The organism is Thauera sp. 28 (assembly GCF_000310145.2).
Taxonomy (GTDB): Bacteria; Pseudomonadota; Gammaproteobacteria; order Burkholderiales; family Rhodocyclaceae; genus Thauera; species Thauera mechernichensis.
The window spans coordinates 1-57,671 of the sequence record NZ_AMXA01000017.1 but is presented as its reverse complement, the minus strand read 5'-3'; the positions used below and the strand labels follow the sequence as shown (position 1 = coordinate 57,671).

General features: G+C 68.0%; 51 protein-coding genes and 1 riboswitch (1 of these 52 running past the window's edge). Of the genes, 15 read left to right on the top strand and 36 right to left on the bottom strand.

The genetic code is table 11. The annotated features are described in order from the left end of the window. The 3 genes from C662_RS12640 to C662_RS12630 form a co-directional block, all read left to right on the top strand. On the top strand, positions 1-636 hold the 3' portion of the coding sequence (locus C662_RS12640; protein WP_002929637.1) for a DUF4198 domain-containing protein. 195 nt of this gene lie to the left of the window's left edge; 636 of the gene's 831 nt are visible here — the last part of the coding sequence; the start codon falls outside the window, past its left edge; it ends in the stop codon at positions 634-636. 184 nt (positions 637-820) lie between these two features. Continuing rightward, the gene (locus tag C662_RS12635) at positions 821-2,065 is read left to right on the top strand and encodes a sulfite reductase subunit alpha (RefSeq protein WP_232433268.1); all 1,245 of its coding nucleotides are present in this window, start codon (positions 821-823) and stop codon (positions 2,063-2,065) included. Positions 2,066-2,127: 62 nt separating this feature from the next. Continuing rightward, the gene (locus C662_RS12630; RefSeq protein WP_002929634.1) at positions 2,128-2,520 is read left to right on the top strand and encodes a DUF6746 family protein; all 393 of its coding nucleotides are present in this window, start codon (positions 2,128-2,130) and stop codon (positions 2,518-2,520) included. 82 nt (positions 2,521-2,602) lie between these two features. On the opposite strand, the gene C662_RS12625 is transcribed toward C662_RS12630, so the two are convergent. The 9 genes from C662_RS12625 to C662_RS12585 form a co-directional block, all read right to left on the bottom strand. Then, entirely contained in the window at positions 2,603-2,980 is a 378-nt protein-coding gene (locus tag C662_RS12625) for a DUF6746 family protein (protein ID WP_232433267.1), read from the bottom strand. A gap of 170 nt (positions 2,981-3,150) precedes the next feature. Next, positions 3,151-3,423 (bottom strand): hypothetical protein, encoded by a 273-nt coding sequence (locus C662_RS12620; RefSeq protein WP_232433266.1) that lies wholly within the window; start codon positions 3,421-3,423, stop codon positions 3,151-3,153. Positions 3,424-3,449: 26 nt separating this feature from the next. Continuing rightward, on the bottom strand, positions 3,450-4,061 hold the full coding sequence (gene rpsD, locus C662_RS12615) for a 30S ribosomal protein S4 (protein WP_002929631.1): 612 nt from the start codon (positions 4,059-4,061) through the stop codon (positions 3,450-3,452). A 42-nt stretch (positions 4,062-4,103) separates the two neighbouring features. Further along, positions 4,104-4,388, bottom strand: a complete 285-nt coding sequence (locus C662_RS12610; RefSeq protein WP_002929630.1) for a hypothetical protein — start codon at positions 4,386-4,388, stop codon at positions 4,104-4,106. A gap of 77 nt (positions 4,389-4,465) precedes the next feature. Continuing rightward, the gene (locus C662_RS12605) at positions 4,466-4,777 is read right to left on the bottom strand and encodes a DUF2149 domain-containing protein (RefSeq protein ID WP_002929629.1); all 312 of its coding nucleotides are present in this window, start codon (positions 4,775-4,777) and stop codon (positions 4,466-4,468) included. Next, on the bottom strand, positions 4,774-5,334 hold the full coding sequence (locus C662_RS12600; RefSeq protein ID WP_002929626.1) for a MotA/TolQ/ExbB proton channel family protein: 561 nt from the start codon (positions 5,332-5,334) through the stop codon (positions 4,774-4,776). Before C662_RS12600 ends, C662_RS12605 begins: the two co-directional genes overlap by 4 nt. Before the next feature lie 64 nt (positions 5,335-5,398). Continuing rightward, positions 5,399-7,498, bottom strand: coding sequence for a TonB-dependent receptor plug domain-containing protein (locus C662_RS12595; protein ID WP_037984591.1), 2,100 nt, complete (start codon positions 7,496-7,498; stop codon positions 5,399-5,401). Beyond that, positions 7,495-11,520 (bottom strand): cobaltochelatase subunit CobN, encoded by a 4,026-nt coding sequence (gene cobN, locus C662_RS12590; protein WP_002929620.1) that lies wholly within the window; start codon positions 11,518-11,520, stop codon positions 7,495-7,497. Before cobN ends, C662_RS12595 begins: the two co-directional genes overlap by 4 nt. Before the next feature lie 66 nt (positions 11,521-11,586). Next, positions 11,587-13,533 carry a TonB-dependent receptor plug domain-containing protein gene (locus tag C662_RS12585; RefSeq protein WP_002929618.1) on the bottom strand — a complete coding sequence of 649 codons (1,947 nt, stop codon included), beginning with the start codon at positions 13,531-13,533 and terminating at the stop codon, positions 11,587-11,589. Between the two features lie 231 nt (positions 13,534-13,764). On the opposite strand from C662_RS12585, the gene C662_RS12580 reads away from it, so the two are divergent. Beyond that, entirely contained in the window at positions 13,765-14,205 is a 441-nt protein-coding gene (locus C662_RS12580; RefSeq protein WP_002929612.1) for an HMA2 domain-containing protein, read from the top strand. Between the two features lie 35 nt (positions 14,206-14,240). Here C662_RS12580 and C662_RS12575 read toward each other — a convergent pair whose 3' ends face one another. The 20 genes from C662_RS12575 to C662_RS12480 form a co-directional block, all read right to left on the bottom strand. Beyond that, on the bottom strand, positions 14,241-14,822 hold the full coding sequence (locus tag C662_RS12575) for a hypothetical protein (protein WP_232433265.1): 582 nt from the start codon (positions 14,820-14,822) through the stop codon (positions 14,241-14,243). Then, complete coding sequence (locus tag C662_RS12570) at positions 14,819-15,100, bottom strand: FeoC-like transcriptional regulator (RefSeq protein ID WP_002929602.1); 282 nt, start codon at positions 15,098-15,100, stop codon at positions 14,819-14,821. Before C662_RS12570 ends, C662_RS12575 begins: the two co-directional genes overlap by 4 nt. A gap of 9 nt (positions 15,101-15,109) precedes the next feature. After that, positions 15,110-17,437 carry a Fe(2+) transporter permease subunit FeoB gene (gene feoB, locus C662_RS12565; RefSeq protein ID WP_002929600.1) on the bottom strand — a complete coding sequence of 776 codons (2,328 nt, stop codon included), beginning with the start codon at positions 17,435-17,437 and terminating at the stop codon, positions 15,110-15,112. 13 nt (positions 17,438-17,450) lie between these two features. Next, positions 17,451-17,678: a FeoA family protein gene (locus C662_RS12560; RefSeq protein WP_002929598.1), complete on the bottom strand. Its 228-nt coding sequence runs from the start codon at positions 17,676-17,678 to the stop codon at positions 17,451-17,453. Between the two features lie 66 nt (positions 17,679-17,744). Further along, positions 17,745-17,996: a FeoA family protein gene (locus C662_RS12555; RefSeq protein WP_002929597.1), complete on the bottom strand. Its 252-nt coding sequence runs from the start codon at positions 17,994-17,996 to the stop codon at positions 17,745-17,747. Next, the gene (locus C662_RS12550) at positions 17,993-20,131 is read right to left on the bottom strand and encodes a heavy metal translocating P-type ATPase (RefSeq protein WP_198291900.1); all 2,139 of its coding nucleotides are present in this window, start codon (positions 20,129-20,131) and stop codon (positions 17,993-17,995) included. The genes C662_RS12555 and C662_RS12550 overlap by 4 nt, the downstream gene beginning before the upstream one ends. Further along, complete coding sequence (locus C662_RS12545; protein ID WP_002929591.1) at positions 20,128-20,625, bottom strand: hypothetical protein; 498 nt, start codon at positions 20,623-20,625, stop codon at positions 20,128-20,130. The genes C662_RS12550 and C662_RS12545 overlap by 4 nt, the downstream gene beginning before the upstream one ends. Further along, positions 20,609-20,944: a hypothetical protein gene (locus tag C662_RS12540; RefSeq protein ID WP_002929585.1), complete on the bottom strand. Its 336-nt coding sequence runs from the start codon at positions 20,942-20,944 to the stop codon at positions 20,609-20,611. The genes C662_RS12545 and C662_RS12540 overlap by 17 nt, the downstream gene beginning before the upstream one ends. Next, positions 20,941-21,318 carry a hypothetical protein gene (locus C662_RS12535; RefSeq protein WP_002929584.1) on the bottom strand — a complete coding sequence of 126 codons (378 nt, stop codon included), beginning with the start codon at positions 21,316-21,318 and terminating at the stop codon, positions 20,941-20,943. Before C662_RS12535 ends, C662_RS12540 begins: the two co-directional genes overlap by 4 nt. 1 nt (position 21,319) lies before the next feature. After that, a complete protein-coding gene (locus C662_RS12530) occupies positions 21,320-22,015 on the bottom strand; it encodes a ferritin-like domain-containing protein (protein WP_002929583.1) in 696 nt (231 codons plus the stop codon). Continuing rightward, on the bottom strand, positions 22,002-22,340 hold the full coding sequence (locus C662_RS12525; RefSeq protein ID WP_002929582.1) for an HMA2 domain-containing protein: 339 nt from the start codon (positions 22,338-22,340) through the stop codon (positions 22,002-22,004). Before C662_RS12525 ends, C662_RS12530 begins: the two co-directional genes overlap by 14 nt. Before the next feature lie 277 nt (positions 22,341-22,617). Beyond that, positions 22,618-23,214 carry a hypothetical protein gene (locus C662_RS12520; RefSeq protein WP_002929576.1) on the bottom strand — a complete coding sequence of 199 codons (597 nt, stop codon included), beginning with the start codon at positions 23,212-23,214 and terminating at the stop codon, positions 22,618-22,620. Between the two features lie 282 nt (positions 23,215-23,496). Further along, positions 23,497-24,876 carry an IS1380 family transposase gene (locus C662_RS12515; protein WP_002924814.1) on the bottom strand — a complete coding sequence of 460 codons (1,380 nt, stop codon included), beginning with the start codon at positions 24,874-24,876 and terminating at the stop codon, positions 23,497-23,499. A gap of 279 nt (positions 24,877-25,155) precedes the next feature. Next, complete coding sequence (locus C662_RS12510) at positions 25,156-26,448, bottom strand: NnrS family protein (RefSeq protein ID WP_002929574.1); 1,293 nt, start codon at positions 26,446-26,448, stop codon at positions 25,156-25,158. A 12-nt stretch (positions 26,449-26,460) separates the two neighbouring features. Then, positions 26,461-27,342 carry an ABC transporter ATP-binding protein gene (locus C662_RS12505; protein WP_002929573.1) on the bottom strand — a complete coding sequence of 294 codons (882 nt, stop codon included), beginning with the start codon at positions 27,340-27,342 and terminating at the stop codon, positions 26,461-26,463. Further along, positions 27,339-28,130: an ABC transporter permease gene (locus C662_RS12500; RefSeq protein WP_002929571.1), complete on the bottom strand. Its 792-nt coding sequence runs from the start codon at positions 28,128-28,130 to the stop codon at positions 27,339-27,341. The genes C662_RS12505 and C662_RS12500 overlap by 4 nt, the downstream gene beginning before the upstream one ends. Continuing rightward, positions 28,127-29,290 (bottom strand): ABC transporter substrate-binding protein, encoded by a 1,164-nt coding sequence (locus tag C662_RS12495; RefSeq protein WP_002929569.1) that lies wholly within the window; start codon positions 29,288-29,290, stop codon positions 28,127-28,129. The genes C662_RS12500 and C662_RS12495 overlap by 4 nt, the downstream gene beginning before the upstream one ends. Before the next feature lies 1 nt (position 29,291). Then, a complete protein-coding gene (locus C662_RS12490) occupies positions 29,292-31,379 on the bottom strand; it encodes a TonB-dependent receptor plug domain-containing protein (protein ID WP_002929567.1) in 2,088 nt (695 codons plus the stop codon). A 151-nt stretch (positions 31,380-31,530) separates the two neighbouring features. Next, entirely contained in the window at positions 31,531-32,223 is a 693-nt protein-coding gene (locus C662_RS12485; RefSeq protein WP_002929565.1) for a response regulator transcription factor, read from the bottom strand. A gap of 89 nt (positions 32,224-32,312) precedes the next feature. Beyond that, positions 32,313-33,854 (bottom strand): PAS domain-containing sensor histidine kinase, encoded by a 1,542-nt coding sequence (locus tag C662_RS12480; protein WP_002929564.1) that lies wholly within the window; start codon positions 33,852-33,854, stop codon positions 32,313-32,315. Between the two features lie 224 nt (positions 33,855-34,078). Between C662_RS12480 and C662_RS12475 the strand changes: the two genes are divergently transcribed. Both C662_RS12475 and C662_RS12470 read left to right on the top strand, forming a co-directional pair. Further along, positions 34,079-35,719, top strand: a complete 1,641-nt coding sequence (locus C662_RS12475) for an acyl-CoA synthetase (protein WP_002929561.1) — start codon at positions 34,079-34,081, stop codon at positions 35,717-35,719. A 93-nt stretch (positions 35,720-35,812) separates the two neighbouring features. Continuing rightward, positions 35,813-37,228 carry a solute carrier family 23 protein gene (locus C662_RS12470; RefSeq protein WP_002929559.1) on the top strand — a complete coding sequence of 472 codons (1,416 nt, stop codon included), beginning with the start codon at positions 35,813-35,815 and terminating at the stop codon, positions 37,226-37,228. 83 nt (positions 37,229-37,311) lie between these two features. Here the strand turns inward: C662_RS12470 and C662_RS12465 are convergent, their stop codons facing one another. From C662_RS12465 to C662_RS12435, 7 genes are all read right to left on the bottom strand, one after another. Further along, positions 37,312-37,653, bottom strand: a complete 342-nt coding sequence (locus C662_RS12465) for an AzlD domain-containing protein (protein WP_002929557.1) — start codon at positions 37,651-37,653, stop codon at positions 37,312-37,314. Then, the gene (locus C662_RS12460; RefSeq protein WP_002929555.1) at positions 37,650-38,354 is read right to left on the bottom strand and encodes an AzlC family ABC transporter permease; all 705 of its coding nucleotides are present in this window, start codon (positions 38,352-38,354) and stop codon (positions 37,650-37,652) included. The genes C662_RS12465 and C662_RS12460 overlap by 4 nt, the downstream gene beginning before the upstream one ends. 422 nt (positions 38,355-38,776) lie before the next feature. After that, on the bottom strand, positions 38,777-39,352 hold the full coding sequence (locus tag C662_RS12455; protein WP_002929553.1) for a TMEM165/GDT1 family protein: 576 nt from the start codon (positions 39,350-39,352) through the stop codon (positions 38,777-38,779). Between the two features lie 2 nt (positions 39,353-39,354). Further along, positions 39,355-39,544: riboswitch (yybP-ykoY riboswitch) on the bottom strand. Positions 39,545-39,652: 108 nt separating this feature from the next. Next, positions 39,653-42,748, bottom strand: a complete 3,096-nt coding sequence (locus C662_RS12450; protein WP_002929551.1) for an efflux RND transporter permease subunit — start codon at positions 42,746-42,748, stop codon at positions 39,653-39,655. 8 nt (positions 42,749-42,756) lie between these two features. Next, positions 42,757-43,746 carry an efflux RND transporter periplasmic adaptor subunit gene (locus C662_RS12445; protein ID WP_232433264.1) on the bottom strand — a complete coding sequence of 330 codons (990 nt, stop codon included), beginning with the start codon at positions 43,744-43,746 and terminating at the stop codon, positions 42,757-42,759. Positions 43,747-43,809: 63 nt separating this feature from the next. Beyond that, complete coding sequence (locus C662_RS12440; protein ID WP_002929545.1) at positions 43,810-44,724, bottom strand: adenylate/guanylate cyclase domain-containing protein; 915 nt, start codon at positions 44,722-44,724, stop codon at positions 43,810-43,812. Positions 44,725-44,962: 238 nt separating this feature from the next. After that, positions 44,963-45,862, bottom strand: a complete 900-nt coding sequence (locus tag C662_RS12435) for a ribose-phosphate diphosphokinase (protein WP_232433262.1) — start codon at positions 45,860-45,862, stop codon at positions 44,963-44,965. Between the two features lie 258 nt (positions 45,863-46,120). Between C662_RS12435 and C662_RS12430 the strand changes: the two genes are divergently transcribed. The 9 genes from C662_RS12430 to C662_RS12390 all read left to right on the top strand — a co-directional run. Continuing rightward, positions 46,121-46,567: a hypothetical protein gene (locus C662_RS12430; RefSeq protein WP_002929542.1), complete on the top strand. Its 447-nt coding sequence runs from the start codon at positions 46,121-46,123 to the stop codon at positions 46,565-46,567. A gap of 102 nt (positions 46,568-46,669) precedes the next feature. Continuing rightward, a complete protein-coding gene (locus C662_RS12425) occupies positions 46,670-47,752 on the top strand; it encodes a phage tail sheath C-terminal domain-containing protein (RefSeq protein ID WP_002929541.1) in 1,083 nt (360 codons plus the stop codon). Between the two features lie 22 nt (positions 47,753-47,774). After that, positions 47,775-48,284: a hypothetical protein gene (locus tag C662_RS12420; RefSeq protein ID WP_002929540.1), complete on the top strand. Its 510-nt coding sequence runs from the start codon at positions 47,775-47,777 to the stop codon at positions 48,282-48,284. A 4-nt stretch (positions 48,285-48,288) separates the two neighbouring features. After that, a complete protein-coding gene (locus C662_RS12415; RefSeq protein ID WP_002929535.1) occupies positions 48,289-48,813 on the top strand; it encodes a hypothetical protein in 525 nt (174 codons plus the stop codon). Further along, complete coding sequence (locus tag C662_RS12410; protein ID WP_232433261.1) at positions 48,806-49,960, top strand: hypothetical protein; 1,155 nt, start codon at positions 48,806-48,808, stop codon at positions 49,958-49,960. Before C662_RS12415 ends, C662_RS12410 begins: the two co-directional genes overlap by 8 nt. Continuing rightward, on the top strand, positions 49,957-50,547 hold the full coding sequence (locus tag C662_RS12405) for a hypothetical protein (RefSeq protein WP_002929529.1): 591 nt from the start codon (positions 49,957-49,959) through the stop codon (positions 50,545-50,547). Before C662_RS12410 ends, C662_RS12405 begins: the two co-directional genes overlap by 4 nt. A 6-nt stretch (positions 50,548-50,553) precedes the next feature. Further along, positions 50,554-54,072, top strand: coding sequence for a hypothetical protein (locus C662_RS12400; protein ID WP_002929528.1), 3,519 nt, complete (start codon positions 50,554-50,556; stop codon positions 54,070-54,072). Between the two features lie 12 nt (positions 54,073-54,084). After that, positions 54,085-56,811, top strand: a complete 2,727-nt coding sequence (locus tag C662_RS12395) for a M23 family metallopeptidase (protein ID WP_002929527.1) — start codon at positions 54,085-54,087, stop codon at positions 56,809-56,811. Then, positions 56,808-57,671 (top strand): hypothetical protein (locus C662_RS12390; protein WP_002929526.1); only part of this gene is annotated, 864 nt, incomplete at its 3' end. The genes C662_RS12395 and C662_RS12390, both read left to right, overlap by 4 nt.

Here is a 57,671-nt window from a genome sequence, read left to right as displayed (position 1 = left end):
CGTCCGATGATGGTCCGCGACAACCTCGTCATCAGCGCACCGGACGGCAGCACCGTGCAGCCGGAGAACCTCCTTCAGGGCCAGTTGCGTACCGTTTTCGACGCCAACCTGCAGGCCGCTGGCACCTATCGTATCGCACTGGTCAATGCGAGCCTCATGGCGAGCTGGAAAGAAAATGGTGAGACCAAGCGCTGGCGCGGCAGTCACGAGGATCTGGCGGCCAGCGTTCCGGCCAATGCCGAAGAGCTTGTCATCCGCGAGGGCAACAGCCGCATCGAGACCTTCATCACGGTGGGACGTCCAAGCGAGCTCAAGCCAAGCGGACGCGGTCTCGAGTTGCTGCCCGTGACCCACCCGAATGATCTCTATGCCGGCGACCCGGCAACGCTCGCTTTCGTCATCGATGGTAAGCCTGCAGCGAACATCGAGGTCGAGATCATGGCCGGCGGCACGCGCTATCGCGACCAGCTGGAAAAACAGAAGCTGGTGACCGATGCACAAGGCAGGATCACTCACACTTGGCCTGCACCGGGAATGTATTACCTGAAGACGACGGTCGACGGCCAAAGCGATACCATGCAGAACACCGAGCGACGCCTTTCCTACGTTGCGACACTGGAAGTGCTCGCGCAATGAAGCTTGGCAAGAGCCCGGTTCGGCAACTCACGAGCGGACTGCACAAGGGATGATCGCGCTCGAGCTGCCCCGCCTAGGCGCCGCAGCTGGGGTCCTTGCCGCATATGCGGTGCTCTGCCTGCAAAGCTGGCGTCAGTATCGCCGGCTTGCGGGCAGAACAGTAACGGCCTCAGCTGCCGATGGCGTGCTTATCGCCTACGCCAGCCAAAGCGGCTTTGCTGCCGAACTTGCCGACGAGGCCGTTCAGGCACTGGGTAGCGCGGGGGCGCAGGCGACCTTGCTCGCGCTGGACCAGATCGACAAACGTCTGCTCGAGTCCTTTTCATCGGCCCTGTTCATCGTCAGCACCTGCGGCGAGGGTGATGCGCCCGACAACGCTGCCCGCTTCGCCGACACCCTGATGCGCGAGACCGCCAGGGACGAAACGGCAGAACTCCCGCTTGACCTGCGTTATGGCCTGCTGGCACTGGGCGATCGCAGCTACAACCACTATTGCGGCTTCGGCCGCAGGCTCGACGCTTGGCTGGAAAGCCGTGGCGCTCGGCGTATCTTTCCGCGTATCGAGGTGGATCGCGCCAACACAGAGGCGCTGCGGGCCTGGCGCCATCAGCTGGCGGCCTTTGTCGGCATTGCCGAACTGGATGCGCTCCAGTTGCCGGCAACCCGCCCCTGGCGGATCCGTCGCAGCACGCTGCTCAATCCGGGAAGTGTGGGGGCCGCCGTCCATCACGTCGAACTCGAGGCACTCGCCGACGATGCAAGCGCCGAGGCACCGAACTGGGAGGCCGGCGACTTGCTGCAGCTCTACCCAGCTGATGGCGATGCTTACCCGCGAGACTATTCGATCGCCTCCCTGCCGGAGGATGGGGCTGTACATCTGCTCGTGCGCCGCGTGATTGGCGCCGACTCGAAGCCGGGCGTCATGTCCTCGCGCCTCACAGCACCGGACGCGGTCGGCACGATGGTACGCGGACGCATCCGCAGCCATCAGAACTTCCGCATCGGTGACAACAGCTCACGCCCACTGCTACTGATTGGCAACGGCACTGGACTTGCGGGACTGCTAGCCCACCTGCGCCAGCGCGCACGCAACGGCGACGGCCGCAATTGGCTGGTCTTCGGCGAACGCAACGCCGCCTGCGACGACTTTCACGGTTCCGAACTCGACGATCTACAGGGCCGCGACCTGCTCGCGCGTTGCGATCGCGTGTTTTCGCGCGACCTGCCGGCACGCGAATACGTGCAGGACCGGCTATTGCGTGCTGCGGACACGGTACGCGAATGGGTGAGTGGCGGCGCCGCGATCTACGTCTGCGGCAACGCGGTGGGCATGGGCCCGGCCGTGGATGAGGCCCTGCGGACAATCCTCGGCGCCGAAACCATCGCGCAACTGGCCCTCGAGGGCCGCTACCGCCGCGACATTTACTGATGCCGCATCAAGGCATCGCCCCGCCTTCCTTCTTCATCAACCCCGTTCTGGAAACACCAAGCATGATCAAGCAAACACTGGCCTCAATCACCCTCGGCGCCCTGACCGTTGTCTCATCCGCTGCCCTCGCCAATGACGCTGCGCCGGCGAACAGGGTCTCGCACTATCAGGCGCAACAGGCCGAATCCATCGTACAGACCATGGCCAACCTGCGCGAAGCCAATGCAAAGCTCAGAGCACTGCTGGCCGGCGAGGTCGGCGAATACGACATTCACGATATCCACAGCCTTAGCTACACACTTGAGGATTCGCTGGCGCGTATCGCCGAAGAGGTCAAGCAATTACACAACACCGTCGCTGACATGCACTTCGCGAGCGAGGGGCTCAAGCGCGATGCGGTCATCGACTTCGGCACGGCATATCTGGAAGGGATCGACAAGATCGTCTCACCCTGATCAGCACGTTTGACGAACAACGAGTCTCGCGCAAACCTGCAAGCACCCCCCTCTTCAGTTGAGGACGGTGCTTGGCGCAAAGCTACTTCACGACCTTGCGCGAAGTCTCCAGGTAGGCCTTGCCATGCTTGATGACGCCCTCGCGGTCGAGCTTCTCGGACGCCTGATGCACTTCCTCGAGCGTCTCGGCAAGCTTGCCCATCTCCTCGTTCATCTTGGCAAGCGCAGTCTCCAGCGTATAGGTCAGCTGGTGCACGTCGGCCATGTCGCCGTCGCTGACAGCGCCGTCGAGGATGGCCTGCAGCTTGGTGTTGTATTCCGAGAAGTTCGCGACTGCCTGGTCAAGGGTCTCTGACGGCTTGGCTTCGAAGTGTGCGTACTTCTCCCCCGGGCCGGATGCCCACGCCGGGGTCGCCAGCGTACCGAGGGTGAGAACAGCAGCGAGGATCATTTTTTTCATGGTGTTGCCCTTCTGAGTAAATGCACTCTTCGCGTGGCCATGGCTACGCGAAGACGTTCGAACGGATTTCACTTGCCCTTGCGAGGGCAGCCTTTGCAGGGCTTGTCTTTCCTGCAGCACTTCTTGCTCATGAAATACTCCGTGGTGCTAGCTTGTCGCCGTGCGGGCCATTATTGCAGGTGTCCCGGACACTCGGCTGCGCTCCACGACTCGCCCAGCACCTCATAGGCGCGCCAGTCGGACACCAGCCTTGCGGCGCACTCGCGCACGCTTTCGGGCATGCGCGTGTCGCCACCAATGAGCGCCAGGTGTGCGGCGATGGCACGCGCCACTGCGGGCGAGCGCCGCGCCGGGAAACGCGACAGCAACTGCAGGACCGCGGCGAGTGCGAGGTCGGGCGAGTGACCGTAATCCGGCCCCTCTGCACACCCTGTGTGCGCCAAGGGTTCCGCGGCACGGCGCTCGGGAGTCACAGGCGCACCGCGTAGTATTCGACGACTTGCTGCACCTCGACCGGGAACGGCACCTCGTCGGCCGAAGGCGTCCGCATGACCTGCGCGCTCAGCGAGGCCTCGTCGAACGCCAGCCATTCGGGACGGCTGAGCGCCGGCTCGGCGAGCGCCTCGACGACCACCGGAATCTTGCGTGCACGCTCGGTGAGCGTGATGCGGTCACCCGGACGAATGCGGATCGACGGGATGTTCACCGACCGGCCATTGAGCAGGACATGCTTGTGCCGCACCAGCTGCCGAGCGGCGACGGCGGTCGGCGCAAAGCCGGCGCGGAACACGAAATTATCCAGGCGGCGCTCGAGCAGCTCGAGCAGCTTCTCGCCCGTGGGCGCCTTGTCGCGCTTGGCTTCACGGAACAGGCGCTGGATCTGGCGCTCGCCCAGGCCATAGTTGAAACGCAGCTTCTGCTTCTCGATCAGTTGCGAGCCGAACTCCGACTTGCGCTTTGGGCGCTGGCCGTGCTGGCCTGGCGGGTAGTTGCGTTCCCCCAGCGGCTTGCGCGACAGGCCGGGAAGCTCGCAGCCCAGTGCGCGCATCACCTTCAGGCGGGGGCCGGTATAACGTGACAAGTCGTTCTCCTTCTGTTGTTCCGTGAGTCTGTGCAGCACGCCTCAGGCGTGCGAAAAGTGCGATTGAGGCAGCTTCGAAATCGAGACCGCGTCGCGTGCGACTGCGCTGGAACGCAGCGCTCGGGGCGGCTGGCTGTTCGCGATGGCCTGTTCGAGTTGTTCGCATGAGCGGTTCAGCTCCTGGTCGATCGGACGCGCGTCGAGCTCGCGCAGCAACATGCCCGCCTCGTGCGCCGCACGAGGACAGCCACTGTCCAGGTAGCGGGCCACGTGTGAGATGAGGCCGGAGATCAGCCTGAGCTGTTCGGTCGAGACCTGAAGAGACATGACGAACTCCTTTCTGCGAACAGTTCTCATTATTATTACTATCCACAGAAAGTCAAGCCTTTCTTGCCCTTGATGGACTACTCCGGAACATAGACGAAGGAGCCATCCTTCATGCGGTAGGCGACCCCAGCCTTGGCGCCCTCTCCCGAGCCGATCTCGCCACTGGCCTGGTAGTGCTCGATGACCTCGCCCTTCTTGACGATCATCTCCATGTTCGGCTGCCCGGGGTTCCTGATGATGGTGACGTCATCGGTTGTGAAAGGGTTCATCGGGTTGCTTGCGATCGCCAGCAGCAGCGCGGCGATGATCACCAGGAACACGTCGATCAGATTGACCACCGACAGGATGGGGTCGTCGGCCTCGAGGTCGTCCATCAGGCGCAGGCTCATTGCACACCCTCCGCGGCCAGCGGGGCGAGCGGATCATCGTATGGCGCACCGCCCTGTTCGTGCGCAGCAGCGCGGCAGCCTCGCTTCTCGATATCGGCCAGCTCGGTCGCCAGCCAGCGGCGGCGCACGCTGACGACCCAGTAGGTAATCGCAGAGGCGATCAGCGCGAGGATCACCGCTGAGAAGGCGATCATCAGGTTGCGGCTGACCTCCTGGAGTTGCCCATCGGAGAGTGCCATCAAGGCTGGCCCCATGGGGATCATGGTTGCGACCAGGCCGAGCATCGGCCCGACACGGGTAGCGATGCGCAGGGTCTCGAGCCGGTGCACAGCGATCGCTTCCAGATCGGTCACCCCCAGGCTGGGATCCAGGCGCAGCGCGGCATGGAGTTCCTGCGCACGCGGGTCGCCGCGACGGCGCTGGCGCGCCTGCATGAGGAAGCGGCCGAGGGCGTGGAAGGCGTAGAAGAACAGCACGGTCACGAGCAGCAGCACAGGCAGCATGAAGAGCTGACTGAGTCCGTACATGGCGGTTTCGATCAGTTGGGAAAGGGACATGTGTCCTCCTTGGAAGATGAATGGGTTGGTGGTAGTGGTCGTGAATGTGCCGGGGCAGTGGCTGCTACCACTTCCCCTCCAGGGTCAGCAGCCAGGTCCTGTCGCCGCCATCACGGCCGGCCAGCTGCCAGCGACGGTCGTCATCGCGCGCCACACGTGCATGGCGATCGCGCGCACCGAGCAGGTTCTCCCCGGCCAGGCGCAGATCAACCCCAGGAGCGAGCTGCCGGGTGACATGGACGTCGATACGCGTGCCACTGCGGTTAGTCCCCTGCAGTTCGCTGGCCCGCGCCGTGCGTGCCGGCCCCGTGTGGCGGAGTTGGACGCCAAAGCGCAGGGCCGCACCCGAAGGCGCGTGTTCATAGCCAAGGCTGGAGACATGGCGGAGCGTGTCACTGGCGATACGCCGGACGCCCAGGCGGGCGTCGTCCACCTCGGCCCGCGGCAGGGTAAGGGTTGCGCGCAGGCTGCCGCCGGCCGGCAAGATGCCAGCGAGGGCGGCGCTGTCCAGGCGCACGCTGAGCTCGACGCCCCAATGGCGCGCATCGCCAACGTTGGCGGGGCGCTCGACCCAGCGTCCAGCCTCGTCGGCCAGCGTGCGCTCGATGAAGTCCGCAGTGCGACGGAAGTAGGCGTTGGCCCCAAGCACGCTGCGCTCGCCGCCGAGATAGCGCTCGACACCGATCTCGAAGCGCTGGATGCGCTCCGCAGCCAGGCCCGGCCGCCCGCCCAGGTCGGGTTCGAGTGGCGTATTGACGCCCGCACTGCGGGTGACGACCGGACTGAGCTCATCCAGCTTGGGCGCGCGCAAGCCACTTCCGACGCTGGTGCGCAGCACCCAGGCCGGCGCGAACGCCCAACGTAATGCGAGCGAGGGCGACACCGCCTCGGTATGCCGCTGCCCGCCGCCCGAACGCTGGCGCAGGCCGTCCACGCGCAGGCCGCTGGTGAGCGTAAAAGTGTCGCCGTCGGCGCCGCCGAAGGTCCATTCGTCCTGGAACCAGGCCGCCGCGCTTGTTTCACGCAAGTCATGACGGCGCAGCGCTAACGCCGTATCCGATCCCGCCTCCTGTGCATCCTTCCGGCTGAGCACCGCGCCCTCAAGCGCCCAGGTCAGCAGGTGGGCCCCCACTGCCCTGTCGAGCCGGGCCGACCCGGTGAGTTCGCGCTCGCTGCGCTCGAGCGCCTCGACTGCGGCCGTGCCCACGGCAGGCAGGCGACGGGTGTCCGTCCGACGGTCGCCGTCCATCACCGCAAGCCGCAGCCCGAGCCGGCCATCGACGGACGCCAGCGGCATGCTGGCGTCGGCGCGCAGGCGCGCGATGCGCATGTCGCTGCGCTCGCGGTCGACGCGGGTATCGACGCCGCCGGCGCTGAGCTGCTGGCGCCGCCAGCCGTTGTTGAGATAGAGGCTTGGCCACACAGTCAGACGTCGTTCGCCGTCCTTCAAGGACAATCGTGGCGACAGGATCAGTTCATCGACACGGTAGCGGCCCAGCGTCCGCTCATCGGCCACGACGCCGGCCGGATCGCCGCGCATGCGCTGCTGCTCGACCGGCATGCGGTGGCGGTTGAACGTCAGCGGCAGGGTCCACGCACGCTCGGCCACCCCGCCTTCGACGCTGCCGGTCAACTGCAGGTTGGGTTCGTCGCCGCGCAGGCCCACGGTGGCCTTCAGCGAGCGGCTCGGCTTGGCCTGCGGCGCACGCACGACAAGGTTCACCACCACCTCGGCGGTGACGCCGAACTCGGCCGAGCCGCCGCGCATCAGTTCGACCCGCTCGAGTTCGCCAGCAGGCAGCCGGCCGACCACGGTAAGCGCATGCCGCCCGCTCGCCGTGGGGCGCTCGCCATTGACGAGGATGAGCACCGAATCGCGCGCCATCCCGCGCGCCGAGGCCGAGGCGCCTTCCATGCCATCCGCACCGCGCTCCAGTCCGGGCAGCTTGCGCAACACCTCGGACACCGACAGCCCGCCCAGGCTGGCGATGTCCTCGCGGTCGAAGACCACTTTCTGGCCCGCCGCATAGCGCTGCTCGGCGACCGCATCGAGCGCGGCCTCGACCTCGATCGCCTTCAGCTCGGTGTCCGCCAGGGCGCCCACCGGCAAGCCGGCGGCAAGCGCCGCAAGCAGCGACCCAAGGTGCGCACGCGCTCGCATCATGCTCGCGTACCAGGCATGACACCCGGCTGCCGGCGCGACTGGCTCAGCGTACCCGCGAAGAAGGCGCCCAGGGTGAGCAGCGCAAGCAGAAGCTCCAGCCAGGGCGCCGGCATGTCGGCGGCCGCATCAGGTGCGACCTGCTCGAGCACCTGTCCGGTCACTTGCTGCGGCTCTGCCTCGGCCGCGTTCGGGGTCGGGGTCGGGGTCGTCGCCGCATCCTGCGCAGGTGCCGTGCTCGATTCCAGCCCGAAGCCGGCCGCGAGCGAGCGGGCATAGGCGTCCACCTTGCTGCTGACCGGCTGGTAGTCGAGTCGCTCGACCGCGTCGGCATAGATCTCGACGAGCCGCTTCAGCGTGGCCTCGTCGGTGCTCCAGTACTCCTTGCGCGCGGCCTCGAGCATGCGCTCTGCGACCTGGGCACGGGCGGTGGGGTTGTGGCGCTCGAACCACTCTTCCATGCCCAGCTCGAGCGAGTCCTCGACATAGACCTCGAAGAACTGCTGCCACTGATCGTCGCGGACGATCTCAGGCGCCACGGCGGTCCAGCCCCAGAAGTTGTTGACCGTATCGACGACCGCCAGCGTGCCGGCATAACCCTCCTGCTGCATCGCCTCCACCCACTGCGGATGGAAGTAGCGCGCACGCAGCTCCGCCGCCAGGAAGCGCCCTGCGCCTTCGACCCGGGTCTTGCCCTGGTCGCGCAGGTTGCTGATATAGAGCCCGGGCGTGCGCCCGTCGAGGCGGCGGACGGCGAGGCCGATGCCGCCCAGGTACTGGAAGGGATCGTCGGTGGTGAGCATGCCGTAGAGGTTGGACGAGCGCGCGAGCACGGCCGCCTCGGTTCCCCTCAGGTGCTCGGCATAGAGGTTGAAGCCGCCCTTGCCTGCCGCGCCGCCAGCCGCCTCCCGATTGCCGGGCGCACGCACGCGCTCGCCCCAGCGCGAGGGGTCCGGACCATAGGCGTACTGCATGCGCTCCAGATAGAGATCGGCAAGCTTGCCCTCGTCGTCCCAGGTGTCGGATGCGAGCGTAGCGTCATCCAGGCCGGTGCCGTAGGCGCCGCTCTCGCTCGAGAAGATGCGCGTCAGCGCGTGCAGGCGCGCGTCCTCGGCGGTGAAGCCCTGCTCGATGAGCGAGCGCTCGATCTCCAGCGCGTTCGCGCGTACGGCGTTGTCGGGCTCGTCGAGCTCCGCCACGCGCTCGACCGCACGCGCGATGAGCGTCATGACGGTCGGGAAGTGATCGCGATAGAGGCCGGTGGCGGACACGACCACATCCACCCGCGCACGGCCGAGTTCCTCGCGCGGGATGACCTCCACGTCGCTGATGCGGCCGAAGCGGTCCCACACCGGGCGCACGCCGAGGGCGTGGAAGACCTGGGCCTCGAGCACGCCGAGGTGGCGCATCGCCTCGACCGACCAAAGCGAGAACGCCGCCTTGCGCAACGGCGTGCCGTGCTCCGCCCGGTGCGCTTCGAGCAGCTGAGCGAAAGCGTCAGCGCCGGCGAGCCAGGCCTGCTCGGTCGGGATGCGCGAGGGATCGAAGCCGTAGAGATTGCGCCCGGTGGGCAGGCTCTCGGGGTTCCTGATCGGGTCGCCGCCGTACTGGGTGTCGATGAAGCGGCCGTCGAGCGCCTTGAGCAGACCGGCGTGCTCGCCGGCTGCCGCAAGTGCGTCAAAGTAGGCGCGCCCCTCGCTCAGCAGCGCGTCTTCATCCGCCGCAGGCTCGGTCGCGAACGCGCCGGCGAGCAGGCGGTAGGGGGCAGACTCGGGCAGCGCCTTGTAGTCCTCCACGAACAGCTCGTCCGGCTCGGCCAGGCCGAGGCTCGCGTACAGGCGGTCGCCGAGCATCTGCATCACCGTGCCGACGCGATGCTCGAAGCGCGGCGCCTCGCCGAAGGTGTGCAGGCCGAGCGGCTGGGCGGTCTGCGCCAGCGTATGCAGCCAGTCGTGCAGCTCGCGCTCGAAGGGGCGAAAGTCTGCGCGTGCGCGCTCGGCCGTCCAGCCGATGTCCTCGATCAGGGTCAGGCGTGCCGCCTCATCGACGATGGCGCCCATGGTGCGATCCTTGACTGCGCCGACGTCGAGCAGCTCGTACTCGTGCAGCAGGTCGTGCAGCGGCATCAGCTGCGCATGCAGACCGGCCGGTGCGAACGATGGCGTCTGGTGGCTGATGATCGTCGCCCTGCCACGCCGCTTCGCCTGGGTGGCCTCGCCGATGTTGTCGACGATGTAGGGATAGATCACCGGCAGGTCGCCCAGCACCAGGTAGGGGTCGTCATGGATGGACAGGCCGCGCTCCTTGCCCGGCGTCCACTCCTGGCTGCCGTGGGTGCCGAAGTGGATCAGCGCGTCGGCATCGAAGGCGGTGCGCGCATAGAGGTAGGCGGCAAGGTAGAAGTGGGTCAGCGGCACCTTGGTGTCGTGGTAGATCGCCTTCTCGGGCGGCTCGTCGATGCGGCCGCGCGGCGGCTGCGGCATGATCACCAGGTTGCCAAGCTGCAGGCGCGGGATCGCGAAGCTGCGCGTGTCACCCGCACCGACCAGCATCGGGTCGTTCTCGGGCGGCCCCCAGTGCTTGTTGATGCGCTCGCGGACGTGCGCAGGCAGGCTATCGAACCAGGCAAGATAGTCGGCAAGGGGCAAGGCCGCCGCGAGATTGTCGGCCAGCAGGGCGTCGAGCCTGCCCTCGCGGTAGAAAGGTGCGAGCAGACGGGCTGCGCTGTCGATGAGCGCTTGCTCCTCGGCGGGCGGCACGGTGTAGCCCGCGCCCTGCAGGGCCTCGGACAGGCGGGCGAGACTGCGCGGCACGTTCAGGAACGAGGCCGACAGGTTACGCTCGCCGAGCGGGTAGTTGTAGAACATCAGCGCCACACGCTTGTCCGCATTCGCCTTCGCGCGCAGGCGGGCAATGCGGTACGCCTTATCCACCAGGGCGTTCGCCTGCTCGGGGATCAGCACGGCACGCTCGTCCTCGATCGCGGCGACCATCAGCGGGTCGCTCAGGCCAGCCTGCTCCGGAATCGCGAGCAGGAAGGGCACGGCACCGCCCGGCACGCCTTCGGCACTCGCACGCCAGTGGGCGGCGTCGCCCTCGCGCCAGGTCATCGCCTGCAGCACCGGGACGTCCAGCCTGGCGTAGTCCTCGCGCCGGCTGCCCTGGTACATGACCTGGAAGTTGAGCAGCACATCCACCGCCGCTCGCCCTTCGTCCATCACGATGTCGAGCGCGCCGCTCGGCGCCGTCAGCGGGTGGTAGAACACCACCGGCAGCGCCCCCCGCGCTTCCAGCATGCGCACCAGCTCGTCGATGTGCCCCATGCCCATGTTGCCGATATAGGCCTGGTGGACGACGATGCCGACCGCCGGGCTGCGCCGAGCGCGCTCTTCGCCCAGCCACTGGCGGTAGGCGGCAAGATCGCCGACAACGAGATCAGGGTGATCCGGGTGGTAGATGCCGGTGTCCGGGAACACCACCGGGGCCGGCACCGCGACGGCGGTTTCGCCGAAGAGGTGATGGCGGACATGGGCGAAGAAGCCGGCAAAATTGCGCTGGCTACCGTTGCGGTAATAGGCGTACAAGGCCTCGCCGGTCGCAGGCTCCAACCCGCCGCCCACCTGTACGCCACGTGCCGACGACAGCATCCAGGGCACAGCGAGGCGATCGAGCACGGGCACGACCTGTTCGCGCATGCGTCGGCCGTCTTCCTCGCGTGGCGCGTCCAGCACGGCCAGCCTCACGCCGCGCAGGGCCGCCTCGACCGCATCCGCGGCGTCACGGTCGATATTGACCACGGCAAGATCCACCCCGGCCGTGTCGGCCAGGGCGTGCAGCGCGACGAACTTGCCACCGAGCACGAAGTCGCTGCTGATCACGGCAACCCGCCCTGCACGGGGCTGCGGCTGGAGGGCGATCGCCAACGCGGCGGCAAGCACGAGCAGCACACAGACGAGGATTAGATGACGCCAGGGTGCACGGGCTGGCGCATGCGAGACGGATTCGACCGGAGTGGAGCTGTTCATGGGCGGTATCTTGGATTCGACAAGCGCCCCGCAGGAACGCGGGGCGCAACAACGGGCAGGCGGCGATCAGAACGCGCCGTGCAGCGTGACGCGCAGCGCGCGCGGGGTTTCCGAGTAGCTGAACAAACTGGACTTGTCGGCCAGGCGGAAATTGGTGATGTTGTCGATGCCAGCAGTCACGCGCAGGTGCTTGTTGAACGCGTAGCCACCCTGCAGATGCAGCAGGTTGTAGGCTGGCGCCTTGCGCGCCGCCGAGGTGACATACTGACGGCCGGTGTGCTCCAGGCGGAGGGCTGCGCTCAAGGGCCCCTGCTTCCAGCCCAGGCGGGCATTGAGCAAGTGGTCGGGCCGCGCATTGAGCGGCTTGCCCGAGGTCTTGTCCTCGGTGTCGAGCCATTGTCCGCTCAGGCGGGCATCGAAACCGCCGCCAAGATCCACGCGCAGTGCGGTCTCGACCCCCTGGATGCGGGCATCGTTGATGTTGTCGTAGATGTAGAAGGCTCGGGGACCGACGCGCCGGATCTCGCGCGTGGTAATGAGATCGGTGACACTGTTGCGGAACGCGGTGAGCTCCCAATCGATCGCACCCTTGGCGTACATGAGACCGAGCTCCCACGACTTGCTCGTCTCGGGCCGGATGTCGCCGTTGCCGTAGAAGGTATGCGGCCCTTCGGCACCCTCGTACGACGACGAGGCCTGCTTGAGCGTTGGCGCGCGGAAGCCTTCGCCGTAGCCGCCTCGCAGCGTCCAGGCATCGGTCGCATGCCAGACAAGGTAGGCGCGCGGACTGCTCTCGGCACCGAAGATCGAGTGTCGGTCGCGACGGAAGCCGAGCGTAAGCGTGAGATCTGCAGCCAGTGCAATCTCATCCTGGATATACAGCGCGCGAAAATCGGCGTCGTCCTTGCCACCGGCGAGGCCGGCGTTCTTCATCGTCTCGGTCCGGGTGTCGAAGCCCACCGTCAGGTACTGCATGCTGCCGAGCGCGAAGCCGACGCGCCCGTCCACACCACGGTCGTCCATGCTCTGCGGGCGGGTGGGCGCCACGCCATTGGTGCGCCGGTTCGACACCGAGAAATCGGACTCCCAGGCGCGCAACTGGGTCTCCACACCCGACCAGTCGGCGCGCCAGGTCGCGATCGACTGCGAGCGATCGATGTCGTAGGTATCGCGGTAGTAGGTGCCGCTGCGGACTTGGTCGCGCTCACGTTCCTCGTTGCTGACGCGGTGCTCGAGGTCGAACGTGTGCGCGGCCAGCGGCTGCCAGGACAGCAACAGATGCCCCGACTGCAGGTCGGTACCCTCGATCTCCGAGGTGCGCCGGTCTTCCTTGCGCTCGAGCGGCGAGCGCTGCAGCCGCGTGGCCGAGATCGCCATGCGCAAGGTGTCGGTCAGGCCACCGGAAAAATGAACACCGCCGCTGAGCGAATCACCCCCACCCGCTACGCTGCGCCCGCCGAGGCGAACGCCGCCACGCCATTCGGCGTCGGGCCGGCGGGTAATCGTGTTGATGACGCCACCGAGTGCATCCGAGCCATAGAGCACGGACATCGGCCCTCGCACAACCTCGATGCGTTCGATGCTGTCGACAGGTGTCCAGTCATACTGGAAATCGGAATGTCCGACCCAGTCGTCGGTATTGATGACGCGCAGGCCATTGACGAGATAGAGGGTGTGCTTGCCGTCCATGCCGCGCAGGGACATCGTCTTGCGGCCAGCAACGCTTTGCCCGACGAGGCCGATTCCCGTCGTCTCACGCACGGCCGCAAGCACATTGTCGGCACCTGCGGCCTCGATTTCTTCGCGCTTGACCACCGCTGCCGCTGCGGGCACGTCGCGAACAGCCTGCTCGCGCTGAGTGGCGGTCACAAAGACCTCGTCGAGCCTCGAATCGGAAGCCGCCCCAGCCCAGGCCTGCGCGGCGGGCAGGACGGCGAGCGCCAGCATGATCCGTGACACACCGCCAAACGATGCGGACCGAAGCGTCGACTGAACGCCAGTGAAGGTAACCATCAAGCTCTCCAGGAAGGAAGATTTGGCTGGCTACCTATCCGTACAGGCGTTGGTTGCTGGCTGATATGCGAAAAAGGGACCGAATACTCCGCTTGGCTGCAGACAAGCACAGCACAAGCGGGCAAAATTGAGCTAGATCAAATCTAAGTAAGAATGATTTCTATTTGTAATTATTATACGCCGGCTTTGCCTCGAAATGAAAGCCGGCCCCGCAATCAGGAACACATCGGTATGAACCCACGGAAAACGCGCATTGCATCAAGCTCACCCGGTCGGCTGCGAATCCGGGACCTGGCCCTTCGCGACCGCGACCGGATCGCACAGTTCGAAGCGCAGCTACATCAGATCGACGGCATCCGGGAGATCGAGGCGAACGCAAGCGCTGGTAGCGTGGTGATCCGATACGATGGCGACCGGATCGAGGCCGTCGAGCTCGAGCGCCGCGTCGATGCACTGGTCGACGCCGTGCTCGCCGCACCGCGCAGCCCGGGCCGCCGCAGCCTGCGCAGGCATGCGAACCGCATCGCCAAGGTCGGCATGCTGGGCAGCCTGGGGGCATCGCTTGCGCTCGCGGCCACCGGCAACAAGCGCTGGCACGCGCTCAGTGGCGGCGTGTTCGTAGCCTGTCTCGGCGTGCACATCGGGCTGCACCGCAAGGCCTTGCTGCGCTGACCGCCTTCCCGCGGCGATCAGGCAGCAGCCGTGTCTCAGGCGCAGCACCCGGCCAAGTGGATGATCCGGCGCGCCAGCAGGACAGCTGAAGCGCGGCGGGCAGCATCATCCGGCAGGTAGACCTCGACGCCCAGGTAGGCAAAACGGGGGTTGTTCCAGACCGCCTCCGGGATGACGGTGCGCGCATGCAAGGGCTGGCCCGCGTCGAGCGCAACGATACGCACCTGCTCGCGCAGCGAGGGCAGTGCTTCGCCCGCCGCAAGCGTAGCGGGCGACTCGAGCGCGTGCATGAGACAGGCTCGCAGGCGCGGACTCGCGCACAACAGGTCTGCGCTTGGCCCCGTATCGTCATATCCGGCATGGAGGTCAAGCAGCAGCCGGTGAGCGGGGCCGAGTTGCGACAGGAGCTGAAGGTAGAGTGCGCGGTGCACGACGCGGTTGCGGAAGCACTCGTCGGGCAGGGGCCGACGGCCGGACAAGCCGTCGGGAACCTCAAGCACGTCGATCTCGCCTGGATCGAAGCCATCGAGCACCTCGCGACCGAAGGCAAGCTCCTCGCGGTGGATACCGATCACGACGAGCACGCCCGCCACCACACTGCCTCCGTCTGCGCTCACACCGTGGCGTCGCCGCCGGCCCCCTTGCCTGCGGCCCGCTCATCGCCCGCCCGTTCATCGCCCGCCCACTCGTAGACGGCGACCGTTGCCGGATCGCACTTGCAGCAGGTGGTACCGCAAGCCGATGCGGCGGCCAGGCGTCGCACCCTGCCCTTGCGTTCGAGCGTGGCGAGCATGGGTTCGAGCGCAGCCGGCGTGCTGCCCAAGCCGTTGGCCATGTCGGCAACGCTGGCGCGGCGGCGCTCCCGCAGGTAGTTGCGCAGGCGTGACAAGATCATCGCTCCCCCTCAGACCTGCTGCGGCAGGGGCATGCTGGCGCCTGCCTCGCGTGCGCCGTGACGCCGCAGCGCCCACAGCACCAGCCCCATGGACACGGTAACACCGGCGATCCAGGCCAGCGATGCACCCGGATGCTGCGCCCAGGTGGCGGCCTGGTAGTACACCGTGGCCACGCCGTAGCCCATCGCCGTCGTCCATGCGGTGACGAACACCGCCCAGCGCGCACCCGACTCCTGATAGATCGCCGCGATCGCAGCCGTGCATGGCGCATAGAGCAGGATGAACAACAGGTAGGCGAAGGCCCCCGCCGCGCCGTCGAAGCGTGCGGCCATCGCGCCGAAGGTGCCGGTCGACACTGCCTGCTCCTCGGCCACCGCAGCCTGGTCGCTGAGGTCGCCAACGTCCAGGCCGATCGGGTCGGCCCAGGCGCCAAACGCATCGGCCAGGTTCGCCGGGATGGTGGCGAAGGCGGCGGCGACGCTTTCGACGAGGTCGAAGGGGGTCTCTTCGCTGCCCTCTTCACCCGCGTCCTTGGCGGCGAGCGCGGAGTAGGCGGCGTCGAGCGTGCCGACGACCGCCTCCTTGGCAAGTACGCCAGTGAAGATCCCGACAGCAGCCGGCCAGTTCTCCTCGGTCAGCCCCATCGGCGCAAAAGCCGGCGTGATGCTCCGCCCCACCGCGGCAAGCACGGAGGCATCGCTGTCCTCGTTGCCGTAGCTGCCATCGGTGCCAACCGAGTTGAGCACATTCAGCACCAGCACCATCGGCACGATCACCCGGCCGGCGCGCACGATGAAGGCCATCAGGCGCTCCCAGGCGTGGCGCAGCACGCCGCGCACGGTGGGCAGGTGGTAGGGCGGCAGTTCCATGATGAAGGGCGTCGGCTCGCCCTTGAGCAGGGTGTTGCGCAACACCAGCCCGGTCAGCACCGCCACTGCGATGCCGATCAGGTAGAGCCCGAACACCACGTTCTGTGCGCCGCTCGGAAAGAAGGCGGCCGCGAACAGCACATACACCGGCAGACGCGCGCCGCAGGACATGAAGGGCGCCATGGCAATCGTCATCAGGCGGTCGCGGCGGTGCTCGAGCGTACGCGTGGCCATGATCGCCGGCACGTTGCAGCCAAAGCCGACGATGAGCGGCACGAAGGACTTGCCGGGCAGCCCCACCCAACGCATGAAGCGGTCCATCACGAAGGCTGCGCGCGCCATGTAGCCCGAGTCCTCGAGCACCGACAGGAACAGGAACAGGAAGCCGATGATCGGGATGAAGGTGGCGACCACCTGAATGCCACCACCGATGCCCTGCGCGAGCAGGACGGTGAGCCACTCGGGCGAACCGAGGCCGGACAGCAGTTCGGCAAAGCCATCGACCAGCAAGGCACCGGTAAACTGGTCGAAGAAGTCGATGAAGGCGCCGCCGATGCTGATGGTGAAGAGGAACATCAGGTACATCATCAGCAGGAAGATCGGCACCCCGAGGACGCGGTTGAGCACCACGCGGTCGATGCGGTCGGTGAGATCGCGCCCAACACGGCCGCTGACGGTGACCGCCGCCGCGGCGATGCGGTTGGCGAGCCCATAGCGCGCATCGGCCACCATGATGTCGAGATCGTCGTCAAGCCCAGCCCCCAGCCGCTCCGCTTCGGCAGCGACCGCCGGCCCCGCTGCGCGGCGTGCCAGGTCGTCGCCCTCGAGCACGCGGACCGCAAGCCAGCGCGCAGACGTTCCGGCAGCCCGGGCCGGCTCGCCGAGCAAGGGAACGAGCGTCTCGATCGCGCGCTCCAGCGCCGGCTGATAATCAACCGTGGCGCTCGCCGGCTGGCGCACCTGGACAGCGCTGCGGATCGCTGACTTCAGCGCATCCACGCCGCGGCCTTCGGAGGCCACCACCGGGATCACCGGGCAACCGAGCCGACGCGACAGCTCATCGGCATCGATGCGCAGGCCCTTGGCTTCGGCCACGTCCACCATGTTGAGCACGACCAGCAGGGGCACGCGCATCTCGACGAGCTGGCTCGTCAGGTAGAGGTTGCGCTCGAGGTTCGCGGCATCGACGATATTGACGACCAGCCCGGCCTCGTTGCCATGGACGAAGTCGCGCGCCACGCTCTCATCGAGCGACACCTCGCGATCGACCACGTCGAGCGAATAGGTTCCGGGAAGATCCACGACTTCGAAGTGCCGCCCATCATGCCGGTACTCGCCGCACTTCTTCTCGACAGTGACGCCGGGCCAGTTGCCGACACGCTGGCGCGAGCCGGTAAGGGCGTTGAACAGGGTCGTCTTGCCGCAGTTGGGATTGCCTACAAGGGCAATGGTGTGTTCGTGGTTCATTGCAGCACCTGAATCAGAGTTTCTCGACTGTCAGGGCGTCGGCCTCGCCCTTGCGCAGCGTGAGCGCGAAGCCGCGCACGCGGATCTCGACCGGGTCGCCCATGGGAGCGACGCGTACGACCTGCAACTCGGCCCCAGGCGTGAGCCCCATCGACAACAGTTTGCGGCGATAGGCCCCGCCCGCCTCGGCAAAACCACTGACCTTTGCGCGGTCTCCGACCTCGAGTTGCTTCAGCATCATCACAACGACTCCAGCTGTTGACCGCGCGTGCAGCACGCACCCGCAGCATGTGAAGGGACGCGCGGCTCAGGCTCCGGCACGCGCCACCAGGATCTTGTGGGCCATGCCGGCGCCCAGGGCAAAGCGCGTCTCGCCGCGCCCCACCACCAGGCCACCCCCCTGGCGCTGGCGGACGACGAGCTCACTGCCGACATTCAGGCCGATCTCGGCCACGCGCAAGGCCATGGCCGAACCGCCCAGGATGGCAACCACGCAAACGGCCTCACCCTCGGCTGCCATCGCCAGGGGGAAGGCACTGGAACGGTCTGGGTGGCTCATGCGGCTACGCCCCCTTGTGCGGCGCTTTCGTTCCGTACGCTCGGTCCGCGCGGCAGGCCGGCGCCAGCGAGCGCACGCAGCAGGATGGCGATCGTCGTGCCGTTGTGCAGGGCCGAAGCGGCCACCGGCGTCAGCCAGCCGAACGCAGCCGCCGACAGGATCGTGGTGTTGAGGCCAACCGTGAGCTTGAAGTTGCTGTCGATGAGGCGCCGCGTCGCCAGCGCGAGCGCACGGGCATCCGCCACACGGGCGATGTCGTCCTCGAGCAGCGCCACGTCCGACGCCAGCCGCGCCACATCGGCGCCGTTGTGCATAGAGATGCCGACGTGCGCACCGCTGAGTGCCGGCGCATCGTTGACGCCATCGCCAACGAAGGCGATGCGCGCACCATCGGCCGCCAGCGCCTGCAGGATGCTGGCCTTGTCCTGTGGCATCAGCCCGGCATGGAACGCGTCCAGGCCGAGTGCTTCCGCCATTGCACGTGCGCGTTCGGGGTGATCGCCGGTGAGCATCAGCACACGCCTGACGCCAAGCCGACGCAAGCGGCGGATGGTTGCCGCGCTGTTGCTGCGCAGGCCGTCACGCAGTGCAATCACGCCGAGCAGTTCGCCGCCGAAGCCGATGTAGAGCAGGGTCTTGCCTTCGACGTGGAGACGGTCGATGACCTCGCGGTGGGCCGCGACCGGAATGCCCTCGTCGTCCTCGACGAAGTGGCGCGAGCCGACCACGATGCGCCGTCCGTCAATGACGCTGGCCACCCCGTGGGCAACGATGAACTCGACTTCCTTGTGGTCGAAGTGGCGTGGCTTCTCCAGCCGCCGCGAGGCCTCGACCACCGCCAGCGCGAGCGGGTGGAAATAGTGCTCCTCGACCGACGCGGCCAGGTTGATCAGGTCCTCGGGCGAATAGCCGGGCTTGAAGGCCACCGAGTCGGTCACCTCGAGCCTGCCGGTGCTCAGGGTGCCGGTCTTGTCGAACACGAAGGTGTCGGCCTCGGCCAGTCGCTCGAGCGCCTTGGCGCCCTTGACCAGCATCCCAGACTTGCCGGCGGCATACATCGCCGCCTTGAAGGCCACCGGTGTGGACAGCTTGAGCGCGCAGGAATAGTCAGCCTGCAGCACGGCCGCCACACGCTGCCAGTCACGCGACACCAGCCAGGTGGCACCCGCCAGCCCCAGCACCATGGGCACCAGGCGGTCGGCCATGCGCGCGGCCTCGAGCTGGGTCTTGCTCTTGACCGCGAGCGACTGCTCGACGAAGTCGGCGATGCGCGCGACGGCAGCCTGGGCGCCAACCTTCTCGGCATAGATGCGCAAGCGCCCTTCCTCGACCAGCGTGCCCGACAGCACCGCATCGCCACGGCGACGCGCCACCGGCACGCTCTCGCCGGTCATCGTGGCCTCGTTGACCAAGGCCTCGCCGCCGAGCACCGTGCCATCGACCGGAATCACGGCGCCGGTCGCGACGATCACGGTATCGCCGACGCGCACCTCGTCCGCGTCGACCTGGACTTCCTCTCCGTTGCGCTCCACCCAAACCTCGTCGACCGCGGGCTTGAGCAGGTGCTTGAGCAGTTCGTCCGAGCGGCGCTCGATCGAGGCCTCGAGGTACTCGCCGAGCGCGAGCAGGAAGGACGTGGTGTTCGCGGCGAGGAAATCGCGCCGGCCAATGGAGATCGCCACCGCCATCGCCTCGAGCACGTGCGACGTCACCCCCTTTTCGAGGAAATCGTCCATCGCCTCGCCCAGCAGCGGGATCGCTGTGCCGAGGGCCACCGGAGCCTGCAGCCCGGGCTGCAGCGAGCGCGTCGCAAGCAAGGTCGCCGCGCTCAGCGCCAGCGGTGCCGCGCTCGGCTCGCCATTGGCGGCGCCCGCCCTGCGCGCACGGACGGCATCCATGCGCAGGATCTCGATCGCGACGCGTTCGGCCGTAGTGGTCCTGTGGTCGTACTCCACGACCAGTGCGCGCGCAGCGGCATTGACGCGCACCTTGCGCACCCCGTCGACGACCAGGACCGCGCGCTCAAGGGCCTGCACGTCGGCCGATGCACCCGGGCGCAAGGCATAGCGCCAGCGCACCCGCCCCCGGGTCGCATGCACGGGCTCGAGCGCAGACACCCAGGCACTGGCCATCATGCGTCCCCGTGGCGCTCCGCCTCGACCTCGGCGCGGATGTCGGACATCTGCTCCTTCATCTCCTCGAAGCCGCCGGCGACACCGGCGTAGAGCTTGATTGCCGACTTCACGATCTTGCCGCGCAGTTCCTCGTCGCTCAGCACCCAGGCCGCGGCCGCGCCGATGAGCGCCCCGAGCAGGAACTGCTCGGTGTTGCGCGTGCGCAGGAAGGCCGGCATGCCCTGCAGCAGGCCCTTGTCCAGGCCAGCCGCGTGCAGGCCCGCCTGCAGACCGTCATACAGGCCCTGGCCGCCCTGGCCATCGCCCACGCCCTGCCCAAACCCGCCACTCGCTCCGTACATGCCCGTCATCGCCGGATCAGCCGCCATGCCGTTGTGGCCGTACTGCGGGTATTGGCCGTAATGCCCCTGGTACATCGGGCCGGCAGCCCCCGGGTGGCCGCCCGCCATCTCGCCATAGGCGCGGCGGTGGGCCTTCTTATGCTTCTTGGACATCCTTCTTCTCCTGTTCGGTCTGCACCCGTTCGCGCAGCATTCGTTCGATGATCAGTACGCCGGCAGCACCCGCAGCCGCGGCGAGCAGCGCCGCCGCGTAGTCCTGCCGGCGTACGGCGTGCGCGGCGGCGCTGCCGGCGGTCAGCGCCGTACCGCCCTGCAGCCCATGGCGGAGCACGCGCTTGAGTTCGGTTCTGGAAAGGGGCGAGGCCTGATCCTGGAAAGCCGATACGCAGGCCCCTGCAACGAAGCCCTGCACGAAGGTGGCCCCCCCTAACCTGGGCGTCGGCGCCGGCATGAGGCGTGGCAGCGGCCTCATGACCCGGCCTCTCCATCATCGGCCGGCTCCCCGCCAGGCGCGGCTTTGGCCTTGGAGCTGGTCTTCGGAGCACGCCCTGCCGCGGGCCTGGCGGCACGCGCTGCACGCGTGCGCGGTGGCGCTTCGGGGGCGGCGGCAGGCGCAACGACATCGGCAACTGCTTCCGCAGTTGCGGACGCCTCTGCATCCTCGGCCGTCAAACGCTGGCGCACGCGTGCGGAAGCGCTCTCGATCGCCTCAAGGCTGGACACCGTCGCGCCGCGCAGCTTGTCCTGGGCTTTCTCCAGGCCAGCCTTGGTCTTGTCGGTCTTGATCAGGCGGAGCGCGACTGCGCCGGTCAGCACCCCAGCTACAAAGGGAAACAGCGGGAACATGTCAGTTCTCCTTGCGTTGACGGCCGATCCTGTCCTTCAACAGGTAGACTCCGGCGCCCCCCGCGACCATGCCGGCCAGCATGGCGGGGTGTGCACGACGCAGAAGCGGACTGAAGACACCGATGGGGCCGGCATACGGGCCCAACTGCGAGAAGGCGCGCTCGAGAAAGTCGGACAGCGGTCCGTGGCTCACATAAGCCTGTTGTGGCGGGATGCCGTGAGCGGCGTGGTAATTCTCCTGGGCCGAGGCAGCTGCCACTGCCTGGCGGAACGCGGGCAGGTGGTTATGCAGGGCCGCTGCCTGCAGGTTCTGGAACACCCGGCGCACCTCGGGCTCTGCCACCTGGGTGAGCAGGTAGGCATACAGCTGCACATTGGCGATCTCGCCGACGACGGCGCGCTGGCAATTCGCCAACCAGGTCGGCTCGACCGTCGTCTCCTGCGCGAACGGATCGAGCGGACGCGGAATGCCGAAGCGCTCGCAGAGCCCCAGCAGGGCGGCGACATGTTGCCCTTCCGAGCGCAGGATGTTTGCAAACGGCGGCCGCTCACCGAAGGCTTCGATCACACGGGCGTAGAAGCTGCGGGCCGCATACTCGTCATAGAGCGCGATCCTGACAGCCTGGTGCACCACCGGGTACGGCGCGCGCGGATCGATCCGCTGCGTACGCAGCATCAGTTCGTCATGGTTTTGCATTGCCGATCTCCACGTAGGTATCGCGCAGAATGCGTTCGAGGATTGCTGCGGCATCCGACACCCTGCCGTCCAGCAGGTCGCTCCACGCCCGTTCGGGGATGAGCGCGGGGTCGTACTGCACGGTGCACGAGCGCGCGAGCAGATTGACCTGGACCGAGCGCACGCCCGGGATGTGGTCGAGCAGGGACTGGAACACCTGCGCACGTTCGCGCGGAAAGTCGATCGACACCGCCGCCGCCTCGACCTTGAGGCGGATTCGTCCGCGGATATGATGGGCGATGCGCACCTCCCGCAGGAAAGCGCGCAGTTCTTCGAAATCAGGCATCTTGCAGATCCACCCATCCACGCCGGGGGGCTGCGCAAGGGTACGGATCGAGCACCGCACGCAACGCCAGCCACCCCGAGCGAAAAACGCTCCAGGGGGTTCCTGGCTGGCAACTTCGGCTGGCTACGCGAACCCGACTCAATGCAGAAACCGGGCGGGAGCGAATCCACCGCTCAACCACCCCTTCACATCGATGAAAAAACTCTACGCCATCCCGCCGCTGCGGATATGACAAAAGTCAAACAGGGCTGCAATTGCAGCCCCGGTGCCGGCAGAATCAGAACTCCCAGGCGACGCCCGCATTGGCGATCGTGCGGCCGTTGCCTCGCCCAACTGCGGCAGACACTTTCACACCTTCGGCAATCGTGTAACGCAGCCCGACCTGGCGATCAGGGCCGGAATGCTCCTCGCCGAAGGTCTCGACGACGAAATCGACCTGCTCGCTCAGCGGAACGTCCAGGCCCAGACCCCAGAAGTTCAGGTCTTCGTCGCCCTTCGTCCAACCTCGGCCAAGGTTGAGGTGAACCCTCGGCCCCTGCTCGAACGCCCAGGTCGCAAGGCCTGCCAGCGAATGGGCTCGTGCCGTGCCCTCGCCGCTCACGCGCTCGCGGCCATACTCGTACTTCAGGCCCGCCGACAGGCCAGTCTCGGCCTGCAGGGGTATCCACTTCAGCGCAGCGCCGACGGCGCGGATCCTGGCGTCGGGATCGGCGTCGCGATCCTTGGCCCGGCCGAGCCCGACCTCCACCTCGACGTTGTCGATCGGCCCGAAGCCAGCGGCGCCCTCGAAGCCGCGCACCCCGCCATCGCGACTCCAGCCGAACTCCAGCTTGGCGCCGCCGCGCTCGAGCGTACCTGCATCGTCCACCGCCATCGGACGCTCTGCAAGCGCCGGCGCTGCTGCGCTCGCGAGCAGCAGGGCTAACCCGCATTTCTCACACCCTCACGGTTCGGCCCCCGGTGGTGCGGCTTTTTGCTTCACGCGTCGCCGTGACCGCGAGGGTTCAGGCCCGCGAGCGGCCAATCGAGGGCAGGCGGGTGAGGTTCTGCGAGCGGTCAGGTGCGTTGAGGGGGCAAGCGGCGCTGTTCGGGCATGAGACCGCCTCGCGCGAACGGGAGCGCGATCGGATCAGCAGGGCCACGGTAGCGTGGCGGATCAGCCGGGGGCGAGTCTGGCCTGGGCCAGGCGCCATGCGGTCTGGAATGGATGACTGCTGGCCATGCTGATGTGGATGCGGCGCACGCTGATCTTGACCCGTGCGCCGATCTTGAGCAGTTTCAGGCGCAGGCTCTCGCAGGTGGCGTCGGCCAGTTCGGTGCCAGCCAGCCCGATGCGGCGCAGCGCTTCGAGCATGACGTAGGCGAAGGAGGCGAACCACAGCCGCAGCTGGTTGGCCCGCATCGTCGCCGTCGAGGTGCGATCGGCGAACAGATGAAGCTGGCACTCCTTGATCCGGTTCTCCATTTCGCCGCGGGCGCAGTACAGCGCCTCATACAGTTCGCGTGCCGGCCAGCGCTGGGCGTCCAGGCTGGTGACGATGAAGCGCGGATTGGCCTTGCCCGGTAACTGTTCGGCCTTGCCGACGACCCGTCGGACACGCGACCAGCTGTCGAGGGTGCGGTAGGTGAAGTCGCGAAACCGCCGCGCGGGCTTGCCGGTCTGGGTGCATTCGGCCTGCGCCTCGCTCATCTCGGTGTCGATCTGCGCCTTGAGCCGATCATTTTTGGCCAGCCCGAACACGAAGTCGATGTGCTCTGCTTCGCACCAGCTCATCAAGGCATCGCGCGCAAAGCCCGAGTCGGCGCGCAGCACGATGCGCACCTCGGGCCAGTGGCGGCGGATCTGGGTGATGATGCGTTCGAGTTCATCGATGCTGCCCGCCGAGGCATCCGTGTTGGCCCGGCGCAGCTTGGCGGCGAGCAGATGTCGGCCGCAGAAGATGTACAGCGGCAAGTAGCAGTAACCGCCGTAGTAGCCATGGAAGAAGCGCCCTTCCTGCTGGCCGTGCAGCGGGTCGTCGGTGGCGTCCAGATCGAGGATGATCTCTTCAGGCGCCTGCGCATGTGCCTCGATGAAGCACTCGACAAACAGTGACTCGAAGGCCGCCGGATCGTGAGCGATCTTGTGATAGCGCGAACCGTCCTTGGTGTCGGGGGCATGTTCGAGCCGGTTCAAGGTCGACTTGCCCGCCAGCGGCTCGCAGCCCTTGCGCCGAGCGCTGAGCTTGCCCGCCAGCGTGGCCAGCACCGGGTCACGGCGCAACTGGTCGTGGTCGTTCAGGTCCTCGTAGCCGAGCGCGATCCCCACGATCCGTTGCATCACCAGCGTGTGCACGGTGTGTTCGATCAGCTCCGGATCACGCCCATCCTCGAAGCAGGCCGCCACCCGCTCGGTCAGTCGCAACGTGCGATCGACCTCGCGCAGCAACAGCGCGCCCGCATCCGAGCTGATCTGCCCTCCGTCGAAATCAACCGCCACCTGGCGGCCCTCAATACGCTCCGCACCTTGGCTTCGTCCGGTACACTGTGTCGGCATCGCGGATTCCTCCGGAGTATGGTTAAGTCGTTCTCGCAAAACAACTTTCTCATATTTCCGGCCGCGATGCGCCTCCTATCTGTGAGAAATGCGGGCTAAAACCGTGACGAGACGGCCACTATTGTTGTTTTGCATGATTCCACTCCCAGGGGAGGCACTGAGGATACGGAAGCGACGCCTCCCTGACGGCGCTTCCAGCTGATGACAAAAACCCGTTCAGCATACCCTGCCGGTCGGCGCCGTGCACCAGGCTCATCGTCATCGTCGATATGACGCGTATCAGGGCGGACTCGCCTCTTCGAGCACTTCCTCGCAGCCCGTTCCCGAATCGGGCCGCGGCGCCAGGAATACTGCACCCAGATAGCGCGCGGCGAGGCCATAGGCCACCACCCAGGCGGCAACGCTCACCGCCTGCAGACCCGCGATCGGCAGGCCGGGCAGGCCCGAGGCCGCGCGCGCCAGCGCCGCCACCACCAGCCCGACTGCGGCCAGCAGTACCCAGGACCTCATGTCCAGTTCGTGGCCCGCATGTGTGCGCCCGGCGATGCACAGCACGCCGAAGATCGATACCCCCATCGCGCCGATTGTCAGCAAGTGCAGGCCTGCACTGGGCGCCACCGGCACACCGAGCAGGGCCAGGCCGCTCAAGGCATAGCCTGCCGCCATCAGCCAATACACCACGTAGAGCATGAGTGCCCAGCGCGACAGCAGCGCGCGGCCGACATGCCAGTCGTTGAGCAGGTTGAGCACGGCGGCAGCCGCAGCCAGCGCCACCCACCCGGCAATGACCGATCCGGGCAGCACGAACTCGACCGCGGTGTACAGCGCCACACCGAAGATGGCGAGATTGCGTCGCGGCGGACGCGCGCGGTAATCAGGCAGGTCGTCGTCCTCGCCATGGCGGCGGGCCGCAGCACCATCGCGTCGCAGACGCTCGGCATCGAGCGCATCGTTGACGATGCGCATGGAGATGCGGCTCAAGGCGACCACGATCAGCACCATCATCACGCCGACACCTACCTTTACCCAGCGCATCGGATACAGCCCGCCCAGGGCGTCGGCATGGAAGCCGGCCAGCGCCAGCCACATCGCGCCCAGCCCCCACAGGAAGGCGAGGTGGCGACGCTCGGGGTCGCGCCACAGGCGCGGTGCGACGAGCGCGATCAGCGCGCCGAGAAAGCCCAGGTTGAGCACCGCCGCCAGGGCCTCCCCAACAACGCCCAATGTCCCGGACAGCCAGAAGGCGAGACGGGCAGCCGCCCACAGCAGGACCATACCGAGCGCGACACGGCGCCCCAGGGCGGGCGTACCGGTGAACTCGGGCACCGCCGTCAGCAGAAAGCCCGCCACCGCAGCCAGTCCGAAACCGAACATCAGCTCATACGCATGCCAGACGATCGGGCCGCCGGACACGGCCGGCACGCCCAGCCCCCAGGCAAGAAAGCCCAGCCAGATCGACAGCAGAATCACGGCGTACCCGGCCGTGGCGAGGAAGAAGGGGCGAAAGCCGCACATGAACAGCGGCCGCGCCGCCAGCTGGTCGAACAAGGTGTCGCGAGTCGTAAAGCGCATGACGTGTACGCCTCAGCCGCCGCAGCGCGCGCCGCCACGGGCGCCCAGCACCGGCTCGGCGGGCACGACCAGGCGCAAGCCTGCACCCGGGCGCACTGCCGGCACCTCAGCCAACGCAGGCACGCCGGGCGGCAGGCCGAAGCTGTCGCGCACCGCCTCCGCCTGCAGCAGTTCCGCGGTATGGTGATAGACCCAGGCGTCGTCCCTGCTCGCCGCGGGCTGACCGAGCTCGAACCGGCACACGATGCGCCCGGGCGTGGGCGCCATCACCAGGATGGCGTCGGACAGGCGGACAGCCTCCATGAGGTCGTGGGTGATCATCAGCACGCCCATGCCTTGCTCGGCCTGCTGCGCCAGCAGCAGGCGGTAGAGCTCTTCCTTGAGACCGACATCGAGCGCCGAGAAGGGCTCATCGAGCAGCAGCAGTTCGGGCGCCAGCACCAGCGCGCGCGCAAGCGCAACACGGCTCTGCATGCCGCCCGACAACTGGTGGGGAAACTTGTCGAGGTCGCGATGCGCGAGACCCAGGCGCAGGGCAAGCTCGCGAGCGCGAAAGTGGCGCTCGTCGCGCCCCACGCCGGCGGCCTTGAGACCGAGGGCGATGTTGTCGAGCGCCGTCTTCCATGGCAGCAGGCGTGGCTGCTGGAACATGAAGGCGGTGCTCGAAAAGCTGTTCGACACCTCACCCGCCTGCACCGTCAACAGACCGGCAGCAAGGTGCAGCAGCGTGGTCTTGCCACAACCCGAGGGGCCGACCAGGGCGACCACCTCTCCCGCACGCAGGCGGAAATCGATGCCGGCCAGTACCTCGTCGCGCCCGAAGGCGTGATCGAGCGCGCGGATGCGCAGTTCATGCTGCGTGCCGGCCGCTGCCGGCAGTGTGCCGATGCTCATGTGCCCTGCTCCCGCCAACGCTCAACCTCGCGCTTGATCGGTTCGAGCACCAGGTACTCCACCGCCAGCAGCAAGCCGACCACCGCCGCGATCCAGGCCATGGTCGACGCCGTGTCCAGGTGCGAGCGCGACACCGCGAGCGCCGCACCGACGCCATCCTGGGTGGCGAGCAGCTCGGCCATCACCACCACCTTCCAGGCCGTGCCGAGCGCGGCGATCCAGGCCGGGAACAGGTAAGAGACGACATGCGGCAGATAGACGTCGACGAACATCATTCGCCGCGGCAGGCGGAAGGCCTCGGCCATGCCGCGCAGGTGGTTGTCGAGCGTGCGCGTGCCCTGCAGCGCCCCGATAAAGATCACCGGGAAGGCAGCGACGAAAACGGTGAACACCGGTGTGCCGTCGCTCGCGCCGAACCACAGCATGGCGAGCACCAGCCAGGCGATCGGCGGCGTGCCCATGAGCACGGTGACGAGCGGGCGCGACATCATGGATGCGGTCATCGACAGCCCGGCGACCAGCCCCAGCACACTGCCGGCAAGCACCGCCAGAACATAGCCTGACAGCGCGCGGCGAGCAGTGGCGGCGAGCTCGGGCCAGGCAGCGCCGCTGTCGATGAGCGCCCACAGCGTGGCGAAGGCCGAACGCGGGTCGGGCATGACCAAGGGCCCGTAAACGAGGCTCACCGCCTCCCAGGCGGCGAGCAGCAGGAACAGGCTGGCGATCGCGCCCCAGCCGCTCCACAGGTAGGCGGGCAACCCGGCGAGCCAGGCGCGCAGCAGCGTCATTGCATCCCCGCTCCGGCGTAGAAGCCATCATCGGGGAGCTTGCCACCGACCAACGCGGGGTTCTTTGCAAGCAGGTGTCCGTACATGAACTCGAGTTCGGCGCGCGCTGCCGCCGCCGGCACGGCGTCGAGCTGGCTCACCGCGATCGAATCGGCCACCGCCTCGGCGCTGAGCATGTCGATGCGTGCCGCCACCGCCTTGCCACAGGCTTCGGCGTTGGCCTTGCACCAGGCCAGCGAGCGCACGTACTCGGCCTCGATGCGCGCGACCAGCTCGGGGCGCGCGCGCAGGGCGCCCATCACCGCAATGCCGGCCTGCGGGATGCGTGCCTCGCGAGCGAACACCCGCCCCCACTCCTGCTGCAGGTCGACGCTGCGGTGGAGCTCGGGGGCAAGCACGCTGAGCGGGAATGAGCCCGTCTTGCGCAAGGCCATCGAGGCGGCAGGCTCGGCAAGCAAGGCATGGTCGACGCGACGCATGACCAGCAGCTGCATCGCATCGACCGGGCTGGCAACGTAGCGCAGGTTCAGATCCTTCCTGACGTCAATGCCCTGCTGCTCGGCCAGCAGCTGCAGCACGATGTCGGGCATGTCGCCGCGAAACGGCATCGCCAGCTCCTTGCCGCGCAGGTCGGCAAGCGATTTGAGCGTCGGATCGCGCGACACCAGCCACAGCACGCCCCAGGTCGACACGTTGATGAGTTGCAGCTTGGCGCCGCGGTTGTACAGGTTGGCGGCGACGTTGGTCGGCATGGCGAGCACGTCGGCACGGCCGTCGAGCGCCATCACGCGCAGCTGGTCCGGGTCGCGCCAGGGCACGAACTCGACCACCTCGGCGACGTCGGCGAGCGCACCGGAGTCGGCCATGTGGATCAATGCATTCGACACCGAGGCCGAAGGCCCGGACAGGGTCAGCCTCGGCAGCTTCTGCGCATGTACGACGCCAGTGACGAGCAGGAAGGCGCATATCACGCACACGTGCAGCACGGCGCGTGTCCACGCCGGCAGCATCAGTGCGCGCCGCTCGCTCCGGGCGGCCACCGCCCCCTTCTCCGCGCCCGACGCGCCCGATGCACCCCCGAAGCGCTGCGTCGAGCGGTCCGCAAACACGACGCCGCGCGAGCGCCGGCGTCGTCCTGAGTAGCGGTGGCCGTTTTCCATATCAGAAGCTCCCGTTCAGGCTGAGTGCGACACCGCGCCCGGGCGCGGCAAGCTCGTTGCCGGAGACGCCGTCGGTCTGATGCTCGTGGTAGCGCTTGTCGGCGAGATTGGTGAGCTGTACGGCCAGGCCGGCGGACTCGAAGGCGCCGACCTTGCCGAAGTGCCAGCCGAACCCGGCATCCGCGGTGACGAAGCCGGCGGTACGGTTCTCGGTGCCATTGGAGAAGCGCGTGGCGATGCGGTCCTGCTCGGCCACCGCGCGCAGCTGGGCGCGCCACCAGAAGCCGCGCTCGGCCGGCTGGCCAATGCCGAGCGTCAGCTCGGGCGCCGGCATCTGGAACAGCGGCTCGTTGTCCTGGTGGTTCTTGCCGCGCAGCCAGGTAAAGCCGGCGTCGGCAACGAAGGCGCCGAGCGGCATGCTGGCGCTGCCCTCGATGCCGTAGATGCTGACCTTGTCGAGGTTCTCCGTGCGCTTGAGCGGCAGGCCGGTACCCGGATGGCTGGCGCCGGTGATGCGCCCTGCGATGTAGTCGTCGATACGGGTGTAGAAGGCCGCCACGTTGTAGCTCAACCCGGCCGCGGTGGACTTCAGGCCGATCTCGAAGCTGGTCGACACTTCGGGGTCGAGCTGCGGGTTGCCGACATGGAAGTAGCCATCCCCGCGCGCCGAGTCCTCGAAGCGCTCGCGCATGTCGGCAGCGCGGTAGGCGCGACCGATGTTGGCGTACGCGTTCAGCGCCTCGGCCAAGGGGTGCACCACCCCCAGGGACCACGACAGGTTGTTGTCCGACTTCTTCAGCCCGGTCGTACGAGCATCCGCACCCCAGCCTTTCTGAGCCGCATTGCCCGTGACGCGGTCGTAGCGCGCGCCCGCCACCAATCGCGTGACACCCAGCTCGAACTCGTCCTGCACGAACACCCCTGCGGACTTCACCCTCCCCCTGCTGAAAGGGTCGTTGCGCACGGTAGCCTCAAAGCCGGTCGCCGGATTGCCCATATAGCGCTCCGGGCTGCCCTTCATCTCCCATGTATCGACACCCACCGTCAGCAGATGTGCCCCCGCTAACGGGAAGACATACTTCGCCTTCGCTCCATTGGTGGAGAACGTAACGTCGTTGCGCACGTAATTCTTGCCGAACCGCTCGGTATACGCGCGAATCTGGCGAAAGACCTCCTGACGGTACACCTCGGCCGAGAGGGTCCCATCACCTAACGTCATGTCGGTGCCGAGTTCGTAAAGCTCGCGGCGCTGCTCGGGAGAATGGATTGTGACCTCTCCCAAAGGCGTCTCTGCGTAACTGCCATCGGGCAAGCGTCTGCGAAAGCTCTGCTCCCGTGCCGAGCCGGGGTACCAGACATCCTCGTCGTTATGGCGCTGCAGGTTCAGGCGCAGGCTGACACCGTCGGCGACGCGGTGGCGGTACTTCGCCAGCAGCGTGTCGGACTGGTAGCCGGTGCGCGCCTCACGCCCATCGGGACTGCGATAGTCATCGACGTCACGGCCGGCGACGCCGAGCACGAGCGCATTGTCGGCACTGGCATGCTGCAGCAGCAGCGCGCCGGCAATGCCCTTGTCGACGCTGCTGAAGCGGACACCCGCTCGGCCGCCGGTGCGCGCCTGGTCGCTGAATTCGGCCTCGGGTGTGATCAGGTTGACCACACCGCCCATCGCGCCACTGCCGTACAACACCGAACCCGGCCCCTTGACCACCTCGACGCGCTCGAGCAGGCCGAGATCCATGAACGATGCGATCGCCCCCTGCGGCTGGGCGGAATTGACCCGCAGGCCATCGACCATGACCACCACGCTTTCCTTCTTGAGCCCACGCAGCACCGGATTCTGCCCCCAGGCACCGTCGGACTGCGCCGACAGGCCCGGCTTGCCGCGCAACAGCTCGCCGGCTACTGCGCCGCTCGCCGCAGGAGCGTGGAGGATCTCGACCGCCTGTGGCGTCTCCAGCACGTCGGCGGCATAGCCTTTGGCGGTGACGACCTGGGTGCCGAGCACGGTGTCGGCCGCGACCGCAGGCAAGGAAGCGAAGGAAAGGCCCAGCATCGCCGGGGCCAGCGCGCGCAGACGCAAATGCATGACAGCTCCAAGGGTTCTCGAGCTGGCTGGCGGCGGCTGGCTTGCTCTTCAGGATATAAGGATCGGACGAAATGATAATACAAAAATGCGAATTATTCGCATTTGATCCCGATCAAAAAAACCCTCCTCCTGTGTCGCCCTTGCGTACCTGTCAGCGCCAGGTCACGGTAGCGGCAAGCAGATAGCCTGCGCCATACACGGTCTTGATGAACTTGCCGCTATGCCCGCCCTGCTCGAAACGCTTGCGCAAGCGCGACACGCGCAGATCGATGCTGCGATCGAGGGCGGACACGTCGCGCCCGGCGAGCAACTGCTCGCGCGACAGGATCTGGTTGGGACGCTCGAGGAAGGCGATGAGCAACTGCGACTCGGCCAGACTCAGGGTCTCCTCGACCCCCTCTGGCGACACCAGGCGATGCGTGCCGCGCTCGAAGGTCCAGCCTGCAAAGCAGGCAACGCCCGGGGGCTGGGCGCAGGCCGCCGGCTCGGGCTGGTAACGGCGCAGGATGCTGCGCACGCGCGCGATGAGTTCGCGCGGCTCGAAGGGCTTGACCACATAGTCGTCGGCGCCGAGCTCGAGGCCCATCACACGGTCATGGGTATCGTCACGGCCGGTGGCAATGAGCAGACCGAAGCGATGACGGCCACGCACCTGCTGCAGCACCTCCATGCCGTCCATGTCGGGCAGGCCGAGGTCGAGGATGGCGAGATCGGGCGACTGCATGCGCAACTGGCGCAGGAATTCACCCCCGGTCGGGAACACCGCATGGCGGTAGCCGAAGCGCTCGAGCGTACCGGTGATCAGCCGCGCCACCGCGGCATCGTCCTCGACGACGTGAATCAACGCCTGCCCTGGCTGTGCCCTGTCGCTCAACTCGGCCCCCTCAAGCTTGAAGCATGCTTTGCCCGCGGCGCGATTGGCGGCGCGGACGCTCAGGCGATCGCGGCATGCAGCGCGGCGGCAAGCTGCTCTGCGCTGAAGGGCTTGTCGAGCACCTGCACGTTCGCTTCCTCGCGGCCGTCCTCCGCCTTGTCGGCGTAGCCGCTCATCAGCACCAGCGGCAACTCGGGCCGGAAACGGCGCACGAAGCGTGCAAGCGCACGCCCGTCCATGCCCCCCGGCATCACGATGTCGGACAACACCAGGCCGATCGCGGGGATATTCTCGACCATGTCGGCGGCCTCGTGGCCACTTTCGGCCTCGAGCACGGCGCAGCCAAGCGCCGAAAGCTGCTTGCGCACGACGTCGCGCACCTTGTCGTCGTCCTCTACGAGCAGGACCAGGCGCCCCTCGAGCGCCGCTGCCGGCGCCACGCTCACGGGTGGCAGCGCGACCGCTTGCACCTGCTGCGGCGCCTGCGGCAGCAGGAGCGACAAGGTGGTGCCGACTGCCTGCCGGCTACGGATCCGCACCCCCCCGCCCGACTGCTTGATGAACCCATACACCATCGGCAACCCGAGACCACTGCCGCGGCCAAAGCTCTTGGTGGTGAAGAAGGGCTCGAACACCCGCGCCAGCGTCGCGCTATCCATGCCCGTGCCGTTGTCGCTGACCGCAATCTGGACATAGCAGCCGGGCGGCAGTTCAAGGTCGGCCGCCGCCCGCCCCTCGATGCACTCGAGCGAACACTCGATGCGCAGCTCACCTCCATTGGGCATGGCGTCGCGGGCATTGAGGGCGAGATTGAGCAGTGCGCTCTCGAGCTGGTTGGGGTCGACCAGCGCGCGCAGATCGACGTCGCGGGAGGCCGTTGAGATGGCGATCGTGCTCGGCAACGAGCGCCGGATCATGCGTGCCATGTCGAGCACGAGGCCATTGACCTCGACCACCACCGGCGCGATCGGTTGCCGGCGCGAGAAGGCGAGCAGCCTGCGCACCAGTCCGGCGCCGCCCTCGGCGGCCGCCATCGCCGGCTGCACATATTCGTCCACCGCGGGATGTTCGCCCAGCACCTCGATCAGGCCCTGCAGGTTGCCCATCACCACGGTGAGCATGTTGTTGAAGTCGTGGGCGAGACCGCCGGTGAGCTGGCCGATCGCCTCCATCTTCTGCGCCTGGGCGAGCGCGTCCTGCGTGCGGCGCTGTTCGGTGATGTCGACCGCATGCACGTAGCAGCCGATCACCTCACCATCCGGCCCGAAATCGGGCACCAGGGTGCTGCGCGTAAAGCGCGTCTCGCCGTCCGGGCCGGGCATGCTGTACTCGTAGCTCACCTGCTCGCCGGCAAGCGCGCGGCGCACCTTGTCCTCGACCTGGGCAAACACGTGGGGGCCGATCACCTCAGGGATGGGGCGGTCCTTCATTGCCTCGCTGGTGGTACCGAACCACTGCGCGTAACGCTTGTTGCCGTAGCGGAACACCCAGTCGTGATCGAAGTAACCCACATGGGCCGGAATCGTATCGGTGATCTGGCGCAGGCGCAGTTCGCTGTGACTGAGCCGCTCCTCGCTCGACATCTGCTGCTCCCGACTCATCCCCGTGGCGCTCCAACTCAGTCCGCAATCACCCGCACAAAACCGGCCCATTCTATGCCTGTGTCGGCCATGCGGACGCCCAGGACACGATTCAGTACATTCCCACGCAATTACGGACAAGATGTTTTGTCATTCTCCATACCCGACGGTATGGAGACCCAGGCCGTCCCTGGGCTCGCCATCCCGATCGCCAACCTGTTGCACACATCTGGGAGTGGAGAAGGATGTCGAAGACTGCATACGAACAAGGACTGGACAAGAATCCGGCGAACTACGTGCCCCTGTCGCCGCTCAGCTTCATCGAGCGCACCGCCATGGTGTACCCCGCGCGCACCAGCGTCGTGCACGGCGCTCGCAGCTATACCTGGGCGCAGACCTACGAGCGCTGCCGCCGCCTGGCGAGCGCGCTGGTCGCCCACGGCGTGGGCAAGGGCGACACGGTGGCGGTGATGCTGCCCAACGTGCCGCCAATGTTCGAGGCCCACTTCGGCGTGCCGATGACGGGCGCCGTGCTCAACACGCTCAACACCCGGCTCGACGCCGAGGCCATCGCCTTCATGCTCAAGCATGGCGAGGCCAAGGTGCTGATCACCGACCCCGAGTTCGCGGGCGTGATCCGTGGCGCACTCGAGTTGCTCGACGGCGACAAGCCGCTCGTCATCGACGCGCTCGACTCCGAGTACCCGGGCACCGAGCGCGTCGGAACGCTCGAGTACGAAGAGGTCCTCGCCGGCGGCAACCCCAACTACGCCTGGCGCCTGCCGGCCGACGAGTGGGACGCGATCGCGCTCAACTACACCTCGGGCACCACCGGCAACCCCAAGGGGGTGGTCTACCACCACCGTGGCGCATATCTGAACGCCGCCTCCAACATCATCAGCTGGGGCATGCCGCAGCACTCGGTCTACCTGTGGACGCTGCCGATGTTCCACTGCAACGGCTGGTGCTTCCCGTGGACCCTGGCAGCCAACGCCGGCGTCAACGTCTGCCTGCGCAAGGTCGATCCGGCGCTCATCTTCGAGCTGATCCGCAGCCAGAAGGTCACCCACATGTGCGGCGCGCCGATCGTGTACGGCATGCTGATCAACGCCCCGGACGCACTGCGCGCCGGCATCGAGCACAGCGTTGCCGGCCTCATCGCAGGTGCCGCGCCCCCGGCCGCGATCATCGAAGGCGCCGAGCGCATCGGCTTCGACATCACCCACGTCTATGGCCTGACCGAAACCTACGGTCCGGCATCGGTGTGCGCCAAGCACCCCGAGTGGAACGAACTGCCGATCGACCGCCGCGCCGAGCGCAACGGCCGCCAGGGCGTGCGCTACCACATGCAGGAAGCAATCACCGTGCTCGACCCGACCACGATGGAGCCGGTGCCCGCCGACGGCGAGACCATGGGCGAGATCATGTTCCGCGGCAATCTGGTGATGAAGGGCTATCTCAAGAACGAGAAGGCCACGAATGAAGCCTTCGCGGGCGGCTGGTTCCACACCGGCGACCTCGCGGTCATGCACCCCGACGGCTACGTCAAGATCAAGGACCGCTCCAAGGACGTGATCATCTCCGGCGGCGAGAACATCTCCTCGCTTGAGGTCGAAGAGGTGCTGTACCGCCACCCCGCAGTGCTGACTGCCGCCGTGGTCGCCAGGCCCGACGAGAAGTGGGGCGAGGTGCCCGCCGCCTACATCGAGGTCAAGGACGGCGCCGGCGTGACCGCGGACGACATCATCGCCCACTGCCGCGAACACCTCGCTCGCTACAAGGTGCCCAAGCACATCGAGTTCTGCGTCCTGCCCAAGACCTCGACCGGCAAGATCCAGAAGTTCGCGCTGCGCGAAATGGCCAAGTCCGCCTCGGCCATCGAGTAAGCACCCCGCAAGGCCCCCCGAGACCCGGGCGGCGGCCATCGTGCCGCGGCCCGGGCCTCCCCCAGCATAACGACAACCCAAGGAAGACAAACCATGTTGATTCAGCGCCAGCACGGCGCCGAGCATCCGTATTGGCCGCTCGGCCCGTTCAAGATCCGCCTGCCCTTCATCCACTATCGCTGGGAATACCCCGAGATGGTGCAGGGCCTGTTCATGTTCGTGGTCGGCCTGGCCATGATCCCCCTGCTGCAGAAGTACCTTGGCATGCCCTACGAGGCGGCGCTCGCCTTCTGCGTCATCGCCGGCATCGGCTACATGCTGCCGGCGCTGCTCGGCGTACCGCTCGTCCCGGGCTGGATCACCCCCGCGATTCCGGTCGTCATCCTCTTCCTGCAGGGCTTCGAGCCCGGACCCGAGGCGGTGCGTGCGATGTTCGCACTGCAAATCACGGTATTCGCCATCTTCCTGATCCTGGGCATCACCGGACTGGGCAACAGGCTGGTGACGATCATCCCCAACTCGCTCAAGAGCGGCATCATCATCGGCGCCGGCATCGCGGCAATGATGGGCGAACTCAAGGCCGGCGGCCGTATCGACAGCACCCCGATCTCGCTGCTGCTGGGCTCGATCGTGTCGGCCTACATCCTGTTCTCGCTCTCCTTCAAGCACATCGTCGAGACCAGCCGATTCGCCAAGACGATCTCCAACTTCGGCATGATCCCTGGCCTCTTCGTCGCCATCCTGGTGGGCTGGGCGGTCGGTGAATATCCGCTGCCGAGCATCGAGTGGGGCATCACCCAGCCCGACTTCAAGGGCATGACCGAGTACCTGATCTTTGCCGTCGGCATGCCCAGCCTGGACATGTTCCTGCTCGCCATCCCGACCGCGATCATCGCCTACGTGATCGCCTTCGGCGACATCCTGGTCGGCTTCACGCTGTGCAAGCGCGTCGACCACCTGCGCCCGGACGAGAAGATCGAGCTCGACGTCACCCGCGTGCACCTGGTCACCGCGCTGCGTAACGGTATCCACGCCTTCTTCGCCCCCTGGCCCGGCCTCGCCGGCCCGCTGTGGACCGCTGCCCACGCCACCGTGGCCGAACGCTACGCGCTGGGTCGCAAGTCGATGGACTCGATCTTCTCCGGCGGCGGTACGTTCTGGATCACCGGCTTCGTCGCGCTCTTCATCCTGCCGCTGGTGTCCTTCTTCAAGCCGGTGCTGCCGATCGCGCTGTCGCTGACCCTGGTGCTGACGGCCTACATCTGCATCATGGTGGGCATGGAAGAGCTGAAGAACTCGACCGAACGCGGCGTGGCCGGCATCGTGGCGGTGACGCTGGCCATGCCTGATCCGAAGGCGACCGTGTACGCGGTGGTGATCGGCCTGCTGCTGTACTGGCTGATCGAGCGTCCCAACGCCGCCCAGCGCGCCAAGCAGGACCTGTCGATCATCGGCGACAACACGGCCGACATCGAAGCCGGCGACGAGCACGGCGTGGCCAGGAAGTAATCGTCGAACCGGATCGCACGCTGCGCTGGGGCCCGCCCCGGCGCAGGCGGCCGCCGAGGGGGCTGGCGCTGTTAGCAGAAACGCTACCAGCCCAGCCCTTTTCTCATCAGCAGCAGCACCGCCATGCCGAGGATGAAGGGCAGCCAGGGGTTGCGCCAGCGCACGGCCACGGCAACCACCACGATGCCGGCGGCGAACTTGGGGTTGAAGGGATCGAAGCTGCCGCCATCGAGCAACAGGTCAGGCATCACCAGCGCCGACAGCGCCGCCGCTGGCGCATAGCGCAAGGCGCGCTGCAACGCAGGCGGCAGACGGCCTTTCTCGCCGGCGAGGATGAAGCTGCCACGGGTGAGGATGGTGGTCGAGCCGATCGCCAGCAAGGTCAGCCACAGCCACAGGCCCTCGCTCATCACGCCTTCGGTCATCGCACCGCCCTCCCCGCCAGCGCGCGTTCGGCGACAAACCCGGCACCGATGCCGAGCGCAATGCCGGCGATCAGGCCTAGACGCAACGGCAGCTCACGCAACAACACCGCGCCCAGGCCGCCGACCAGGGCTGCTACCCACATCGGGCGCGCGCGCAACATCGGGATCATCATCACCATCAGCGCGATCGTGGTCATGAACTCGAGCGACCAGTCGCGCGGAATCACGCCGGCCCCCAGCACGCCTCCCAGCACGCAGCACTGCCACAGCGCCCAGCAGTACAGCGAGGGCACGATGTAATAGCCCCAGCGCCAGTGCGGATCGTCCGCCTTGTGCAGCTTCTCGGCGCCGATCGCGAACATGCCATCGACCAGCAGGTAGCTCGACGCCAGGCGGCGCATGAAGGGGTGGCCGTGGAACACCGGCGCCAGTGCCGCGCTGAAGATGACGAAGCGCAGGTTGAGCACCAGCGCGGTAAGGAAGATCAGCCACAGCGGCGCGCCGCTGCCGATCAGCGGCAGCGTGCCGAGCTGGGCCGTGCCGGCATAGACCAGCAGGTTCATGCCCATGGCCTCGAGCGGCGACAGCCCGATCGAGCGCATGGCGATGCCGGTGACCACGGCCCAAGGCACGAGACCGACCGAAAGCGGCAGGAAGTCGCGCATGCCCTCGCGGGCACCGCGGCGGAAGGACGATTCCATGAGGCGTGGGTGCAAAAAGCGTCCAAGCATAACAGGCCATCGCAACAAGTCGATGTCAGCGCCCTGCCCGCACTGGATAAATCGCAAGCGGACTGCCAGGCCCGGGCGACATCGCCTTCAAGCCCTCGCGGCTCACGCCGCTCCCACGCGGGATGAGGCGCACCGCGGCCTGCTGTAGGAGCGGCGCCAGCCGCGAGCTTTTCCGAGCCAGACCCTGGCGGCATCGCCTTCAAGCCCTCGCGGCTCACGCCGCTCCCACACGGGATGAGGCGCACCGCGGCCTGCTGTAGGAGCGGCGCCAGCCGCGAGCTTTTCCGAGCCAGACCCGGGCGACATCGCCTTCAAGTCCTCGCGGCTGGCGCCGTTCCCACGCTGTGGCTCGAGCGCGGCAGGTGTCTGTCGGCGCGGCGCCTCGCAGGCACTCAGAACCCGAGCGCCTCGCCCGCACCGAACAGTGTCGCAATACCAAGGCCGAGGAAGATCGCTGCAGCAATGCCATGCACCAGCCGTACCGGCATGCGCGCGGCGATGCGGTCGCCGAGCACCACCGCCGGCACGTTGGCGATCATCATGCCCAGCGTAGTGCCTGCGACCACCGCAACCAGGGCCTGGTACTGCGCGGCCAGCGCCACGGTGGCGACCTGCGTCTTGTCGCCCATCTCGGCAAGGAATAAGGCGATCAGGGTGGCACCAAAGACACCAAGACGCGGCAGCTTGGCATCGTCTTCATCGAGCTTGTCGGGGATCAGCGTCCATACCGCCATCGCGATGAAGGACAGGCCCAGCACCCAGCGCAGGGTCTGCGGCCCCATCAGGGTGGTGAGCCAGGTGCCGACCGCAGCGGCGAAGGCATGATTCGCCAGGGTGGCGACCAGGATGCCGGCAATGATCGGCCATGGGCGGCGGAACTTGGCGGCAAGGATGAAGGCGAGCAGCTGCGTCTTGTCGCCGATCTCGGCAAGGGCGACGATGGCAGTGGAGATGAGGAAGGCGTCCATTCGATTCCAGTCCTGGCCGGCAGAAAACCCATGACCCCGCGCCACCCCGGCCATTGACGGCAGCAGCAGGGTCAAAGGTCTTGCCAGGTCCATGGACCCGTGCGCACCACGGCCGGACGGCCGAGCATGTTGGCGCGCACCCCTCCCGAGCTCCGGAGGGCGGCTACTCCCCAATGACGGCGCGGATTCTAGCCGAGCCCGCACACAGGGTCAAAGCGAAGTCGCCAACAAGCCAACAAACCAAGGGGGAAATCGGGGTCTGTCCCCTACACCCGCTTTAAGGGCGCCGTGGCCAGAAGATCACCCCGCCTGGCCGCGCTGCATCGCCATGCGATACACCAAGGGCACGGCGAACAAGGTCAGCACGGTCGAGAAGCCCAAGCCCCACACGATACTCGCCGCGACCGGCCCCCACATCAGCGACTTGCCGCCGAGGCCGATGGCGAGCGAGAACAGACCGCCGATGGTGGTGGTCGAGGTGATCAGGATCGGCACCACGCGCCGACGCGCGGCATAGATCGCGGCGTGCTGCACGCTCATGCCTGCGGCACGGCGCTCGTTGGCGGCGTCGATGAGGACGATCGCCGAGTTCACCGCAATGCCGGTGAGCGCAATCACGCCGTACAGGGTGTACAGCGACAGCGGATTACCCGACACCAGCAGGCCGAGGACGACGCCGGTGAAAGCCAGCGGCACGGTGACGAGGATGATGAAGGGCTGCCAGTAGCTGCGGAACTGAGCGGCCAGAATCAGGTAGATCAGGCCAAGGCCCAGCAGGAACAGGCGCCCCATCGAATCGAGACTCTCCTGGATGTCCTCGAGCTCGCCCGAGAAATCCAGTTCCACGCCCGGATACTGCGGCTGCAGCCGCTCCCAGGCGGCCTTGAGGCGGTTGTTGGCCTCCAGCGTGTCGATCTCGCTGCGCTCGAGCTCGGCTTCGACGGTGATCGCGCGGGTCAGCTGGTAGTGGCGGATGTAGCCTTTGGACAGGCGCAGCTCGTGGTCCACCAGGTCGCCCAACTGCACGCTGCCGCCCGCAGGCAGAGGCACGGGCCGCTGCAAGAGTTCGGTCACGTCGGCGAAGGGTTCGGCACGTGCGCGCACCACGACCTCGACCTTCTCGCCGGCGTCGCGCGTGGTCGCGACGATCTCGCCCTCGCCGTACAGACGCAGCAGGCGCGACACCTCGTGCGCCCCCACCCCGGCACGCGCGAGCTTCTCGCGGTTGAGCACCAGACGCATCTCGTTGCGCCCGGCCACATCATCGTCGGTCAGGTCGCGCACGCCCGGAAGCCCGGCCACTTCGGCCATCACCGCATCGGCCGCCGCACGCAACACGGCATAGTCGTCCGACTTGACCTTCACCGACACAGGCTTGGCCGTCGGTGGTCCGCCCTTGATCTCCATGAAGGAGTACCGCGCCTCGCCGTCAAGCGCCTCGATCAGCGGACGCAACTCGGCGATGAGCTCGCCGGTGTCGCGCATGTCGCCGTTGCGTGGCGTCAGCGACACCAGCACCTGTGCGTACTGGTCACCATAAACCGGCTCGGTGTCGGTGAACTTGAGCCCGGCATAGGGCGTGATCGAGCGCAACTCGGCAGGATCGATCGTGCGTGCCAGCACCTCGGCGGCACGCTCGGCGGCGGCCAGCGAACGCTCGGGAGTGACGCCGGGCGGCATATCGACGCTGACGTAGAACAGACGCATCGAGTCGAAGGCGAAGAACTCCATCTTCACCCAGCCTCCGCCGACCGCCCCGCCAGCGCCTGCCATCACCATAACCAGGACGGCAACGCCCAGGCGCGGGCGGCGCAACACGCCGACCAGGGCACGCGCGTACTTCACCCGCAGCCAATGGGTGAAGCGCTCGCGCAGCACCTGCGCTCGCGTGCGCCGCTGCGCGGGCCGCACCTTCAGGGCGAGGATATGCGTGGGCAGGATCCAGAACGCCTCGAAGAGGCTGATCAGCAGGCCAACGGTCACAACGAAAGGCACGATGAACATGAAGCTGCCCAGGATGCCCGGCAGCAGCATCAGCGGCAGGAAGGCAGCGATGGTAGTCAGCACCGCTGCCAGCACCGGCAGCCCGACTTCGCGCACGCCACCGATTACCGCTGCATGGGGCTCATCCCCACGTTGCAGACGGTAATAGATCGCCTCGACCACCACGACTGCATCATCGACGAGCATGCCAAGCGCGATCACCACGCCCAGCAGCACGGTGAGGTTGAGCGTCGAGCCGATCAGCTCGGCGGCGATGAAGGTGCCCGCCAGCGAGAACGGTACGCCCAGCGCCACCAGCAGGGCCAGCCGCGAACCGAGGAAGATCCAGCACATCAGCAGCACCGCAGCGAGACCGAACAGCGCGTTCGACTCCATGACCCCGATCGCGTGGCGCGTGGCGTGCGTCTGATCGTCGATCAGCGCCAGCTGAACGCCCTGCGCAGCGAGCAACATGTTGCGATCGGCGGCAAACTGCTGAAGGCGCTCGACCAGCTGCAGGGTATTGGCGTCGGGCTGCTTGGTGATCGAGAACATCACCGCGGGCTGCCCGCCGTAGCTGACAAGCTGGTTCGCGCGCTCGCTGCCGCGCACCACCGCGGCGACCTCGTCGACGGCAACGCGCCCCTGCGGCGTCACCACCGCGACCTGGGCCAGCGCATCGGGGTCGGGCGTCTTGCCTTCGAGGCGGACCAGCCATTCGCGGTCCTCAACCCTGACCCGGCCGCCGAGCGTGTTCTGGAACCAGGCCGCGACGCTATCGGAAAGCGCGATCGGCGACAGCCCTGCCGCCGCCAGCCGTGCCGGATCGAAATCGACCTGTAGTTGCGGGTCGTCCAGCCCGGCCGCGATCACCTGATCAACGCCGGACAGGCCCTCTATCTCCTTCTTGAGCACGAAGCCTGCACGCCGCAGGCGCTCACCGCCGCTGCCGTGCAGCACCATCACCGCGGTCGGAAACCCGTTCGAACTGGTGATCTCGAGCACCATCGGGTCGGTCGCATCGGGCGGCAACTCCGCCGCCGCCTTGTTCTGGATCTCGCGCCGCAGGTCGTTCACGCGCTTGTCGAACTGGCGCTCGGAGACCTCCTCGAAGCGCACCAGGATCGACGACATGCCCTCGCGGCTGGACGAGGACACGAAACGGATATCCTTGACCTGCTTGATCGCATCCTCCAGCGGCCCGGTGAGCTCGCGCTCGACATCCTCGGCCGAGGCCCCGGGCAGGCTGGTCATGATGCTGACCCAGTTGAAGTTGATCTCCGGATCCTGCGCGCGCGGCATGGTGAGATAGGCGAACAGGCCCGCTACCAGCACCAGGATGAAAGTGATGTTGGCCAGCGGATGGTTGTCGATCAGCCGGCCATAAACGCCGCCGCCGTGATCACCGCGCATCGGCGCACTCACCGCGCTTCCGCCGCGCGCTCGGCGTGAAGGTCGAGCGCGAAGCGCCCGTCGTCGACGAGTTCGGTCGCCAACGGCCAATCCACCGCCAACGGCCGGCCCGCCTGAGCCTGCGGCAAGGGTATGAACTGCGGCTGGCCATCGCGAACGACCCAGGCACCCAGCAGGCCCTTGCGCTGCTGCAGGTAAGCCGCGGGCAGGTGCGGGTCCGTGCTGCGCCAGCGCAACTCGCCCGCCAGCCCGGGGGCGAGCGCACTTGCCGCCACCAGCACCGCCTCGCGCACCTGGCCCGCGGTTTCTACAACAGGCGAGATACGCCGCACCGACAACTCATGGGCGGCGTCGCCGACATGCAGTCGCCAGGCCTGGGCGCGCTCGAAAGCCTCGACCTGGCTGGCCGGTACACGGGCGCGGACCTCGACCTCATCGCTCGCCGCCAGGGTGAGCAAAGGCATGCCCGGGCTTGCCAGGTCGCCTACGCTGGCGCTGCGGCTGCGCACGACACCCGCGTAGGGCGCACGTACCACGCAGCGCGCAAGGGCAAGCTCGGCGGACGCGACCGAAGCCGCGGCCGCAGCACGCTCGCTCTCGAGCACGCCGACCTCGGTCTCGCGGATGCGCAAGCCGTCGGCGCTGATGAAACCGCGCGCTGCCAGCGCACGCGCCTGTGCAAGCTGGGCACGCGCCAGCTCGATGCGGCTATCGACCAGGGCGCGCTGGGCGCGGGCGCGTTCGAGTTCGATGCGGTAGGCCGCATCATCCAGACGCACCAGCACTGCACCGCGCGCAACGGCCTCACCCTCTCGCACCGGCATGGCAAGGATACGTGCGGAAAGCTCGGCGGCGATGCCGGCTTCGTCACGCGCGTGGACTGCAGCGGGTATGCGGAACTCGGGGTAAAGGGCGATCTCGGACAGGGGTTTCGCGCTCCACTCAGTCGCCAACGACAGCGTGGGAAGCAACAGCAACACAACAGCGAGGACTCTCATCGCAGCTCTAGGTGGTCATTAGTGAAGGCCTGGCCACGACCGCGACGGCAACTTAAGCCAGCCTCAGCGTTGGTCGATGACGTGAAAACCCAGGGTGGGCGCGGTGAAATCGTCGGGCGTCGCACCGAGCCCGATCTCGCCATCGCCATACAGGGTACAGGTGTCGCGCCGCAGGGCCACGGGCGCGGATGCCGACGCAAAGCGAACCCAGCTGCCGTTGCTGCTGAAGTCGGTGAACACGCACTGACCGCCAGTCCACTCGATACGCGCATGGCGGCGCGACACACGCGGATCGTCGATGGAGAAGCCAACGCCGTCGCCACGACCTATGACCAGCGGGCCATCGTCAGGATGGAGCTCGATACGCTGGTCGAGGCGCTCGATATCGATGCGCTGCACCGAGACCGGCCCATCGATGAGTTCCTGGAAACCAAGCATGGTGGTGATCGTGGTCTCGGCGGTGCGACTGAAATCCACCCGCCACACCCGCAACGGCTCGGCCTTGCCCTTGATGCTGATGCGATCGAGGCTGTGGCAACCGAGGCGCATCGCATCGGGCAAGCTGTCGAAGACGCTCTCGCCGATGAGAATCTCTCCCGCCTGGGCACGGTCGCTCAGGCGGGCGGCCACGTTGACCGCATCGCCGTAGCAATCGCCGCCATGCTCGACGATCGAACCGCGCGCGACCCCCGTCTTGATCCCCAGCGGTGCGCGTTCGGTCTCGCCATGCGTGAGCTCGCGCACGACCTCGGGCATGTTCGCAGCAGCCTGAACCGCGGCGACCGTGTCGTCGAACAGCACCAGCACGCCGTCGCCCAGGTACTTGACGACGCGCCCCCCGGCGCATGCCAGATGGCGACCGAGCGCGTGCATGCGGCGAGTGACGATCTGCGTCGCCGCCACATTGCCCGCCGTCTCGAACAGCCCGGTGCTGCCCGTAAGATCGGCGAATACCACGGTCCTGACCGATTGCTCCACACGCCTCCTCATTCTGTCGCCGGACGCGCAGACGGGCGCCCCGTGCAGAGAGGGCGCGCATTCGCAGCATCGCGGAATGCGTGATGCTAGCACTAAGGCTTGAAGACGTCATCGCTGAAGGTGCCGCCGCCGACATGCGCATCGCGCCCTGCACAAAGCGCATCTCGGTGCAGGGCCGCACCGTGGGGGACCTTCCCACTGCAAGCGCGCATCCCGCACGCGCATGCGGCACACACGGCTACCGGCAGAGTCCCATTGTAGTCAGCGCAGCTGCAAGCATGGGCGCCACGCTGACGACATTGCTCGGGTGGGCGATGCAGTCGGTACTCCACACCTGCTCGACGCCTGCGCCATGGATCAGTTCGAGCGCCCCATCGGCAAACAGGGCGTGGGTGACGGCGACATCGACCGATGCGGCGCCGGCTGCGCGCAACTGCCGCGCCGCTTCGGCGAGCGTGTGCCCGGAGCTGGCCACGTCGTCCAGGAGCACGACCGCGCGCCCGGCCACTGCGGCCCCGTCCGGCAACGCAATGTCGACGCGGCGGTCATCATGGCGGACCTTGGTGCACACCATGAAGTCCAGGCCCTGCTCGCGCGCAGCAAGCTCGACCCACTGCCTCGACTCCGCATCCGGTCCTGCCAGCAGCGGCCGCTCGCGCCGCTCGGCAGCGAGCGCACCCAGCAGCCCGGCCCCTGACAGGGCAACCGCATGTGGGACAGGGATCGCCTCGGCCAGGGTCGCGACGCGATGCAGGTGAGGATCGACCGTGACCACGGCGTCGAACAGGCCCGCCAGAAAGTCGCCAACCACACGCTGGCTGACGACCTCGCCGCTGCAAAAGGCCATGTCCTGACGCATGTAGGCCATGTAGGGGGCCACCAAGCTCAGGTGCCGCGCCCCCAGACGGCCGGCCGTACGCGCGACCAGCAGCAACTCGAGCAGCTTCTCGTTCGGGCGATAAAGACTGCGGTAGAGCAGGACACTCGGCGGCAGCCTGGCCGGCAGGCGCAAGCGCAACTCGTCGTCGGGAAAGCGGTGGCGTTCGATCAACTGCAGGTCCAGCCCCGCAGCCTGCGCCAGACGCCCGGCCTGCTCGGCCTCGTCTTCGAAATGCAGGAGCACGGTCTCTTCACTCATCATCGTTACAAGCCTACTCCCCTGTTGCCCCCCCTTGAAGAGTCCGCAGCCGCCCTGGCGCCAAGGATTTCACACGAACGGACAAGAGGGCCTCGCGGCTCGCCTCGCCAGCCCGCGAACCTCCCCATTCACGCGGTTTGACAAAGCGCCCACCGGCAACTAAACCGGTTATGACAAAGGAAGGAAAGCCTCCCCACCCGCGCCACTCCACGAGCTGAGCCCGGGGGGGCCGCGTGCGAACGGACGCAGGAGAGACAGATGCCTGATGCCCTGTCCCAGAACGCCATCGACGCACTGGGTGTGGCTGTGGACAGCCTGCTCCCGGACGCGCCTCCCGCGGGCCTGAGCCGCACCAGGGCGCTCGACGTGCGACACGTCAGGCCGCTCGGGCTAGGTGGCTATGTCGGCCACCATGTTGCGCCCGAGGGCGCACTGTTCGGGCGGCGCCTGAATGCCCGCCTGAACCTCAGCATCAATGGCGGCAGCGAGGCCGATGCACGGGCCCATGTGCACAACCTGGCTTCCCACCTGCTCAGCCTGTCGCGCAGCGAGTTGCATGCTGCGGGCATCCATCGCATGGCACGTGCGGACAGCAGCGATGCGCGCGCCATCCTCTTCGACATCGACTTCGAGTTCATCCGCCCACCCGCGACTTCGGAGGGCGTGATCACGGACCTCATCCTCGACATCGCGCCCGACGGCTGAGTGCCCGGACGCGCACAGCGCACCGCGCGTACCACGCGCCGTGCGGCCGAAAATGCCCCGCGCGGGGCGCACACACCCCCAGGGGGAACCAAGGAGCGGGCGATGGAAGAGAACTTTGCGGAACAGATCGTTCCGGGCACATTCATCCGGGTACAGGCAGAGGGACTGATCGCGCCCAAGGGCGTCAGCTTCGGCAACGTCGGCATCGTCGGCACCGCGGCTGCGGCCGAGGACGTCACCGATGCGATCGGCCAGACTCACATCCTTGGCAGCATGGAGGATGCGGCCAAGCTCTACGCTGCCTCGGACGCGCTCAGCGCCGGCACGCTCAACCTGATGCGCGGCCTCGCCCTGCTCTTTGCCAACGGTGCACGCACCGTCTATGCCCATGCGCTGGCAGCCGGCGCCGACCAGACCGCCTTCGCCAACGGCACGGCCGAACTCCTCAAGGACACCATCAACATCCTGGTCGCGCCCGAACTGGCCACCGCCACCGCGCTGCAGGTGCTGCCGGCGGCGGTCAATGCCGCCGAGGGCGACGGCAAGGACATGATCACGGTGATCGGCTCGGATGCGAGCACTGTGACCGCCGTCGTCGACCAGGTTGCGGCCAACAAGCGCGTCGTGCTGGTATCGCCCGGGGTGCGCGCCTACGACCCGGCGGCCGGCGCCATGGTCACCCTGCCAGGCAATTACACCGCAGCCGCGGTGGCTGGCCTGGTCGCCAGCCTCGCGCCCCAGGCCAGCCCCACCAACAAGGTGCTTGCCGGCGTCACCCAGCTCGCCACCCGCTACAGCTATGGCCAGCTGAAGGCACTGCTGCAGGGCAACGTATGCGCGCTTGAGGACCGCCAGGGCATCCGTGTCGTGCGGGGCATCACCACCGAAGGGGAAGCCTTCGCGCAGATCACCACACGGCGCATCGTCGACTACGCCAAGGCAGGCATTCGCCAGGTCGCCAACCCCTTCGTCGGCCGGCTCAACAACGAACGCGTGCGCACCGCCCTGCACGGCGCGCTAGACAGCTTCCTGACCACCATGGTGGTCGACGAGGCGCTCACCGGCTACCAGCTGGAGGTCAAGGCGACACGCGCCGACGAGGTCGCGGGCCGCTGCATCGTCAACGTCGCCATGCAGCCGACCTTCAGCATCGATTACATCCGCGTGACCCTCGCGCTGTCCTGAACGCGCAGGAAAGGAGACCGACATGCCATCCGCCGCCAACACCCATGTTTACACCGGAGCCGACGGTTCCATCCTGCTCGCCCCTGCAGGCGAAGGCCCCGAAGGTGCGGCCGCCAGCACGGTGATCGAAGGCAACGACCTCATCCAGGTCGGCCGCGTCACCGGCGTCACCGTCCAGGTAAGCTCGGCGATCCGTCCCTTTCACGAGATCGGCCAGCGCTACGCGAGCGAGTTGCGCGCAGGCAACGTCAGCGTGCGCGGCCAGATCGACCGTGCCTGGCTCAACGGCGCGCTGCTGCGCCTGCTGCTGGGCGAGGCGAGCGAACAGCGGCCGCGCAGTGCGTGGGCCCAACCCGCCTTCAACATCACGCTGATGGCGGAGAACGCCGCCAACCCGGGCACGCGCTCGATCGTGACGCTGCACGACGTCAAGCTCGAACAGTGGAACCTGAGCATGCCCGAAGACGATTTCGTCATGGAGGGCGCGCGTTTCCAGGCCCTCTACCTGAGCGTCCGCGACGAACAGGGCTGACGCCATGGCGCTCTCTGCCCAGGCAGGCGCAGCGACAGCCGCAGCGCCCGCCCATGATCGCTACCTTGCCGCCGACGAGCTGCTCGCCGGCAGCGCCGCCAGCTTCGATATCGAGGTCCCAGCCGTGCTGGTCGAAGCCGGGCGCAGCGGCCTCGCCGGCCGCGTACAGATCCGTCCGCTCACCGTGCGCGACCTGCAGCTCATCAGCCGCGCCGCACGCGACAGCGACAGCCTCGCCGGCGCACTGATGGTGCACGCTGCGCTGCAGACCCCCGCGCTGACCCTGCCGCAGATCAGCGCGTTGCCGCTCGGCCTGATGGAGTTCCTTCTCGCCGAGGTCAACCGCATCAGCGGCCTCGCCGTAGCGCCGGCCGCACTCGAGGACGCCGCCGAGCAACCCATTGCACGCGCAGCCCATGTGCTGGCGCGCGCCTTCGGCTGGACGCCGCAACAGATCGGTGATCTGACCCTCGGTCAGATCCTGCTGCACCTGCAGATGCTGCGCGAAGAGCGAGACGGCGATGGCTGAAACACACGGTCGTACGCCCCCAAATCGCACCCTTGACGGGTTCAAGTGCTGTGTGCACGCCTTGCAGACGGTCGAAGCCAGGCTGTCCGGGCTGATCGCCCGCTGTAGCGAACACGGACTCGCACATGCCGCACACCTCGACCGGCTTCCTGCCCTGGCGTCCTTCGACCCCTTTGCAGCGCCAACCGCCGCCGCGGCGGGTGCCGAGATTGCCGGGGCCAACGCTCGCAGCCAGCCACGCGCAAGCGCGATGCCTGCCGACCCACGCCCACTGCGGGGGACGCGCCAGGCGATGGCCCGCACCAGCAACGCGGACCGGATGGGCAACGAAGCCACTGCCTCCCCGCCACCAAGAGAAGGCGCCGGCCAGGCAGCACGCGGGATGAGCACACCGCCCCCGATCGCGGCCACCGCTGCAGGCGAGGATGCCGGCGCGCTCATCACCGCCCTGCTCCGACGCCACACTGCGCCCCGCCCCGACCCGCAGCACCTCCCCCGCCTGCATCCTACCGGCGGCACCCGGGAGGCGGACGGCCGGGATACCCGCTCCGCTGCGTCCGGGCTCGCAACGGGCCCGGACACTCGCCCCGCACGCGTTGGCCGCCTGCCCGCTGCCGCCGACCCCGCACATGTGCGCCCGCCTGCAGCCGTCCAGGCCGCTCCCGACACAACGCCCTTTTACCCGCGCACACCGTTGCGGCAAGGCGAGGGAGGGTGGCCTGGCAGCACCGCTCTCCATCGCGACCGCCCGGGCCGCGCCGATGTGCCTCCCCCTGGCCACCCAGCGGACAATAGCCTCACCGGCTCACCGCAGCTCGGCAGCGACGCACTGCGGCAACTGGTCGGCACCCTGTTCGCAACCGCGCCCCGGGCAGGCCTCCGCCCTGCTCCGGCGCAAACCGCTGCCGGGCAGCCTGCAGGCCGCGCGTCCGGAGCACCGGCGCTGCTCCCGCAAGGGCGCGCGCCCTCGCGCCTGCTGGGCGCCCAGGACGCCGTCCTCGCGCGCACGCCTCAAACGACCGGCGGTACGCCCACGCAGGCGGAGCACCACGCCGATGCCGCCCCCTCCCACCCCGGTGAGCTCGCGGCCGGACTCGAGCGCCTGCTGCGCGAGCAGGCCTGGTTACGCGGAGTCGATCTGTCATGAGCCTGACACCGATGCTTGCCGACTGGGAGCTGCCGCGGGTGACGAGGCTCGAGACCCTCGAAACGCGCGACTTCCTCGAGCTCCCGCTACCCGGGCGCGCGGGCAGCCTGTTCCAGGACCTCGAGCGCCGTCCCGCACGCATCATCATCGAAGGCTCGGTGTTCGGCAGCGAGGCCGGCCTCGACCTGCTCAACGCCGTACGCGAGCACTACGGCGCCGGACAACCCCTGACCTTCGTCTCCGACATCGTGACCGGCACCGACATCCAGTACGTGCTGCTGCAGCAGGTTCATGTCCAGGCCGAGGCCAGCGCGCCCGACCAGATCGACTACGCGCTGTGGCTCATCGAGTCGCCGCCGCCACCGCCACCGGGCAACATCCTCGGCGGCATCGACACCAGCCTGCTCGACCAGGCAGCCGGCCTGCTCGACGACGCCATGGGGGCGCTCGACGCGCTGCAGGCGCTCGGCAGCATGCCGGAACTGTCCGACCCGACAGGCCCGCTCACCGGCATCCTGGGCGACACCGCGCCCGCCATCGGCCAACTCGGCAGCATCGGTGCCGGGCTGCGCGACCTGCTGGAGTAGGCGACCATGGCCGGACTGCTGGTTCAACTCGACCTGACAGTATCCGGCGCCGACCTGTCCGCGATCGCGGGCAGCGTCGGCGGCGCCTACGGCGAGCTCGGCCGCCTCATCGCCGGCTGGCAGAGCGGCCCGCCGGGCGACTTCGGCAGCGCGCTCGCCGACCTGGCAGGCCTGCCAGTGCCACAACTGTCCGGCGGCTTCGAGTTCAGCCTTGGCTTCGGCACGCTGCTGCCGAACCTGCAGGGCGAGCTGGGCGGACTCGCGCAGGCGCTGCAGGCCGATATTGCCGCCTTGCCCGAACGCCTCGGCGCCGACCTGCAAGCGGCCTTTGCACCATTGCTCGCACGCATTGCGCGGCTGCAGGCCGTGTTCAACACCGACTGGCACTGCGGTCTCGCCATCCCGGCAGACCTGACGGCAGGGGCCGGCCCCGCTAGCAGCAGTGCAGGCGCAAGCACGAGCGGGGGCGGAGCCGAAGGTGGGGGAGAAGGTGGGGGAGAAGGTGGGGAAGAAGGCGGCGGCGCAACAGGCACGAACGCTGCCGGCGCGCTCGACACCGCACAGGTTACGGCCGCAAACGCACTGATCGACACCCTGCCCGCCGACCTTTCGGTCCCCAGCCTGCTGCGCTGGCTGCATGCACGCGTGGGCACCTTCCGTCCGGGTTACTTCCAGCTGCGCTCGTTACCCGTGCTCGACGATCTGCGTGACCCGCTCGACACACTGATCCGCTGGGACGATGCCAGCGCCGCAGCGGTAGAGGCCGAACTCCAGCAGACACTGGAGCAACTCGCGGCGCTGATCGCAGCCAATACCAGCGCCCACATTCCCCACGCGCTCCCTGCTACGGACCTTGCCACCCAGCCCGGCATCGAACTGGGCAGCGCGGGTGCCGATTTCGTCACTGCAGTGGGCTCGCTCGCGGCCCTCACCGCTGCGCAGCCCACCGACTCCGCTGCCATCGCAGCCGCGCTCGCGAATGCGCAGGCCCTGCGCGCACCGCTGCTCGCGGCGCGCAACGTCACGCTCGCCCCCGCCAGCACCGCAGCCCGCGCGCGCCTGCACAACGCCCTCCTCGCTCTGCCAGGCGCCCTCGACGCCGGGCTGTGCCGCACGCTGGTCCTGCTGCTGCCACGGGCGAGCCTGGCCGACCTCACCCAGTCCGTCCCCGGACTCGCCATCCCGGGCCTGCCTGTCAATGCCTTCGCCGCACTGGAGGCCCTGATCGACGATATCCAGACGCGCCTCGAGACGGTGCTCGACCTGCTCGACATCAGCGCCGTCAGCGCCCCTGTCACCACCGCACTGGCGCGCGCAAACAGTACCCTCGCAAACATCGAAGCCCAGCTCGCCGCGCTCGGGGCGAGCAGCGCACGCGCCTTCGACGATGCCCGCAGCCAGCTCCAGACGCTCGACCTCGCGCGCCTTCAGCGTCAGTTCGAACAGAGCCTGGAGCAAGCCGTGGGGGCCATCGAGGCAGCCCTTGCCGCCACGCTTGCGCCCGCCACCACGGCCCTTGCGCAGACCCTCCAGGCCGCGGACACGGCAATGGACGCGATCGATCCGGAAGTGCTCTCCGCACCGCTGCAGCAGATCCTGCAACCCCTTGCCAGCCTCAGTCAGCAAGAAGACGTGGCCCGGCTCATCCAGGTGCTCGGTCAGGTGAAGGCGCTGAGCGAATCGCTGTCACGCATCTCCTTCGCACCGGTGGCGGACGAGGTCATCGCCGCCATCGGCAAGCTCGAAGCCGTGTTGCGCGCAATCGACCCCGCCACCCTGCCCGCTCCGGGCCCCGAGCTGATCCGCTCGGCCATGAGCGTACTGCCGCCCTCGCTGGTGCCGCTCACCGACCCGCTCATCGTCCGTCTCGACACCCAGCTCGAGGCCAGCCCGACCGAACTGCTGACCCAGCTCAAGGCCATTCCCGAAGAGGCACGAGCCCGCCTGCTCGCACTGTCGCCGCGCGCGGCCCTCGCCCCACTGCTGGCCGAACCCTTTGCTGCAGTGCGCGACGGCCTGGCCGCCTTCCAGCCCGCGCAATGGCTGGACGAAGCCGATCGCACGCTGGCCGACACCCGCCAGCGCCTCGGCCGCCAGCTCGACATCGGCGGCGCGCTCGCCGCACCGGCGCAAGCCCATGGCGCGCTGGTGCGCGAGCTCGAAGGCCTGCGCCCATCCGCCCTGCTGCAGCCGCTCACCACCACACTCGGCCAGGCCCTCCAGGCGCTGGACGCTGCCGTACCGGCGGGCGAGCTCGGCACGGCGCTGGCGGCGACGCTCGACCGCATACGCAGCTTCGCCAGCACCCTGGCAAGCGCGCTCGATGTCGCCGACCACCTCGTCGACCGTCTCGGCACCCTGGGGGACGCCGGCAGCGAGTTCGACAGCTGGCTCGACGGCATCCTCGCCAAGGTCCCGGAAACGGCCACAGCAGCGCAGCTCGAGGCCCTCGACACGCTGCGCCAGGCCGCGCTCGCCAGCAGTGCCGACGCCCTGCGCGCGCAGTGGGCCGCACACCGTGACGCGCTCGCCACAACACTCGCCGACACCAGCCCCGGCACCCAGTCCGCAGCGCTGCTGCGCGAACTCGCGCTCGCCCGCGCCCGCATCCGCGGCCAGCTCGGCGCACTCCCGCCCGCGCTCGCCAACCCGATCGCCAGCTGGCTGGACGAAGCCGACACCCGCGCCGCCGAGGACGGCCTGATCGCCATCGCCGCGCTGTCGCGTCGTCTGACCGAAACCGACGCCCGCATGACAACCCTGCTCGACCAGCTCGGCAACCGCTTTCCGGCCGCACAAGGCCCCTTCGCCGCCTTGCTGCCGGGCAACCCCGTCGAGTTGCGCGCCTGGGTGCGCGAAGCCCTGGTGCGCCAGTTCGGCCGCCCGCTGGTGCTCTTCCTCGACAGTCTGCAAGTGCTGGTGGCCCTGCTGCGCAGCGCCACGGCCGCACTGCGTCGCCTGGTCGACGCCCTGCAGGCCAGGCTCGACGAACTCCTGGCCGCCCCGCAGGCGCTTGCCGCACTGCTCGAAGGCATCGAGTCGCTCACCGACCGCGTCGCCGGGCTCGACCCGGGCCTGTACGCGCAACAGGTCGATACCCTATACCGCGACCTGCTCGGCGAACTGCGCGCCCTCGACCCCGCCGGACTGCGCCAGCCGCTTGAGGCCACCCGCGACCGCCTGCTCGCGCGCATCTCGCTCGACACCGTGATCCCGCCTGCCCAGCGCGCCCAGCTCGACGCCATGCACCGTGAGCTGCAGGCCAAGGTCGGCGCGCTCGACCCCGACCCCTTGCTGCTCCAGCCACTGGACGAGACCTGGCGGGCGACGGTGGAGCCGCTGGTCGCAGCGCTCGACGCCAGCGCCTCGATCCAGCTCATCGTCGACTGGATCAACGCGCTGCCACCCGAACTGCGCCTGCACATCAGCCGCGTTGACGCCGCCTACGCCGCACTGCTTGCCAGCGCTCCCGGCGGCAGCGGCGCATCAGTGAGCGTGAGCGCCAGCGTCAGCGTGGGCACCTAGGAGAACAGGACGATGCTCGGCTCCCTCCTGATCCAGCCGCAAATGCTCAACCGCATGCAGGGGCGCGGCGCCGGTGACGAGATCGCCGACGAAGTCGTTGCCCTCGCACACCTGCTCAGCCTCAACCCTGCTGCCGCGGACGCGGTCCTGCCGGCCTTTGAGGCTGCCGGCCAGCGCTTCGCCTCAACCCTGCTGGCACGGATCGGCCCACGCCTGCCGCAGGCACTGAACGAACTGCGCGCACTGGTCGAGCCCCTCACCACACCGCTTGCCAGCTTTGCGAGCGGGCCGCCGCCGGCCACGACCGCCGACATGCTCGAGCACATCGCCGCCGGCCTCGAGCGCCTGGCACCGCTCGCCGGCCTGCTGTCAGACGCACAGATCCGCAGCACCCTGCGGCGTGCGAGCCGCATCCTCACCGACACCCTGGGCCTGAGCCAGGCCGGCTTCCGCGCCGACTTCCTGGTCATGCTCGGCGAGGTATGCGCCGAGTTGCGCACACACCCCGCCGGCGCCAGCACGGCCGCGCGCGCCGTGCGCGAGAGCTTCGCCTGCCTGCTCAACCGGCTGGAGACGGACGTCTATCCGCACTTCCCCACCCTGGACCTGGATGTCGACCGCCTCACCGCCATCCTCATCCGCGCCTTGCGCACAACGCCGCTGCCACGCATCGGCGGCCAGGCCGAATGCCTGCTCGGGCGCATCGAGGCGGTATTGCGCCTGCTCGCCGAAATCACCCGCGCTGCTGCAATCAGAGCCCGCAGCACGCGGGCAAGCGCGCCCCCTGCCGCCTCACCGGCGATGGCTGCGCGTCGCACAGCTCCGGCCAGCGCGCGTGCGGACGCCGCGCCCCGCCGCGAAGACGACGGACAGTATTGCTGGTACGCCTCCTGGCTGTATGCACGCCATCGCCAGGGGTTCTCGAACGGCGCCGGCATCGGCCTGCTGCAGAACGTCACCCCTGGCTACCCCGGCGACGAGGTCTGGCGCAGCACCGACGGCCGATGCCTGACCTTGCGCCGTGCCACCGTCGACGACGCCGTGCTGCACCGCGCCGACGCGCCCTTCGCCTGGTTCCAGGCCCCCCAGTTCGCCGGCCCGCCCAGCCGCGAGCACTTCAGCTTCGGCGCCATACCGCCAGCCTTCCTCGAAGGCTGGACCCAGGCCACCGCCATCCTGCAGAAACTTGGCGCGGGCTTCTGGCATGCGGTGGCGATGGGCCAGGGCGAGCGCGAGTACGCCTGCAACATCCCGCTCTGGCTGTGGCACTGGACGGACGGCATCGCGCGCGGGGCAGGCGGCGCACCGCTGCCCTCGCTGCTCTGCCGCTCGCTGGGCTGGGGGGTGGGTTCGACCTGGCTGTTCTCGTCATTGCTGCCGATGCTCACCGTCATCGGCGGCTCCTTCGAGGGGGTGCACACCGAGACCACGGCCGGCCTCGGCTTCCTGCAGTGGCTCACGCTCATCGGCGGCGATGCGCTCTCGGCCTACACCATCAGCGGCGCCACCCAGGGCGTGAACGACTTCTTCCTGTCGCTGTTCACGCTGATCAACCAGACCGGGGCGGGTGGCCCACCCGCGTCGGGCGAGGACCTGCGCCCGGCCAACTGGGCACATGCAGACGCCGTCATCGGCCTCGTCAACCTGGCGATCGGCTTCGGCTTCCGCGCCCTCATTCCGCGCGACGACTACGGCCTGCCCTTCGACAACAACGGCGCTGCCGCCTTCGGGCCGCTCTATTTCCCCTGGATGCTGCTCGGCGCCCCGCTCGCGAGCGCCTTCTCCAACGCCATCGGCACCCTGCTCGCCTGGGCCATCGCCCGCACCCACACTCCGATCCAGCTTGGCGAGAAGATCGGCGTCGGCGCGCTGGTCGGCACCCTTTCCTTCATCGTCGAGTTCTACGCCCAGCGCGACGGCAGTACCGACGACGGGCGCTACAACCCGCGCATCGACCCCGCGGGCACGCCGTACACGGACGCCGCCGGCAATCCGCGCAGCGACTTCGCCGGCTATCCCGACAAGGCCGGCTCGCCCTATCAACTGCCCTACGCGGCCGGCATTGCGATGTACGTCGGCCAGGCCAATCTCGGTTTCTTCAGCCATGCGCGCTGGAACAGCTTCCCGCAGACCTATGCCTACGATTTCGCGCACGACTTCGGCGACGAGATCCTCGCCATCCGCGACGGCACCGTGATCGACTTCTTCGACTGGATCCCGGACAACATCAATCCCGACGGTACACAGCGCACCGCGGCACGCACCGCATCCGACACCGTGATGGGCGCAGGCTGGCGCAATGGCAATCCGAGCTGGAACTACATCGTGGTCCGCCACGACAGCCGCATCGACAGCCAGGACCGCGACCAGGGCGGCACGCCGGTCACCACCTATGCCGTGTACGGCCACGGCGCCACCGGCGGCGTGCGCGAGCTGTGGCAAGCACTCTACGGCAAGGGCGCGCTCGACATCATCGGCACCCGGGTGCGCCGCGGCAACCCGCTGATGCGCGCGGGCAGCACCGGCGTGAGCTTCCACAACCACCTTCACCTGCACGTCGTCCCCGGCCCCGACCCAAGCGCGGCGACGCACACCCCGCCGCGGCCCATCCTGCAGGAAGGCGACCTGGGCGACTACACACTGCCCTTCGTCTTCGCCGACGCGCCGGGCGACGGTGTGCTGCGCAACCTGCGCTGGTACCGCTCGGCCAACGCCCGCAGCACGGAGCTGCCACCATGATCGGCGACGCGCTCATGGATGCACTCGGCGCCGCGCTCGACCACAGCGCGGGCAACGGCACGCTGCCACCGCCGCAGGCCAAGGTTTCGCGCGGCGGCGGCGCGGCCTCGGCGGGGGGCTTCGGTGCCGAACTCGTGGCCCTGGTCACCGGTCCCGGCCAGCCCGATCCACTCACCACTGCACTCATTGGCGCCGAAGTGAACCTGCTGCCTGCACCCGCGCTGTCCTCATGCCGCCTGCGCTTCCTGCCGCGCGCCGATTTCCCCGCGCTTGCCGCCGGCGACGTGCTCAAGCTGCAGCTCGGCGCAGGAGACGATCCGCCGGCCGTCTTCAGCGGCCCGATCGCCCTGCTCGGCGGCGCCAGCGGCGTGCTCGAACTCGTACTCGGCGCACCGGCCACCGCGCTGGCGCGGCTGCGGCGCAACGCCGGCTATGAGAACCAGCACTTTGCCGACCTGCTCACGCTGTGGGCGGGCGAAGCGCAGCTCGACATCGGCGAGCTCGACACCGGGCCTCGATTCGCCTTCCTCGCCATCGACGCCCAATGCTCCCTGTGGGAATGGATGTCCCGCCTGGGCAAGGCCGCCGGGGTGCCGGTGTGGACCGACGCTGCCGGACGCCTCAACGCCCGTGCCGCACGCGGCCAGCCAGTGGCGAAGTGGGCCTGGGGGCGCGACCTGCTCGCGCTTGAGGCCGACCTGCACGACACCGCCATCGCACCCTTTGCCCCCGACGTCACCGGGCGCACCGAGCAAGGCGCCTGGAGCGACGGCGAAAAGCCGGCCACGAACACGCCGGGCGCGCCGGGCGGCGGCGCACCCGGCGCGGGCCCGGGCGGCCTTGGTGGTGCTGCCGGCGCG

Excerpts from the sequence above, each read along its gene's own strand:
- C662_RS12555 (WP_002929597.1), bottom strand. The coding sequence starts at position 17,996 with ATGAGCCACCCAGACCGTTCCAGTGCCTTCCCCCTGGCGATGGCAGCC.
- C662_RS12610 (WP_002929630.1), bottom strand. The coding sequence starts at position 4,388 with ATGTCTCTTCAGGTCTCGACCGAACAGCTCAGGCTGATCTCCGGCCTC.
- C662_RS12430 (WP_002929542.1), top strand. The coding sequence starts at position 46,121 with ATGCCTGATGCCCTGTCCCAGAACGCCATCGACGCACTGGGTGTGGCT.
- C662_RS12515 (WP_002924814.1), bottom strand. The coding sequence starts at position 24,876 with ATGCCGACACAGTGTACCGGACGAAGCCAAGGTGCGGAGCGTATTGAG.
- C662_RS12625 (WP_232433267.1), bottom strand. The coding sequence starts at position 2,980 with ATGAAAAAAATGATCCTCGCTGCTGTTCTCACCCTCGGTACGCTGGCG.
- C662_RS12400 (WP_002929528.1), top strand. The coding sequence starts at position 50,554 with ATGGCCGGACTGCTGGTTCAACTCGACCTGACAGTATCCGGCGCCGAC.
- C662_RS12530 (WP_002929583.1), bottom strand. The coding sequence starts at position 22,015 with ATGCAAAACCATGACGAACTGATGCTGCGTACGCAGCGGATCGATCCG.
- C662_RS12480 (WP_002929564.1), bottom strand. The coding sequence starts at position 33,854 with ATGAGTCGGGAGCAGCAGATGTCGAGCGAGGAGCGGCTCAGTCACAGC.
- C662_RS12405 (WP_002929529.1), top strand. The coding sequence starts at position 49,957 with ATGAGCCTGACACCGATGCTTGCCGACTGGGAGCTGCCGCGGGTGACG.
- C662_RS12560 (WP_002929598.1), bottom strand. The coding sequence starts at position 17,678 with ATGATGCTGAAGCAACTCGAGGTCGGAGACCGCGCAAAGGTCAGTGGT.
- C662_RS12450 (WP_002929551.1), bottom strand. The coding sequence starts at position 42,748 with ATGCGCGGTGATCACGGCGGCGGCGTTTATGGCCGGCTGATCGACAAC.
- feoB (WP_002929600.1), bottom strand. The coding sequence starts at position 17,437 with ATGAACCACGAACACACCATTGCCCTTGTAGGCAATCCCAACTGCGGC.
- C662_RS12520 (WP_002929576.1), bottom strand. The coding sequence starts at position 23,214 with ATGGCGGTGGACGATGCAGGTACGCTCGAGCGCGGCGGCGCCAAGCTG.
- C662_RS12455 (WP_002929553.1), bottom strand. The coding sequence starts at position 39,352 with ATGGACGCCTTCCTCATCTCCACTGCCATCGTCGCCCTTGCCGAGATC.
- C662_RS12510 (WP_002929574.1), bottom strand. The coding sequence starts at position 26,448 with ATGCGCTTTACGACTCGCGACACCTTGTTCGACCAGCTGGCGGCGCGG.
- C662_RS12535 (WP_002929584.1), bottom strand. The coding sequence starts at position 21,318 with ATGTTCCCGCTGTTTCCCTTTGTAGCTGGGGTGCTGACCGGCGCAGTC.
- C662_RS12545 (WP_002929591.1), bottom strand. The coding sequence starts at position 20,625 with ATGTCCAAGAAGCATAAGAAGGCCCACCGCCGCGCCTATGGCGAGATG.
- C662_RS12500 (WP_002929571.1), bottom strand. The coding sequence starts at position 28,130 with ATGACGCTGCTGCGCGCCTGGCTCGCCGGGTTGCCCGCCTACCTGTGG.
- C662_RS12605 (WP_002929629.1), bottom strand. The coding sequence starts at position 4,777 with ATGAGCCTGCGCCTGATGGACGACCTCGAGGCCGACGACCCCATCCTG.
- C662_RS12435 (WP_232433262.1), bottom strand. The coding sequence starts at position 45,862 with ATGAGTGAAGAGACCGTGCTCCTGCATTTCGAAGACGAGGCCGAGCAG.
- C662_RS12425 (WP_002929541.1), top strand. The coding sequence starts at position 46,670 with ATGGAAGAGAACTTTGCGGAACAGATCGTTCCGGGCACATTCATCCGG.
- C662_RS12445 (WP_232433264.1), bottom strand. The coding sequence starts at position 43,746 with ATGAGAGTCCTCGCTGTTGTGTTGCTGTTGCTTCCCACGCTGTCGTTG.
- C662_RS12410 (WP_232433261.1), top strand. The coding sequence starts at position 48,806 with ATGGCTGAAACACACGGTCGTACGCCCCCAAATCGCACCCTTGACGGG.
- C662_RS12470 (WP_002929559.1), top strand. The coding sequence starts at position 35,813 with ATGTTGATTCAGCGCCAGCACGGCGCCGAGCATCCGTATTGGCCGCTC.
- C662_RS12420 (WP_002929540.1), top strand. The coding sequence starts at position 47,775 with ATGCCATCCGCCGCCAACACCCATGTTTACACCGGAGCCGACGGTTCC.
- C662_RS12630 (WP_002929634.1), top strand. The coding sequence starts at position 2,128 with ATGATCAAGCAAACACTGGCCTCAATCACCCTCGGCGCCCTGACCGTT.
- C662_RS12460 (WP_002929555.1), bottom strand. The coding sequence starts at position 38,354 with ATGGAATCGTCCTTCCGCCGCGGTGCCCGCGAGGGCATGCGCGACTTC.
- C662_RS12525 (WP_002929582.1), bottom strand. The coding sequence starts at position 22,340 with ATGCCTGATTTCGAAGAACTGCGCGCTTTCCTGCGGGAGGTGCGCATC.
- C662_RS12540 (WP_002929585.1), bottom strand. The coding sequence starts at position 20,944 with ATGAGGCCGCTGCCACGCCTCATGCCGGCGCCGACGCCCAGGTTAGGG.
- C662_RS12490 (WP_002929567.1), bottom strand. The coding sequence starts at position 31,379 with ATGCATTTGCGTCTGCGCGCGCTGGCCCCGGCGATGCTGGGCCTTTCC.
- C662_RS12550 (WP_198291900.1), bottom strand. The coding sequence starts at position 20,131 with ATGATGGCCAGTGCCTGGGTGTCTGCGCTCGAGCCCGTGCATGCGACC.
- C662_RS12580 (WP_002929612.1), top strand. The coding sequence starts at position 13,765 with ATGAACCCACGGAAAACGCGCATTGCATCAAGCTCACCCGGTCGGCTG.
- cobN (WP_002929620.1), bottom strand. The coding sequence starts at position 11,520 with ATGAACAGCTCCACTCCGGTCGAATCCGTCTCGCATGCGCCAGCCCGT.
- C662_RS12570 (WP_002929602.1), bottom strand. The coding sequence starts at position 15,100 with ATGATCTTGTCACGCCTGCGCAACTACCTGCGGGAGCGCCGCCGCGCC.
- C662_RS12415 (WP_002929535.1), top strand. The coding sequence starts at position 48,289 with ATGGCGCTCTCTGCCCAGGCAGGCGCAGCGACAGCCGCAGCGCCCGCC.
- C662_RS12595 (WP_037984591.1), bottom strand. The coding sequence starts at position 7,498 with ATGATGCGAGCGCGTGCGCACCTTGGGTCGCTGCTTGCGGCGCTTGCC.
- C662_RS12495 (WP_002929569.1), bottom strand. The coding sequence starts at position 29,290 with ATGGAAAACGGCCACCGCTACTCAGGACGACGCCGGCGCTCGCGCGGC.
- C662_RS12600 (WP_002929626.1), bottom strand. The coding sequence starts at position 5,334 with ATGTCCCTTTCCCAACTGATCGAAACCGCCATGTACGGACTCAGTCAG.
- C662_RS12585 (WP_002929618.1), bottom strand. The coding sequence starts at position 13,533 with ATGGTTACCTTCACTGGCGTTCAGTCGACGCTTCGGTCCGCATCGTTT.
- C662_RS12505 (WP_002929573.1), bottom strand. The coding sequence starts at position 27,342 with ATGAGCATCGGCACACTGCCGGCAGCGGCCGGCACGCAGCATGAACTG.
- C662_RS12475 (WP_002929561.1), top strand. The coding sequence starts at position 34,079 with ATGTCGAAGACTGCATACGAACAAGGACTGGACAAGAATCCGGCGAAC.
- C662_RS12465 (WP_002929557.1), bottom strand. The coding sequence starts at position 37,653 with ATGACCGAAGGCGTGATGAGCGAGGGCCTGTGGCTGTGGCTGACCTTG.
- C662_RS12395 (WP_002929527.1), top strand. The coding sequence starts at position 54,085 with ATGCTCGGCTCCCTCCTGATCCAGCCGCAAATGCTCAACCGCATGCAG.